The 57,671-nt window shown below is 48.6% G+C and carries 58 protein-coding genes and 1 riboswitch (1 of these 59 running past the window's edge); of the genes, 42 read left to right on the top strand and 16 right to left on the bottom strand.

Annotated features, from left to right (window positions below; all coding sequences use genetic code 11):
* The 5 genes from CHK_RS09780 to CHK_RS09800 all read right to left on the bottom strand — a co-directional run.
* Window positions 1–545, bottom strand: a 545-nt coding sequence (locus tag CHK_RS09780; protein ID WP_046443883.1) for a type II glyceraldehyde-3-phosphate dehydrogenase, incomplete at its 3' end; no start/stop codon positions are given.
* Between the two features lie 83 nt (window positions 546–628).
* Complete coding sequence (locus CHK_RS09785; protein ID WP_046443884.1) at window positions 629–1,660, bottom strand: zinc-dependent alcohol dehydrogenase; 1,032 nt, start codon at window positions 1,658–1,660, stop codon at window positions 629–631.
* Between the two features lie 16 nt (window positions 1,661–1,676).
* Complete coding sequence (locus CHK_RS09790) at window positions 1,677–2,567, bottom strand: SMP-30/gluconolactonase/LRE family protein (protein WP_046443885.1); 891 nt, start codon at window positions 2,565–2,567, stop codon at window positions 1,677–1,679.
* 21 nt (window positions 2,568–2,588) lie between these two features.
* Window positions 2,589–3,359, bottom strand: a complete 771-nt coding sequence (locus tag CHK_RS09795) for an SDR family NAD(P)-dependent oxidoreductase (RefSeq protein WP_046443934.1) — start codon at window positions 3,357–3,359, stop codon at window positions 2,589–2,591.
* Window positions 3,360–3,384: 25 nt separating this feature from the next.
* Entirely contained in the window at window positions 3,385–4,206 is an 822-nt protein-coding gene (locus CHK_RS09800; RefSeq protein ID WP_046443886.1) for a sugar phosphate isomerase/epimerase family protein, read from the bottom strand.
* Window positions 4,207–4,298: 92 nt separating this feature from the next.
* Here CHK_RS09800 and CHK_RS09805 point away from each other — a divergent pair, with 92 nt between their 5' ends.
* Window positions 4,299–5,324 carry a LacI family DNA-binding transcriptional regulator gene (locus tag CHK_RS09805; protein WP_046443887.1) on the top strand — a complete coding sequence of 342 codons (1,026 nt, stop codon included), beginning with the start codon at window positions 4,299–4,301 and terminating at the stop codon, window positions 5,322–5,324.
* Between the two features lie 312 nt (window positions 5,325–5,636).
* Here CHK_RS09805 and CHK_RS09810 read toward each other — a convergent pair whose 3' ends face one another.
* The gene (locus tag CHK_RS09810) at window positions 5,637–6,032 is read right to left on the bottom strand and encodes an HsmA family protein (protein WP_046443888.1); all 396 of its coding nucleotides are present in this window, start codon (window positions 6,030–6,032) and stop codon (window positions 5,637–5,639) included.
* 271 nt (window positions 6,033–6,303) lie between these two features.
* On the opposite strand from CHK_RS09810, the gene CHK_RS09815 reads away from it, so the two are divergent.
* The 4 genes from CHK_RS09815 (at window position 6,304) to CHK_RS09830 (ending at window position 9,443) form a co-directional block, all read left to right on the top strand.
* Window positions 6,304–6,651 (top strand): demethoxyubiquinone hydroxylase family protein, encoded by a 348-nt coding sequence (locus CHK_RS09815; RefSeq protein WP_046443889.1) that lies wholly within the window; start codon window positions 6,304–6,306, stop codon window positions 6,649–6,651.
* 14 nt (window positions 6,652–6,665) lie between these two features.
* Entirely contained in the window at window positions 6,666–7,478 is an 813-nt protein-coding gene (locus CHK_RS09820) for a family 1 encapsulin nanocompartment shell protein (protein WP_046443890.1), read from the top strand.
* A 158-nt stretch (window positions 7,479–7,636) separates the two neighbouring features.
* Window positions 7,637–8,491 carry an aldo/keto reductase gene (locus tag CHK_RS09825; protein WP_046443935.1) on the top strand — a complete coding sequence of 285 codons (855 nt, stop codon included), beginning with the start codon at window positions 7,637–7,639 and terminating at the stop codon, window positions 8,489–8,491.
* Window positions 8,492–8,501: 10 nt separating this feature from the next.
* Window positions 8,502–9,443, top strand: coding sequence for an NAD(P)-dependent oxidoreductase (locus CHK_RS09830; protein ID WP_046443891.1), 942 nt, complete (start codon window positions 8,502–8,504; stop codon window positions 9,441–9,443).
* A gap of 86 nt (window positions 9,444–9,529) precedes the next feature.
* On the opposite strand, the gene CHK_RS09835 is transcribed toward CHK_RS09830, so the two are convergent.
* On the bottom strand, window positions 9,530–10,972 hold the full coding sequence (locus CHK_RS09835; protein ID WP_200896529.1) for an alpha-amylase: 1,443 nt from the start codon (window positions 10,970–10,972) through the stop codon (window positions 9,530–9,532).
* Window positions 10,973–11,228: 256 nt separating this feature from the next.
* On the opposite strand from CHK_RS09835, the gene CHK_RS15760 reads away from it, so the two are divergent.
* The 16 genes from CHK_RS15760 to CHK_RS09905 all read left to right on the top strand — a co-directional run bounded on the left by CHK_RS15760 (window position 11,229) and on the right by CHK_RS09905 (window position 27,969).
* Complete coding sequence (locus CHK_RS15760; protein WP_052740504.1) at window positions 11,229–11,768, top strand: DUF1836 domain-containing protein; 540 nt, start codon at window positions 11,229–11,231, stop codon at window positions 11,766–11,768.
* A 15-nt stretch (window positions 11,769–11,783) separates the two neighbouring features.
* Entirely contained in the window at window positions 11,784–12,527 is a 744-nt protein-coding gene (locus CHK_RS15765; RefSeq protein ID WP_052740505.1) for an NfeD family protein, read from the top strand.
* Window positions 12,528–12,572: 45 nt separating this feature from the next.
* Window positions 12,573–14,069 (top strand): flotillin family protein, encoded by a 1,497-nt coding sequence (locus CHK_RS09850; protein WP_046443893.1) that lies wholly within the window; start codon window positions 12,573–12,575, stop codon window positions 14,067–14,069.
* A 139-nt stretch (window positions 14,070–14,208) separates the two neighbouring features.
* Window positions 14,209–16,092, top strand: coding sequence for a peptidoglycan-binding domain-containing protein (locus CHK_RS09855; protein ID WP_046443894.1), 1,884 nt, complete (start codon window positions 14,209–14,211; stop codon window positions 16,090–16,092).
* A 155-nt stretch (window positions 16,093–16,247) separates the two neighbouring features.
* Window positions 16,248–17,372, top strand: a complete 1,125-nt coding sequence (locus CHK_RS09860) for a hypothetical protein (RefSeq protein ID WP_131924990.1) — start codon at window positions 16,248–16,250, stop codon at window positions 17,370–17,372.
* A 36-nt stretch (window positions 17,373–17,408) separates the two neighbouring features.
* Complete coding sequence (locus CHK_RS09865) at window positions 17,409–17,690, top strand: hypothetical protein (RefSeq protein WP_131924993.1); 282 nt, start codon at window positions 17,409–17,411, stop codon at window positions 17,688–17,690.
* Window positions 17,691–17,857: 167 nt separating this feature from the next.
* Window positions 17,858–17,947, top strand: coding sequence for a potassium-transporting ATPase subunit F (locus CHK_RS16125; protein WP_082103502.1), 90 nt, complete (start codon window positions 17,858–17,860; stop codon window positions 17,945–17,947).
* On the top strand, window positions 17,944–19,683 hold the full coding sequence (gene kdpA, locus CHK_RS09870) for a potassium-transporting ATPase subunit KdpA (RefSeq protein ID WP_046443897.1): 1,740 nt from the start codon (window positions 17,944–17,946) through the stop codon (window positions 19,681–19,683). The genes CHK_RS16125 and kdpA overlap by 4 nt, the downstream gene beginning before the upstream one ends.
* Window positions 19,684–19,696: 13 nt before the next feature.
* Complete coding sequence (kdpB, locus tag CHK_RS09875) at window positions 19,697–21,766, top strand: potassium-transporting ATPase subunit KdpB (RefSeq protein ID WP_046443898.1); 2,070 nt, start codon at window positions 19,697–19,699, stop codon at window positions 21,764–21,766.
* Window positions 21,767–21,778: 12 nt separating this feature from the next.
* On the top strand, window positions 21,779–22,387 hold the full coding sequence (kdpC, locus tag CHK_RS09880) for a potassium-transporting ATPase subunit KdpC (protein ID WP_046443899.1): 609 nt from the start codon (window positions 21,779–21,781) through the stop codon (window positions 22,385–22,387).
* A 24-nt stretch (window positions 22,388–22,411) separates the two neighbouring features.
* Window positions 22,412–25,108: a sensor histidine kinase gene (locus CHK_RS09885; RefSeq protein WP_046443900.1), complete on the top strand. Its 2,697-nt coding sequence runs from the start codon at window positions 22,412–22,414 to the stop codon at window positions 25,106–25,108.
* The gene (locus CHK_RS09890) at window positions 25,083–25,784 is read left to right on the top strand and encodes a response regulator (RefSeq protein ID WP_046443901.1); all 702 of its coding nucleotides are present in this window, start codon (window positions 25,083–25,085) and stop codon (window positions 25,782–25,784) included. Before CHK_RS09885 ends, CHK_RS09890 begins: the two co-directional genes overlap by 26 nt.
* Window positions 25,771–26,637, top strand: coding sequence for a hypothetical protein (locus CHK_RS09895; RefSeq protein WP_046443902.1), 867 nt, complete (start codon window positions 25,771–25,773; stop codon window positions 26,635–26,637). Before CHK_RS09890 ends, CHK_RS09895 begins: the two co-directional genes overlap by 14 nt.
* Window positions 26,638–26,786: 149 nt before the next feature.
* Window positions 26,787–26,939, top strand: coding sequence for a hypothetical protein (locus tag CHK_RS16655; protein WP_160295632.1), 153 nt, complete (start codon window positions 26,787–26,789; stop codon window positions 26,937–26,939).
* Between the two features lie 90 nt (window positions 26,940–27,029).
* Window positions 27,030–27,518, top strand: coding sequence for a Cys-tRNA(Pro) deacylase (gene ybaK, locus CHK_RS09900; protein WP_046443903.1), 489 nt, complete (start codon window positions 27,030–27,032; stop codon window positions 27,516–27,518).
* A 1-nt stretch (window position 27,519) separates the two neighbouring features.
* Window positions 27,520–27,969, top strand: a complete 450-nt coding sequence (locus tag CHK_RS09905) for an aminoacyl-tRNA deacylase (protein ID WP_046443904.1) — start codon at window positions 27,520–27,522, stop codon at window positions 27,967–27,969.
* Window positions 27,970–28,061: 92 nt separating this feature from the next.
* On the opposite strand, the gene CHK_RS09910 is transcribed toward CHK_RS09905, so the two are convergent.
* The 4 genes from CHK_RS09910 to CHK_RS09925 all read right to left on the bottom strand — a co-directional run bounded on the left by CHK_RS09910 (window position 28,062) and on the right by CHK_RS09925 (window position 30,346).
* Window positions 28,062–28,412, bottom strand: a complete 351-nt coding sequence (locus CHK_RS09910; protein ID WP_046443905.1) for an arsenate reductase family protein — start codon at window positions 28,410–28,412, stop codon at window positions 28,062–28,064.
* 20 nt (window positions 28,413–28,432) lie between these two features.
* Entirely contained in the window at window positions 28,433–28,909 is a 477-nt protein-coding gene (locus CHK_RS09915; protein WP_046443906.1) for a YbaK/EbsC family protein, read from the bottom strand.
* Window positions 28,910–29,274: 365 nt separating this feature from the next.
* Entirely contained in the window at window positions 29,275–30,072 is a 798-nt protein-coding gene (locus CHK_RS09920; RefSeq protein ID WP_046443907.1) for a hypothetical protein, read from the bottom strand.
* A 25-nt stretch (window positions 30,073–30,097) separates the two neighbouring features.
* Window positions 30,098–30,346 carry a helix-turn-helix domain-containing protein gene (locus CHK_RS09925; protein WP_046443908.1) on the bottom strand — a complete coding sequence of 83 codons (249 nt, stop codon included), beginning with the start codon at window positions 30,344–30,346 and terminating at the stop codon, window positions 30,098–30,100.
* Between the two features lie 119 nt (window positions 30,347–30,465).
* On the opposite strand from CHK_RS09925, the gene CHK_RS09930 reads away from it, so the two are divergent.
* From CHK_RS09930 to CHK_RS09940, 3 genes are all read left to right on the top strand, one after another.
* The gene (locus tag CHK_RS09930) at window positions 30,466–30,822 is read left to right on the top strand and encodes a hypothetical protein (RefSeq protein ID WP_046443909.1); all 357 of its coding nucleotides are present in this window, start codon (window positions 30,466–30,468) and stop codon (window positions 30,820–30,822) included.
* Window positions 30,823–31,033: 211 nt separating this feature from the next.
* Window positions 31,034–31,252 carry a hypothetical protein gene (locus tag CHK_RS09935; protein ID WP_046443910.1) on the top strand — a complete coding sequence of 73 codons (219 nt, stop codon included), beginning with the start codon at window positions 31,034–31,036 and terminating at the stop codon, window positions 31,250–31,252.
* Window positions 31,252–32,880 carry a recombinase family protein gene (locus CHK_RS09940; protein WP_046443911.1) on the top strand — a complete coding sequence of 543 codons (1,629 nt, stop codon included), beginning with the start codon at window positions 31,252–31,254 and terminating at the stop codon, window positions 32,878–32,880. Before CHK_RS09935 ends, CHK_RS09940 begins: the two co-directional genes overlap by 1 nt.
* Before the next feature lie 95 nt (window positions 32,881–32,975).
* Here CHK_RS09940 and CHK_RS09945 read toward each other — a convergent pair whose 3' ends face one another.
* Window positions 32,976–34,850 (bottom strand): ABC transporter ATP-binding protein, encoded by a 1,875-nt coding sequence (locus tag CHK_RS09945; RefSeq protein WP_046443912.1) that lies wholly within the window; start codon window positions 34,848–34,850, stop codon window positions 32,976–32,978.
* Window positions 34,847–37,141 (bottom strand): ABC transporter ATP-binding protein, encoded by a 2,295-nt coding sequence (locus CHK_RS09950; RefSeq protein ID WP_330379240.1) that lies wholly within the window; start codon window positions 37,139–37,141, stop codon window positions 34,847–34,849. Before CHK_RS09950 ends, CHK_RS09945 begins: the two co-directional genes overlap by 4 nt.
* Before the next feature lie 181 nt (window positions 37,142–37,322).
* On the opposite strand from CHK_RS09950, the gene CHK_RS09955 reads away from it, so the two are divergent.
* From CHK_RS09955 to CHK_RS09975, 4 genes are all read left to right on the top strand, one after another.
* The gene (locus tag CHK_RS09955) at window positions 37,323–38,027 is read left to right on the top strand and encodes a TetR/AcrR family transcriptional regulator (protein WP_052740506.1); all 705 of its coding nucleotides are present in this window, start codon (window positions 37,323–37,325) and stop codon (window positions 38,025–38,027) included.
* A 26-nt stretch (window positions 38,028–38,053) separates the two neighbouring features.
* The gene (locus tag CHK_RS09960; RefSeq protein WP_046443914.1) at window positions 38,054–38,839 is read left to right on the top strand and encodes a 4Fe-4S binding protein; all 786 of its coding nucleotides are present in this window, start codon (window positions 38,054–38,056) and stop codon (window positions 38,837–38,839) included.
* A 149-nt stretch (window positions 38,840–38,988) separates the two neighbouring features.
* Window positions 38,989–39,169, top strand: a riboswitch (cobalamin riboswitch).
* Between the two features lie 108 nt (window positions 39,170–39,277).
* Window positions 39,278–41,377: a ribonucleoside triphosphate reductase gene (locus CHK_RS09970; protein WP_046443916.1), complete on the top strand. Its 2,100-nt coding sequence runs from the start codon at window positions 39,278–39,280 to the stop codon at window positions 41,375–41,377.
* Complete coding sequence (locus CHK_RS09975) at window positions 41,374–42,033, top strand: anaerobic ribonucleoside-triphosphate reductase activating protein (RefSeq protein ID WP_046443917.1); 660 nt, start codon at window positions 41,374–41,376, stop codon at window positions 42,031–42,033. The genes CHK_RS09970 and CHK_RS09975 overlap by 4 nt, the downstream gene beginning before the upstream one ends.
* 362 nt (window positions 42,034–42,395) lie before the next feature.
* Here CHK_RS09975 and CHK_RS09985 read toward each other — a convergent pair whose 3' ends face one another.
* Both CHK_RS09985 and CHK_RS15770 read right to left on the bottom strand, forming a co-directional pair.
* A complete protein-coding gene (locus CHK_RS09985) occupies window positions 42,396–42,851 on the bottom strand; it encodes a hypothetical protein (protein ID WP_046443919.1) in 456 nt (151 codons plus the stop codon).
* An 81-nt stretch (window positions 42,852–42,932) separates the two neighbouring features.
* Window positions 42,933–43,256 (bottom strand): helix-turn-helix transcriptional regulator, encoded by a 324-nt coding sequence (locus tag CHK_RS15770; RefSeq protein WP_052740507.1) that lies wholly within the window; start codon window positions 43,254–43,256, stop codon window positions 42,933–42,935.
* Between the two features lie 256 nt (window positions 43,257–43,512).
* On the opposite strand from CHK_RS15770, the gene CHK_RS09995 reads away from it, so the two are divergent.
* The 9 genes from CHK_RS09995 to CHK_RS10035 all read left to right on the top strand — a co-directional run bounded on the left by CHK_RS09995 (window position 43,513) and on the right by CHK_RS10035 (window position 52,932).
* Entirely contained in the window at window positions 43,513–43,767 is a 255-nt protein-coding gene (locus tag CHK_RS09995) for a hypothetical protein (RefSeq protein WP_046443920.1), read from the top strand.
* A 12-nt stretch (window positions 43,768–43,779) separates the two neighbouring features.
* On the top strand, window positions 43,780–44,226 hold the full coding sequence (locus CHK_RS10000; RefSeq protein WP_046443921.1) for a hypothetical protein: 447 nt from the start codon (window positions 43,780–43,782) through the stop codon (window positions 44,224–44,226).
* 132 nt (window positions 44,227–44,358) lie between these two features.
* Entirely contained in the window at window positions 44,359–44,562 is a 204-nt protein-coding gene (locus CHK_RS10005) for a hypothetical protein (RefSeq protein ID WP_046443922.1), read from the top strand.
* Window positions 44,563–44,696: 134 nt separating this feature from the next.
* Window positions 44,697–46,811, top strand: a complete 2,115-nt coding sequence (locus tag CHK_RS10010; protein WP_046443923.1) for a hypothetical protein — start codon at window positions 44,697–44,699, stop codon at window positions 46,809–46,811.
* A 76-nt stretch (window positions 46,812–46,887) separates the two neighbouring features.
* Window positions 46,888–50,379, top strand: a complete 3,492-nt coding sequence (locus CHK_RS10015) for a hypothetical protein (protein ID WP_131924996.1) — start codon at window positions 46,888–46,890, stop codon at window positions 50,377–50,379.
* Entirely contained in the window at window positions 50,369–50,635 is a 267-nt protein-coding gene (locus tag CHK_RS10020; protein WP_046443925.1) for a hypothetical protein, read from the top strand. The genes CHK_RS10015 and CHK_RS10020 overlap by 11 nt, the downstream gene beginning before the upstream one ends.
* A gap of 198 nt (window positions 50,636–50,833) precedes the next feature.
* Window positions 50,834–51,025 (top strand): hypothetical protein, encoded by a 192-nt coding sequence (locus tag CHK_RS10025; RefSeq protein WP_046443926.1) that lies wholly within the window; start codon window positions 50,834–50,836, stop codon window positions 51,023–51,025.
* Between the two features lie 59 nt (window positions 51,026–51,084).
* A complete protein-coding gene (locus CHK_RS10030; protein WP_046443927.1) occupies window positions 51,085–51,867 on the top strand; it encodes a hypothetical protein in 783 nt (260 codons plus the stop codon).
* A gap of 15 nt (window positions 51,868–51,882) precedes the next feature.
* Window positions 51,883–52,932 carry a chitobiase/beta-hexosaminidase C-terminal domain-containing protein gene (locus CHK_RS10035; protein ID WP_046443928.1) on the top strand — a complete coding sequence of 350 codons (1,050 nt, stop codon included), beginning with the start codon at window positions 51,883–51,885 and terminating at the stop codon, window positions 52,930–52,932.
* Window positions 52,933–53,003: 71 nt separating this feature from the next.
* On the opposite strand, the gene CHK_RS10040 is transcribed toward CHK_RS10035, so the two are convergent.
* Window positions 53,004–53,213 (bottom strand): hypothetical protein, encoded by a 210-nt coding sequence (locus CHK_RS10040; RefSeq protein WP_046443929.1) that lies wholly within the window; start codon window positions 53,211–53,213, stop codon window positions 53,004–53,006.
* A gap of 117 nt (window positions 53,214–53,330) precedes the next feature.
* Between CHK_RS10040 and CHK_RS10045 the strand changes: the two genes are divergently transcribed.
* The 5 genes from CHK_RS10045 to CHK_RS10065 all read left to right on the top strand — a co-directional run.
* Window positions 53,331–53,765 (top strand): terminase small subunit, encoded by a 435-nt coding sequence (locus tag CHK_RS10045; RefSeq protein ID WP_046443930.1) that lies wholly within the window; start codon window positions 53,331–53,333, stop codon window positions 53,763–53,765.
* Window positions 53,762–55,132 carry a phage terminase large subunit gene (locus CHK_RS15775; RefSeq protein WP_052740508.1) on the top strand — a complete coding sequence of 457 codons (1,371 nt, stop codon included), beginning with the start codon at window positions 53,762–53,764 and terminating at the stop codon, window positions 55,130–55,132. Before CHK_RS10045 ends, CHK_RS15775 begins: the two co-directional genes overlap by 4 nt.
* 128 nt (window positions 55,133–55,260) lie before the next feature.
* Entirely contained in the window at window positions 55,261–55,677 is a 417-nt protein-coding gene (locus CHK_RS10055; protein ID WP_131924999.1) for a hypothetical protein, read from the top strand.
* Window positions 55,674–57,557 (top strand): hypothetical protein, encoded by a 1,884-nt coding sequence (locus tag CHK_RS10060; protein ID WP_046443932.1) that lies wholly within the window; start codon window positions 55,674–55,676, stop codon window positions 57,555–57,557. Before CHK_RS10055 ends, CHK_RS10060 begins: the two co-directional genes overlap by 4 nt.
* 20 nt (window positions 57,558–57,577) lie before the next feature.
* Window positions 57,578–57,671: part of a hypothetical protein coding region (locus CHK_RS10065; protein ID WP_046443933.1), annotated on the top strand (this coding region is incomplete at its 3' end). Its footprint extends 317 nt past the window's final position; the window shows 94 of its 411 annotated nt.

Raw genomic sequence — 57,671 nt, forward strand, 5'->3', positions numbered from 1 at the left:
CCACGGTGGTAGTCGCCCGGATCCGCCACCCTCCTGATGATTGTGATCGCTACTTTTTCCACGCCCACCAGCTTATCGATGCAGTCTACCGCACGGATCAACCCTGTCGTATTGCACGACGTCAGCTTCAGGTAATCCTTACCCACTCCATTGTCAAAGTTTGCATAGCCATGGAAGAATGCGTCTGCGATCTCGTTCTTCTCCCCGCCCTGGAAGATGGCCTTCACCCCGTGCTTTTCATACAGCGGCTTGTTCTTTGCGCCGATTCCGTTAGGCGCTGCGTCCAGCATGATATCAACCGACTTTACCAGATCCTCGAGCGTACCTGACACAGGGATGCCCAGCTCGCCGAATTTCGCACGGTTTTCATCCGATGCAAGATATAGGTTATATGGCATTCCCTTTTCGTGCAGCGCACGCACCGCAAGCGTTGGCGCTACGTCCGCCACTCCTACAAGCTCCATATCCTCCTGCTTTGCAACTCCGTCAGCTAGCCGCTGGCCGATTACTCCATATCCCGATACTCCTACTCTTACTTTTCCCATTTCTTTTCCCTCCTGATAATTGTTAATACGTACAAACCGGAGCGTCTTTTGCGCGCCGGAGTTTTTACAATAAATTTGTGCTGTTAAGGCAATAGAATCACCTTTACAAGCCCCGCGGGCTCGTCGTGCAGCTTGTGGAACCATTCGTTTCCTTCCTCGAGCGGGGCTGCTTTGCTTACAACGTCGTCTACCTCGATTTTGCCGGATGCGATCAGGTCAAGGCTTGTCGCGTATTCTGTTGTACACGCATACGAACCAATGATCCTGAGTTCCTTGAATACTGCCTTGCTGATCGCAAGATTGAATTCCGGTGTTACGTTCCCAACCAGGACGGCAGTTCCGTTTTTACGCAGGCAGTCAAGGCACATATTGGTGGTGGAAGGAATACCGACTGCTTCAAAGCACAGGTCGGCGCCTCTTCCATTTGTATATGCGAGGATTTCCTCCAGTACATTACAGTTTTTGGAGTTGAGTACAAGGTCAGCGCCCAGCTTTTTTGCATTATCAAGCTTGGAGTCGTCGATGTCTACGGCAATAATACGGTTTGCAGAAGATATCTTAAGAAGCTTGAGCATCATAATGCCGATCGTACCCACGCCAAACACCACGGCCGTGTCGTTGATTTTGATAGCCGCGCGTCCAACCGCATGAAGTGCGATGGAAAGCGGCTCTGCGAGCGCAGCCTGTTCAAAGGTTACATTATCCGGAACCGGATAAAGGACGTGCTCCGGAATTTTGACATATTCCGCCATTGCGCCGTCCAGCTTATAATCCGCGCAGGCAACGCCGAACACCTTGCCGCTTTCGCACATGTTCTGCTCGCCGCGGCGGCAGTAAAAGCAATCGCCGCAGTAAAGCGATGAATTAAATGTAACGCGGTCGCCTTTTTTGAATTTCATAACTGCGCTGCCGGTTTCTTCAATAATGCCCGCCGCTTCGTGTCCCATAATAACGGGAGGAATACGCCTGCCGGAGCTGCCGTCATAGCCGTGCACGTCGCTTCCGCAGATTGAGCACGCCTTGACGCGTATCAGCACTTCGTTGTCGCTGATTTGGGGTGTTGGAACGTCTTTCATTTCCAAATGATTATATTCTGTCAATACCAATGCTTTCATAGTAAAGTTTTCTCCTTTATTTTTTGCCGAACCGGCAGAGGGGCATACCCGGAACCTCCGTCCTGATTTTGAATACAGAGCCTGCGAGCGGATACTGATCCATAGGCGTATCGATGTTCCCGGTGGTAACGTACAAATCCTTCAGGTCGTCGCCGCCAAACGCCGCGCAAGTGACGTTTAAAACGGGGAAAAGTACCTCTTCCAACACCTCGCCGGACTGCGGATCACAATAACGAAGCATGCTTTCACCAAAAAACGCAATCCAAAGACGGTCTTCACTATCGATGCACATACCGTCCGGCTGGCCGCTATATTTTGAAAAATCGATTGCCGTACGCCGCCCGGTGATGGCGCCTGTCGTGAGGTCAAAATCAAATGCAGTCAGTTTTTTGGTGGGGGTATCGATGTAATACATCGTCCGGTTGTCTTTTGACCAGGCAAGCCCGTTTGAAATCGTTACGTAGGAAAGCCGCTTGCTTACACTCATATCCGTATCGATGCAATACAACGATCCGCGGGGGATGTAGTCGCCATAGCCGGTGTCCAGCGTTTTGGACATGGTTCCGGCCCATAACCTGCCCGCAGCGTCGCACTTCCCGTCGTTAAAGCGGTTCCCTGAAATTCCACGTTCTGGCTGCACAAGGAGTTCCATTTTCTTTTGATGGGGATCAATATAATAAACTCCGTTTTGCAGGCCTGCAATGAGGCCTCCCTTTTCACAGGGGACGGCGCATCCGGTATTTTGCCCTACGTCCATAAAATCCAGCGTGTCTTTGGCAATATCATAATAATAGATGCGGTTACCGATAAGGTCGAGGAAATAAAGCGTGTTTGTGCGGTCGTCCCACGACGGGCCTTCGCCAAGCTGGCATTCTGTTTTTACGACCAGTTCCACAGATTTTTTCATTGCGTTATCCTCCTTTTGGGATCAGGTTACAAATCCACCGGTGATTTGAAGCTCTGTGCCTGTGACCACAGAAGAAGCGTCGGACAGCAGGTACAAAACGCCGGGCACATGGTCTTCAACTGTGAGCAATCTGCCTACCGGAGTGGCTGCTGCGGCTTCCTTTTCGAGCCATGCAAGATCATGCCCCTGCGACGCACGAAGCGCAAGCTCGCCCGGAGTAGCAACCCAGCCCATGGTAATCCAGTTGGAACGGATTTTGTATTTCATGAAATGCTTGGACACATGCTTCATGAGCGTCAAAAGGGCGCCCTTGGAAACAGAATAAACGCCCCTGTCTTCCTCGCCGCCGTACGCGTGCGCAGAGCCCGTATAAATGATCGATCCGCCGCCTGTTTTTTTCATCGAGTTGAGCACTGCCTGCGTTGCGAAAAATGCGCCTTTGACATTGATATCAAAAACATTATCAAACAGGTCTTCGCTGGTTTCGCAGATGTAGGAAGAGGGAAGAATGCCTGAATAATATACAAATCCATCTATTCTTCCGTTTTTTTCCTCGGTCTGTTTGACGACGTTTTCAAGGTCGGCAAGGTCGGTAACGTCGGTTTTGATAAAAACAGGTTCGTATGCGGCCTCTCCCTTTACAGCGTCGATGATTTCTACCGCGGCAGCTTCATCCCGCCCGCCGATTACAAGCTTTGCGCCTTCGCGTGCGCAGGACTCGCAAATACCACGGCCAACGCCCTTGGTTCCGCCGATCACGAGGATCGACTTATCCTGCAATAATCCACTCATCTTTTCTATCCCTCCCTTTTTCAGGTTAAGCGTTTTTGTAGGTTTCCCTTGCATAATCAACCGCCTTTTTGACGCCTTCCAGCCCCTGGAAGCCAGCTTCCTCTATGCAGTACCAGCCCTGGAAGCCCCGGCCCTTCAGGTAGGAGAATACCTCTCCTATCGGCACGATGCCCGTGCCAAGAAGTGTCGGCGAGAATTTTTCCGCGGTCTTGACGTCTGAAATATGTATGGTATCCACGTAATCGTATACTTTTTCCAGAATGGCTACAGGATTCTGACCGCAGGAAACGATGTTTCCGATATCAAAATTGAGGCGAATACCCATATCCTTGATGCTTTCAAAAATATCAAAGAAGATATCCAGAGGGTAGCTGAAATCACAGTAATCCCATGCGCCCGGCTTGGAATGGTTTTCGTATAAAAGGGTTATACCGTATTTCTGCGCCGCTTTTGCACAATCGCGGAAATTCTCGACCACCCAGCGGATGCCGTCCGCGCGCGAGGTCTGCGGATGTGCCTGGCCTGCGAGGATACGCAGGTATTTCACACCAAGCTCGGAGCACAGGGCGATATCGCGGATAAAGTAGTCCTTCTCTCGGTCGCGCTGCACGGCGTCCGGGTGCGTGAAATCAGGGTAAGAGGTCGCCATGATGATATTCATGCCGCTTTTAGCAAGCGACTCCTTGATTTCCCTCAGATAGGTATAGGAGTTATTTTTGATAAAATTGATACTGATATCAATTCCATCAAGCCCCATTTTTTTGGCTTCTTCGGCCCAGTCTCCAACGGACATTGCGCCCGATGCCACATCGGCGAAGAGTGAGACCGGCAAACAGCTTAGTTTCATATTGTGTTCTCCTTTCAAAGATGGTAAAGATTGTATTTAAATATACTTGTTGCTATAATGATTGTCATAAACTAAAACCAGGCGGACTTATTATGGCAGTGATCAAAGACGTAGCGCGGCTGGCGGGCGTTTCCCCCAGCACCGTATCGAAATACCTGAATCGCCCGGAGGCCCTGCGCCCCGGCTACAGGGAGCGTATCGCAAAGGCGATTGAGGAGCTCAATTATATTCCGAGCAATACCGCGCGTATCATGCGGACCGGCGGGAGGACGAACCTCATTGCCGTTGTGGTTCCTGATATCATCAATCCGTTTTACACGGAGGTTTACAACGCCATTCGCATTGCATGCGCCGCACGTGGATTTATGCCGATTCTCTATACCACGCAGGAGGACCGCAACATCATGCTGTCCTGCCTTGAAAAGCTCAACACCCGCCAGGTGGACGGAGTCATTATCTGTTTCCTGGATGAAGAGAATATTGTGAAAGAGCTTGAGGAAACGCAGCGTAATGTTCCGATTACGATCCTGAGCTGGAAAAACTACAACGAACAGTTTAACTCTGTATTGATAGACGCTTTCAACGGTTTTTACACCGTTACTTCTTATCTCGTTAAGCTGGGATACCGCAGGATCGCTTTTTTGAGCGGGCTTTTAAACCGAGCGATTTCCCAGGAAAAGCTGAGGGGCTATAAGCGGGCGATGAACGACAACGGCCTTGAAATCCCTGCGGACTATATTGAAACCGGGAGATTTCGCTATCAGACAGGGTATTCCTGTGCGGGAGAGCTGATGCACCTCGAAACTCCGCCGGACGCCATCGTGGCAGGCAATGACGTGCTTGCGCTTGGCGCAATCAAATACCTGATCAATTCCGGATACCGCATTCCGGAGGATGTTGCGGTGACCGGGTATGACGGCACACAGCTTGGCGCGCTGTTTGAACCCTCCCTTACAACGGTTGCATTGCCGCTTGCACAAATGGCAGATATGGCGATGCAGCTTTTGGTGGAAAAACTGGAGCATCCGGAATCGAGGCCGCAGCAGGCGATCTTTTTTGGGAAGCTCGTCGAGCGCAGGTCTACCAAAAAGGATGCGCCGATGATTCTCGATTTCTGACCGGCAAGCACAGCCGGTTGATCAGCGTGACCATACTATCGCGAATCGATTCGCGATAGGCTTTTAAAAAAACCATTTGACAATTACAATAGGGTACCATCTAATTTTTTTTATTTTGCCTGAACCATCATAATTAAAAAATAGTGGGAAAATACAACCTTTATACTGTATGCTTCAACTAAAATGCACATGGTTTTCCTTGGTATTCAGTATAGCATAAATAATAAATTTGTAAACACCTTTTAGAAAAATCGATTCGTTTTTTAAGAAACCATTCACAATGCAGGTTGAATTGCAGAGGGAAGGGAGCGTTTAAACGCTCATTCCTACGATCATACCAAGGACATACGGCACGAGCCAAACAGCCCAAACGACGATGCTGAACTTATGGAAGGAGGCGCGTTGACGCTCGTTTCCCCTGACCAGGACGCATGTGGCCCAGATTGCGTGGAACAGCATGAGGGCGATTGCCGCGACTCCGGTGACACCATGCAGCAGGCTGGCAGTTGTGGAGAGCTGCACCGTTTTGGCGGATGCGATAAAGCTCATGATCGTTGTGCCGGTGGTGTCAAAGGCAAGGCCGCACCAAAAAGTGACGAGATGCTTTTTTTGGAGCGTTCCGGCCTTGCGTTCGCCAAACACGCCAATCGTGTAAAAAACCAATGCAAGCGTGATTGTAATGATTGCAAAAACTAATTTGATATCCATAGTATTCTCCAATATGCTTTTGTATGTTATTGATCTTAGCACGAAAGGATACAAAATACAAAAGGATGTGCAAAACAGCAAAACAAAATGTAAATTCATGAAAAAATAATTTCTTTCGTTTGGAACGAAGTATGTGTGTTTATTAAAATCTACACAGAGCCGAAACAAAATCGGCGGGAGTATGGAAGGACATACGCTGGCTGCGGCGCGGCCTGCCATTACAAACAAGGGCCGGGAATAAGGCCGGAAAAGAATAAAAGGAGTTGATCTTATGCCAAGTTTTGCAAACCCGTTTGCGGGGAACGTACAGAGGAAACTATCAAAAGGGGAACTGATCCAGGCAGTACGGCTCGATATCGCCGGAGAGCTGGAAGCAATTTATCTATATGACGCACATGTCATGGCGACGGACGACGAGGTGGCAAAAACAGTCCTTGCCGACATTCGCGACGAGGAAAAGGCGCACATTGGTGAATTGATGACGCTGTTGCAGCACCTCGATCCTGATGAAGCCGAGCATTTTGCCTCGGGCGTGCAGGAAGTAAAAGAAATGATGGAAAATTTAGGCGTCCCGGATGAAGCGGCTGTGAAAGCCACCATTGGAAGCCTGTTAAAGTAAGGAGGAAGACGGAAATGGATTATCTATCAAGAGACAGCGCTCCGTTTTCAGAAGAATTCTGGGGCAGGATCGACGACACAATCGTTGACTCGGCGAGCAGGATTTTGATCGGACGCAGATTTTTAACATTATATGGACCGCTTGGCGCCGGCGCCCAGAGCATCAATATTGACAGTGCAAAGAAAGCGGAAAACTTTGCGGACGGCATTGTGACGACAGGCGGAAGGCAATATACTGAAATACCGCAGGTATACGACGACTTTTTCCTGCTTTGGAGGGATATAGAAGCGGGAGACAAGGACGGATACCCGGTGGATCTTTCCTCGGCAATGGCTGCAGCGGAAGAGGTTGCGCGCCGGGAGGATAAGCTTGTATTTTTTGGAAATAAATCAGTGGGCGTAGCCGGGCTGCTGAATGCGCCGGGTGCGAACAAAATTAAACGCAGCGACTGGTCAACGGGCGAAAACGCATTTACCGATGTCGCAAAGGGTATTGCCACGCTGGACGAAAAAGGATATATCGGACGATATGCTTTGGTATTGAGCCCGGACCTCTATTTAGACCTGCAACGTATCCAGCCGGGAACGGGGCTTATGGAAATAGACCGCGTTTCGCGTATGGTGGACGGAAGGGTATTCCGCGCTCCTGTGCTTGGTATGAACAAGGCGGTGCTCGTGTGCTGCGAACCGCAGTATATGGATCTTGTGCTTGGCCAGGATATGACGACGGCTTATCTGGAGCTGGTGGACCTCAACCATCATCTGCGTGTATTGGAAACGGTGCTTCCGCGTATCAAACGGCAGGATGCGATCGTTGTATATGATTAAAAAAGGGTGCAAAAAATCCCGTGGCTTGATTGCTACGGGATTTTTTGATACAGGCAGGCCGGATGACGGGAAGAATGACGCACTATGGTTTTGCATTGATTTCTTTTCATGAAAAGCTTATGATGAAAGAGGAAAAAATAAAGGAGGGTTTTACAATTATGGCTGAGAGTTTAACAGATACGTTTACGCTGAAAAACGGCGTTGAGATTCCGTGTATCGGATTTGGTACGTGGCAGACGCCCGACGGAGAAACGGCAGTGAAATCGGTAGAGGCTGCGCTTGCCTGCGGATACCGCCATATCGACACGGCGGCGGCGTACGGAAATGAGCAGAGCGTGGGAAAGGCGATCCGCGAAAGCGGTGTGAAGCGCGAGGAGCTTTTTGTAACGAGTAAGCTTTGGAACGATTCGCACGGGTATGAGAAGACCATGAAGGCGTTTGAGCGCACCATGGAGGATTTGGGGCTCGAATATCTGGATTTATACCTGATTCACTGGCCGCGGCCCGCACAGTTCCACGACGACTGGGAGGAAGCGAACAACGGAACATGGCAGGCGTTTGAAGAGCTTTACAGGGCAAATAAAATCCGCGCGATCGGCGTTAGCAATTTTATGCCGCACCATGTGGATGCGTTGCTGAAAAAGGCGAAGGTGGCGCCAATGGTAAACCAGATCAATTATCATCCGGGCCTCATGCAAAAGGATGTGGTGGATTACTGCGCGAAGCATGGGATTTTTATCGAGGCATATAGCCCGCTTGGCACAGGAAAAATGCTGGGCAATCCAATGCTTCTGGAAATTGCGGAACAGTATGGGAAATCCGTCGCGCAGGTCTGCATCCGCTGGGTGCTGCAAAACGGAGCGCTGCCGCTGCCAAAATCGGTTACGCCTGCAAGGATCGAGGAAAATACAAAGGTATTTGATTTTGAGATTTCCGCAGGGGACATGGCGCGCATCGATGCAATGATCGATCCTGACGGGCTGGCCAACGATCCTGACACAATCGATTTTTGAGGGACAGTCTATGAAGCTTGTGGTGATCGAGCCGCTTGGCGTGGAGCGTGAAAGGATAGAACAGCTTGCGGCAAAGATGTTGCCGGAGGCTGCGCTTACGATTTACGATACGCGGACAACGGACGAAGAGGAGCTGGTGGCAAGGGGAAGGGACGCTGACGTGATCATACTGGCAAACCTTCCGCTGAACGCAAACGTTCTCAACGGATGTAAAAATTTAAAGCTGCTTTCCGTGGCTTTTACCGGAGTCGACCATATCGATATGGGAACGTGCAGGAAAAATGGAATCACTGTGTGCAACAGCGCAGGATATTCCACGGCGGCGGTGGCTGACCTTGTGTTTGGGCTGCTGATTGCGCTGAAACGGAACCTGATCGCCTGTGACAGCGCGGTGCGCAATGGAAAAACAAAGGACGGCCTTGTGGGGCATGAACTGGAAGGTAAAAAATTTGGCATAATCGGCACGGGCGGGATCGGCTTACGCGTGGCGAAGATTGCGGATGCGTTTGGATGCGAGGTATACGCTTACAGCCGCACAAAAAAAGAGGTTCCGAATGTAACCTATCTTGGGCTTTCAGACCTTCTTAAAACATGTGATGTGATATCGCTGCATGTGCCTTTCAATGAACACACGCGCGGCATGATTGGCAAAAAGGAATTGTCAATGATGAAAAAAGACGCGGTGCTGATTAATACGGCGCGAGGCCCGATTGTGCAGGAGCGCGCTCTGGCGCAGGCGCTTGAGGACGGCGCGATTGGAGGGGCGGCAATCGATGTGTTTGATACAGAGCCGCCGATTGGCCAGGGAAATCCTCTTTTACACGCGCCAAATACGATACTTGCGCCACATGTGGGGTTCGCCACAAAAGAGGCGCTTGAAAAGCGCGCTGTAATCGTGCTGGAAAACGTTCGGGCATGGCTTGGCGGCACGCCGCGTAATGTCGTTAAATAAGGCGATGGTTGTGATAGAAAAAGGCGGGCGAGAGCCCGTCTTTTTGGTATGGATGCGTATGAAGCGAACGGTTCGTGCAGAAATGGTTATTTTTTGATCCACACGGATACAGAGCCTCCGTTTACGGAAAAGTCGCCGTTGCCATCCTCGCCAATCGTTACCTCTTCCGTACGGTTGCCTGTACAATCATAGAATTGCGCGCCCGCGAAGTTTTGCCCGACATACATATGCTTTGTGCCGCCGTCTTTATTGGTTACGACCACTGCAAGGCCGGAGTCCGGATGATCTTCATCACCCTCGCGCGTCCAGCCTATGATATCGGGGTGGTCGAAATAATCGTTTTGTTTTCCGTAGGCACGGTCTTTTCTGGCTGCAAGCATACAGTCCAGCATATCTTTTTTGGGCTGCACATTGTCGTGTTCGATTCCATAATAATCACCGTAGAAAATGCAGGGATAGCCATCCGCGCGAAGCAGGATCAGTGCGTAGGCAATCGGCTTGAACCAATCCGGAATCCACGACTGGAGCGCCTGGCTGGGCTGGGTGTCGTGGTTATCCACAAACGTGACGGAGCGGGTTGGATTATCCTGCGTAAGCGTTCCATCAAAAATTGTCCGCATATCAAAGCCACCGTTGGAGGTTGCCGCGTCATAGAAACGAAAATGCAGCGGAACATCAAACAAGGACAAAGCACCCTTTGTGGTATCAATATAATTTTTCAATGCGTTTAAATCTGCATTCCAGTATTCCCCGACGGAAAAAAGCTCTTCCTTTGCGTCGCGCCGCATCGCGTCCAGCCAGTTTTGGTAAAAAGAGAATTTCATATGCTTGACTGCGTCAAAACGGAATCCATCGATATCCGTCGTTTCGATAAACCATTTACCCCACTGTGTAAGCTCTGTGATCACATCAAAATGTCCAAGGTCGAGGTCTGCGCCCATCAGGTAGTCAAAGTTGCCTTTCTCTTCGTCTACCTCGTCGTCCCATTCCTTACCCTCAAACTTAAAAACGCCGGATTCCTTATCTCGCTGATCCCAGTCGATTCCTGTAAAATGATACCAGTGCCATTCAAAATCAGAATAGGTTCCATTCCTTCCCGGAAACGTAAAATGCGTCCATGCCTGTATTTGCTGCGGACCACCCTCTTCTTCGTTCCGGTTTTCAGGATCCACTTCAAGGGCCGTGACCGTCTCTACTTCGTCTGCGCCCATCATATGGTCAAGAACCACATCCGCATAGACCTGTATTCCCTCGTCATGAAGCGCTTTGATTGCACAAAGAAGCTCATCCTTTGTACCATACTTGGTAGCGGCAGTACCCTTCTGGTCAAATTCGCCGAGGTCGTATAAGTCATAGACACCATAGCCTACGTCGTTTATACCGCTGTTTCCCTTATAAGCCGGAGGAATCCACAGCGCTGTAATTCCGCACGCCGCAAGATTCGGCGCTTCCTCTTTCATTTTGTTCCATAACATTCCGGATGGGAGATACCATTCGAAATACTGCATCATCGTACCGTTTTGATCCATAGACAGACCGCCTCCAGAAAGAATCATTTGTTCCATTATATAAACCTGCCCGGGACAATTATATCACGGAAATCGAAAAGCGGGGACGCGGATGCAGGACGGAGGCGTACCTCTGAAACAGAAATAAATAATTTGTAAAAGTCACTAGAAAATGTTTGACAGTCATATGACTGCGTAGTATAATAAAGCCATAAAAAGAAAGGAACGAATTGTGATGTGATTCGCAATGCTGTCTGTTAAGGAAGGATAAGCTGCTATGATAAGGTTTTTACCGGGAACAACGGTTGAACTGAATATAGACAATGGAGCGGCGGATTTTTTGAATTCGTTGTTTGCGGCAAACGGGCTTGTGCTCTCGCAGGTGCTTCAGCTTACGGGGCTTAGCGCGCACACCGTGCAAAATTGGGTGAAACGGAAATTTGTTGATCCTCCGGTCAATAAAAAATATGACTGTGATCAATTCTGTACGATTGTGATGATTAATATGCTTAATGACATTTTCCAGATCGACCAGATCAAAAAGATGATCGATTATGTCGGGATTATTTACGGGAAGAACGCGCCTACACTCATTTATATGTGCTTTGTGGATCTTCTGAGAAAACTTCCGGAGGATGCGATCCGTGAGGCGACGGGCGTGGATGAAATTATAAACAACGTGATAGAGGAAAATGGAATTACAGGCCCTGAGGCAGCAAACCGCATCAGGAAAGTTCTTGATATTATGATTTTGACACATATTTCCGCCCGGATTAAAGCGGAGGCAAGCGTACTTTTAAACGCGCTTGACGAGTAAAGGAGGAAAACAGAAATGATTGCTTGGTGGGAGGCCATGACGCTGATCGAGCAGATTTTTGCCATGGTGGGTATTGCCGCTACCGTTTTATTGGTAATTGAGGTAATCCTTCTGGCAATAGGGGCGGGGCATGGTTCAGATGTGGACGTACACACAGATGCTCCTTCGGATGTGGATTTTGACGCAGGCGGGCACGCGGGCATGGATGTGGACATATCCGATATGGATATACACATTGGGCACGTTGGGCCGGACGGAATATCGGACGTGGATATTTCAGACGGAACAGCACCGCCCGGCGATTCGCCTGACGTAGCCGCGGGGCATGACGCGCATACGCATTTTGGCGGAAGCGGGCTTCACCTGTTTACCCTGCAGGGGCTTGTGGCATTTTTTGCAGTATTTGGCTGGGCCGGACTGCTGATGCTCAAATCAGATGTGCAGCCGGTTGCGAGCGTGGTGCTTGCGATTGCATTTGGTTTTGTGGCGATGGTGCTGATTGCGTACCTGATGCGGGCAATGCTGAAGCTGCAGTCGGATGGAACGCTTGACATCCGTAACGCCCTTGGAAAATCGGGCACGGTATACCTGCCGATCCACGAAAAGCGCAGCTATGCCGGCAAGGTGTCGCTGATGGTGCAGGACAGGCTTGTAGAAATGGATGCCGTAACGGATGAGGAGGAGTCGATCCCGACGGGAGCGGAGGTGACTGTGGTCGGCATATCGAATGGGAATACGCTGGTGGTAAAGAGAAAATAGTGTTTTTTAGGAGAAAGAAGAGGTAGCGTTATTATGATGGGTAGTATGAGTATTGAATCGTTGATCCTGATTGTGGTCATCGTGGTTTTGGTGTTCATGTGTCTGCTGATTTTCCTGACCAGGTATAAAAAATGTCCTTCGGACAAGATCATGGTCATTTATGGTAAGGTGGGGCAGAATACGGACGGGACAAACCGCACGTCAAAGTGTATTCACGGCGGCGCGGCGTTTATCTGGCCGGTGATTCAGGCTTACCAATACCTGGACCTGACACCGCTTTCCATACAGGTGGACCTGAAGAGCGCGCTTTCACGCCAGAACATCCGTATTGACGTACCGTCTATTTTTACAGTCGGTATTTCGACGGAGCAGGGCGTGATGCAAAACGCGGCGGAAAGGCTGCTTGGGCTGCAGATGGGGGAGGTACAGGAACTCGCAAAGGATATCATTTTCGGACAGCTTCGTCTTGTGATTGCAACGATGGATATCGAGGAGATCAACACAGACAGGGATAAATTTTTGGAGGCGGTTTCGCGCAATGTGGAATCTGAGCTCAAAAAGATCGGCCTGCGGCTTATTAACGTAAACGTAACGGACATCAGCGATGAATCCGGATATATCACAGCGCTTGGTAAGGAAGCCGCTGCAAAAGCAATCAACGACGCGAAGAAGTCCGTTGCCGAAAAGGTACGCGACGGATCGATCGGTGAGGCAAACGCACAGCGCGACCAGCGCGTAGAGGTGGCTACGGCAAACTCCAAGGCAATCACCGGTGAGAACACCGCAAAGATCGAGGTGGCGCAGTCCGACGCGGCAAGAAGGGAAAAGGAAGCAGAAGCGATGAGGCTGGCAACCGCAGCGGAAAAGGTACAGTCGGCAAAGGCCCTCGAGGAAGCGTATGCGGCGGAAAAGGAAGCAGAAATTGTAAGGTTTGCACGTGAGAAAGCAACGCTGGAGGCGGATGTTATCGTAAAAACCGAGATCAAAAAGCGGCAGATAGAGCTGGAGGCGGAGGCCGAGGCAGAACGCCTGCGCCGTCAGGCGGCAGGTGAAGCGGACGCGATCTATGCAAAAATGGAAGCGGAAGCGCGTGGTATGCAGGAAATCCTGAAAAAGCAGGCGTCCGGTTTTGCGGATATCGTAAACGCGGCGGGCGGAAGCGCAAAAGATGCGCTGATGCTGATGCTTGCGGATAAGATGGAGAACCTGATGAAGGTTCAGGTAGAAGCGATCCGTGACCTTAAGATCGACAAGGTAACGGTTTGGGACAGCGGCGAAGGCAGGGACGGTAAATCGTCCACGGCTAACTTCGTATCCGGGCTGATGAAGAGTATTCCGCCGATGAATGAGATATTTGAAATGGCGGGAATGCAGCTTCCGGAATTCCTTGGTAAGAAAATAGGGCCGGAAACAAAGGGCGAGAAAGCCATATTGGTGGAAAAAGAGCCGGGAACGGCGGCTGTCAGGAAGCCGGCGGAAGCTGTAGATGCAGTTGAGGTAAAGCCTGCGGACGCCAAACCAAAGCCGGAGCAAAAGAAATAAGCGGCGCCCGGGCGTCGGGGAAACGTCGGCGAATGGCACCTGTTTTGTGGTAGTATGATAGTATGAAAAAATAATACATACAGAAAAAGAAGCTTTGAAAAAGGCTTCTTTTTTGTGTTCAAAAAGAAAGGAAAAGGCAATGGCATACACAGATAAGGGGAAAATAAAGGCCCGGCAAAACAGATTGGCGGAGCAGCGTTTACGCAGGCAACAGGAAGAAAAACAAAGGCGTAAGGAAGAAGAGGAAAGAAAACGCCGGCAGGAAGAAGCGCGCAGGCGGCAGGAAGAGGCAGCAAGAAGAAAAGAGCGGCAAGAACGCCAAAGGCAGGAACATGAACGAAAGCAGAAAGAAGCTGCAAAAAAGGTAAGCGGGGAATCGATCAAAGCGACACAGTTTTTGATGAACCGGTTTGGATTCACAGATAAGCAAGGAAATCCATTAAAAGAGGACGGCATATTTGGAGATAAAACAAAGCAGGCGGCGGAAAAATTCCAACGGTATCAAAAGGAGCTTGACCAGCCCAGTCAAAAGACGAAAACGTTGCAGGAGGGACTGAATCAAAGCGGGAGGACCTATCTGGATGGGAACCCCCTTAAGGTAGACGGAGTTTATGGGCCCAAAACCGACCATATGAAAAATGTGGTGGATAACGATTTTACAGGATGGCTGGATAGCGACAGGTATAAGGAAAAAACGATTGGGACAAAGATATTCCCACGTATGCCAAAGCTTGAAAACAAAGCGGTAAACGACATTGCTGAGGGAAGATGGAGCAAACTTTGGGACAGTCAGGAAGATGCGGCCCGTACAATGGAATACCGTATTCCAATCGATGAAAAAGAGAAAAAAGAAATCAATTTGCCGGGCTCTTACATTGGAACGGAACGGGAGGAAAAGGACGTCAGGGAGCTGCAGGATTTATTTAAAAATGCGATAAACGAACAGAAACAATCCTGGAATGGTAAGGATATGGTGTATAATAAGGAAACAAACAGAAAAAATGCAAATATAGAGTTGCTCGGCAGTCAGGTGGAGGCGCGGCCAACGCAGCCGCCAAAAGAGGAAACAGACAAAAGCGGAAACCTGTGGAGTGAAAACTGGAATGCTGCGCCGCAGTATGGGAATGGGGAGGCAAGCTTACTTAAAAACTCGCAGCCAGAGAAAGGGGCAGATTTATCCGATCAGGAGAAATTGGAGCTGGGCAAAAAAATGCGCGAGTATTTGCAGCAGCATCCGGACGAGGCGTTGCCAAACGGCTGGAATATTGATAAGATCAGGGAAAGGGAAAAACAATTCAAAGCGGATAGTCCTTTGGGAATGACCGCGACGCCGCCCGGATTTGTAAAAAACGAGGAAGACATCAAAAAGTTACAGCAAAATATTGGAGTGGAGCCGACTGGGAAGTGGGATTCGACGACGGAGATTGCTTATCACCAAAAATTTGAAGGATTGCCGGAACAAATTGCACAAAGTAATCCACAAATAGCGGGGTTGGACTTCAACGATGCGACGGTTAAAGACAGGGCGTGTATTTCGACCGCTACCAACAATATGCTTCAAATGGCGGGGGTAGACGTACCTTATAAGGATATCTATGAATGGTATATGGAGAAAGGTGTTCCAATAGGGTCTGCTGAAATGCCGGTCGGCATCGTAAATTATATCAGGGAAAATAATCCGGATATAAAAATTGCGGGGACGACAATGCTCGACTTGGGGGCTACAAAAAAAGCAGAGCAGCAAATCAAAGATGCCGGACAAGGGATCGTTTGTTTTGGCTATAAGGCTCCGGATGGATCGATTGGCGCGCACTATGTTGCGGTGGAAGCTCTGGACGATGGGAAAATCAGCGTAAAAGATTATGGAAAGCGTTATAATGATGGAGATACTACCCAAAGCGGAGAAAAAACTTATGATAGCATAGAAGCTTACCTGAAATACAAAGATAAAGATAAAGATGATCTGATGAATAATAAATTTTTCATCGTATCCTATGGTATTGGAAAAGGAGCAGGGAAATGAAGCCGGGAAACAAAAAGCACTTGAAATGGATGCTGAAGGTGGGGGGCATCACGACGGGAGCTGTATTGGGGGGCTTGGCAGCTGTTTTTTTCGGCATATTTTGGACCCTGTTTTTTCCACCCGATCATACCGCGCCACCCGTTGTTGGAAGCCCGTTGACGGTTGAAGCAGAGGAAAAGGGGCAGAGCGATATCCTCTACGCAGAGGGAAATAAGATCAAGTCGCTGCGGACGGGAGAGACGGTCGTTGAGGCCGAACAACCAATACAGTGCATCGCGGCAGGTGAAGACGGGCTTATTTACGCGCAGGCGGCTACAGACCAACGTGTTCCAGAGCTGATACTGGTGCGGGAAGGGCGTAGCGAACGGTACGGCGAATCAACAGAATTATTGCATAAGGACTATTACGACAGCGTCCGGTTTCAGGAAATGGAGATCAGGCCTCCGTTCCTGTACGCATGGACGGACAGCGTTTCCATTACAGGAAACGCCAGGGATTACCTATTGACGGATTTGAATATTGCAAGACCGGAAGATTCCCGTCTATTCAGTTGGAGAGCAGAAGAACTGCTTTCAGAGTATCCGCACTACAGGCTCTATTTGCCGGATGAAACAGACGGATATACGCTTTGTGATACGGGAACAGAGCTCATTCTTACCTATTTTTATACGTATTTTAATTCGAATGAGGAAGAAATTGATAGAACGGAATCCCTGGGGATTATAATCGATAAGAAAACCGGTGAGGAGCTGATGTCGAGGTACTCCAGAAAGGATATGTTTTACAGTGCGCGGACAGGTGAAGTCTATATAATTGACGGTGATACAGGGCGCGTGAGCACGGTTTCGCTGAAAGGCGAAGAGGAATGGCGAGAACCAAAGACGATCCTTGATTTTGCAAGCGAGGACAGTTTTCACGAGGCATTTGTTGATAATGAGACGATATATGTTTGGGCAACGATCAATTCGCAAAACGAGGTGCTTGCGATCGATATGGGGACTGGGACAGTGGCTGCGGAATATCCTTTGTATTGGGCGGATGAGGTCTTTCATTTAAACAGCAAGGGAGCGCTATTTCGGCGGGGAGATGCGCTTGTTTGGAGGAATTGGAATACGACTGCGGAAAAAGAGATTGCAAAAGTCAGCCTTGATAGCGACAAGAACCATATTGAAGTGCAGGATGATACAATCTTTGTATATCTGGTAAATTATGGGGGAAGAGCGGATCAGCCTGTTTTTGAGTTGAAAGAAATTCTGGAAGATTGTTGGGAACAGGAATAACATGAAAAATCCGATTCTGGAAAAGCGATGCTCATCGTGAAAACGGGAGCAGTGGTCTTATATTTCATTTTGATTGTAGTCGTTATTTGTATTAGCGTAGTTGTTTCTTCGATTCATCCTGTTTCAAGGCTTAGGATGGATAATCCTGACGGATTAGATTTGCTTAATATGTTTATGTATGGTTTGAATCTAAGATTTTACATAGATAATCTGCACAAAGTAGAAATTGTAATGGGAGTTGCACTCTATTTTCTGCTGTGGATTAATACAAAACCGCGGGATGAAAAAAATTTGGAGAAAAAACAGTTAGAAACATAAAATATGCCAAGAGAAAGGCCGTCCCTATGAGCCAATGGGGACGGCCTTTTTTGTTTTTTTCTTTATACAATCTTAATACAAAGCGCATAACCCTAACACCGTCTTTATTTCCGGCGACCTATAATACTAAGTGACCTAGATATGCAGCAAAAGAAAGGAGAAAGGTTATGTCTGTGGTAATCACAATAATTGGGATTGTGGCGGCGGCACTCTTTGTGTACCTGTTTGTGGTCCTGCTGAGAGGTGACAGGCAATGAGCAATCAGATTTTGCAGTATGCGCTTTACATCGTGATACTCGTGGCGCTTGCCATACCGCTTGGAAAGTACATCGGTAAGGTAATGAACGGTGAAAAGACGTTTCTTTCAAAGGCCTTTGTGCCGGTGGAAAATTTCACGTACAAGGTTTTGCACGTTGATAAGAACGAGGATATGGGCTGGAAGAAATATGCGGCCTGCTGCATTATGTTCAGCGTTTTTAGTTTTGCAATCCTCTTTTTTCTCAATATGGCGCAAGGAGTCCTGCCGTTGAATCCGGAAAACATCGACGGAACATCGTGGCATCTGGCGTTCAATACGACGTCAAGCTTTGTGACGAATACGAACTGGCAGTCTTATTCCGGTGAGAGCGCGCTTTCCTATTTTACACAGATGCTTGGCCTGACCGTACAAAACTTTGTATCTGCGGGCGTAGGCATCGTGGTGTTGTTCGCGTTGATTCGTGGATTCACGAGGGAAAAGGGAACGGGGATTGGAAACTTCTGGGTAGACCTGACGAGGGTGGTTTGGTATGTGCTGATTCCGCTTTCGCTGGTGGTGGCGATTTTACTTGTTTCCCAGGGAGTCGTGCAGAACCTTTCCTCCTATACGGAGGTACAGCTTTTGCATCCGGTTACGCTTGACGACGGAACGGTAATCACAAGCCAGGTAATACCGCAGGGGCCTGCCGCAAGCCAGATTGCGATCAAGCAGTTGGGGACGAATGGTGGCGGTTTCTTTGGTGTGAACTCGGCCTTCCCGCTGGAGAATCCAACCATATTCTCCAATATGATAGAGATGATATCGCTCCTGCTGATTCCTGTTGCGCTGTGCTTCACATTTGGCAGGAATGTAAAGAACAAAAAACAGGGTGTTGCATTGTTTCTGGCAATGCTCATTATGCTCGTAGGTTTTCTTGCGGTGATTGGAGCGAACGAAGCAAACGGTACGCCGCAGCTTGCCCAGGACGGCGCGGTCAATATGACAACGCAGGGGCAACCGGGCGGTAACATGGAAGGCAAGGAAGCGCGGTTTGGAATCGCGACGTCAAGCACCTGGGCTTCATTTACAACGGCTGCCTCAAACGGCTCTGTTAACTCCATGCACGACAGCTATACACCGCTTGGCGGAATGATTACAATGCTGCAGATGCAGCTTGGCGAGGTCATATTCGGTGGCGTTGGCTGCGGGCTTTACGGAATGCTGGCGTTTGCGATTGTAGCGGTATTCATTGCGGGGCTTATGGTGGGCAGAACACCGGAATTTCTTGGAAAGAAGATAGAACCGTATGAAATGAAGATGGCGACGCTCGTATGCCTTGCGACGCCTCTCGCGGCGCTTATTGGCACGGCGATTGCCTGCTATGTGCCTACCGTGATGGATAGCCTCAACAATAGTGGGCCGCATGGGTTTTCGGAGGTATTGTACGCCTTTTCATCCGGCGCGGGCAACAATGGTTCTGCATTTGCGGGCCTGAACGCCAACGTGCCTTTCCTGAATGTGGCGATTGGGATTGTGATGCTGTTTGTACGTTTTATGCCGATGATTGCAACGCTTGCGATCGCCGGATCGCTGGTCCGCAAACAAAAAGTCGCGGTCAGCGCGGGAACGTTGCCCACAACGGGCGCGCTGTTTATCGCCGTATTGATACTGGTTGTACTGCTTGTCGGAGCGCTGAGCTTTCTTCCGGCGCTTGCGGTTGGGCCGATTGCAGAGTTCTTCCAGATGATAGGTTAGGAGTGAAAAGATCATGAAGGATAAAAAGACAAAGTTTGTAAATAAGCAAATGATCGGACGCGCTCTGAAAGACTCGTTTTTGAAGCTGAATCCGAAGATACAGGTGCAAAATCCGGTTATGTTTGTCGTATATGTTGCGGCGATATTGACAACTGTGCTTTATGTGATCGCGCTTGCGGGTATCAGGGACAATACGCCGGAGTTTATACTGGGTATCGCGGTACTGTTATGGCTGACCGTACTGTTTGCCAATTTTGCAGAGGCGATCGCCGAGGGCAGGGGAAAAGCGCAGGCGGATGCCCTGCGCGCGACGAAGCGTGATATTACGGCTTATAAGATACCCTCGCCTGAAGAAAGGGACAGAGTGGAAGAAGTTCCATCCGCTTCCCTTAGGAAAGGCGATATTGTACTCGTGAAAGCCGGGGAGCAGATACCCGCGGACGGCGACGTGATCGATGGGGCGGCGTCTGTAGACGAAAGCGCAATCACCGGGGAATCTGCCCCGGTGATTCGTGAGAGCGGCGGCGACCGCTGCGCAGTAACAGGAGGAACCACGGTGATATCCGACTGGCTGGTGATCCATGTGACGAGCAATCCGGGCGAGAGCTTCCTTGACAAGATGATTGCCATGGTGGAAGGCGCAGCGCGCAAAAAGACGCCAAACGAGGTCGCGTTGCAGATACTGTTGGTATCGCTGACGATCATATTCCTCGTTGTGACTGTATCGCTTTACGCGTTTGCACATTTTTCCGCACAGATGCAGGGTATGAGCGCAAATCCAACGTCCGTTACCTCCCTGCTGGCGTTGCTTGTATGCCTTGCGCCCACGACGATTGGCGCGCTGCTTTCCGCAATCGGTATTGCAGGCATGAGCAGGCTCAATCAGGCTAACGTACTTGCAATGAGCGGCAGGGCAATCGAAGCCGCGGGCGACGTAGATATCCTGATGCTCGATAAAACAGGGACGATCACGCTTGGCAACCGTCAGGCAAGTGAATTTATACCTGTGGATGGAACGGATATCAGGGAGCTTGCGGATGCGGCCCAACTGTCTTCGCTCTCTGATGAAACGCCTGAAGGCAGGAGCATCGTAGTGCTGGCAAAAGAGAAGTTCGGAATCCGGGGCCGCAATATAGGCGAGATGAATGTCCAGTTTATCCCGTTTTCCGCCAAAACAAGAATGAGCGGTGTGGACTACGAAGGAAATGAAGTACGCAAGGGGGCTGCGGATGCGGTAAAAGAATATGTGCAGTCAAAAGGCGGAAACTACTCGCCGGAATGCGACGAAACTGTAAAACGCGTTGCAAACAGCGGGGGGACACCGTTGCTGGTTGCGAAGAATGGGAAAATACTTGGAGTCGTCCATTTAAAGGATATTATCAAGCAGGGTGTACAGGAAAAATTTGCCGACCTGCGGAAAATGGGCATCAGGACGATCATGATTACAGGAGACAACCCGCTTACCGCTGCGGCAATCGCCGCCGAAGCAGGTGTGGATGATTTTCTGGCGGAGGCGACTCCGGAGGGCAAGCTGGAGCTGATACGCGATTACCAGAAGCACGGACATATGGTGGCAATGACAGGCGACGGCACAAACGACGCGCCCGCGCTTGCACAGGCTGATGTTGCGGTCGCCATGAACACGGGCACGCAGGCAGCCAAAGAGGCGGGCAACATGGTGGATCTTGATTCGTCGCCGACGAAGCTGATCGACATTGTGAGGATCGGCAAGCAGCTTTTGATGACGCGCGGTGCGCTTACAACATTCAGCATTGCCAACGATATCGCAAAATATTTTGCGATCATCCCGCCGCTTTTCTTCCTGCTGTTCCCGCAGTTGCAGGCGCTTAACATCATGAGGCTGCACAGCCCGGAAAGCGCGATATTTTCTGCGGTCATCTATAATGCGGTGATCATTGTAGCACTGATCCCGCTGGCGCTGAAGGGCGTAAAATACAGGGAAGTGCCGGCAAAAAAGCTGTTGTCGCGTAACCTGTTGGTGTTTGGCGTTGGCGGCGTAATCCTGCCGTTCATTGCAATCAAGCTGATCGATATGCTGCTTGTAGCGGTAGGATTATTTTAGGAGGAACGGACAATGTTAAAAAATATAAAAAAAGTTGCTCTGCCGGCTTTGATCATGATTTTAATTTTTACGCTGGTTTGCGGCGTGATTTATCCGCTGGTGGTAACCGGGATTTCGCAGCTTGCCTTTCCAAAACAGGCAAACGGCAGTATGATTGAGATAGACGGGAAAAAGTATGGCAGCACGTTACTGGCACAGGAATTCACTACGGAAGAATATATGTGGGGACGCGTGATGAACCTTAATACGGAAACATTTTACGACGATCAGGGAAATCCGTTGCTGTTTGCAGGGCCTTCGAACCTCTCTCCTGCCAGCGACGAATATGCCGCCCTTATTGAAGAACGCGTACAAAAGCTGCGTGATGCGCATCCTGAAAAAGGCGACGAACCGATTCCGTCAGATCTTGTGACGTGCTCCGGCAGCGGACTCGATCCGCATATTTCGCCTGCTGCCGCCGAATACCAGGTGGAGCGGATTGCAAGGGCTCGTAATATTCCTGCTGGTCAGGTGCGCGAGATTGTGGCAAAATATACGGAGGGAAGGTTTCTCGGAATTTTTGGAGAACCGACGGTAAATGTTTTGGAAGTGAATCTGGCGCTGGACGGCCTATTGAAATAACCTGGCGCCAGGGAGGAGAAATGAATGCTTGATGATGCGCGGCCCGATCCAAACGAGCTGCTTCGGCAGATGCAACCGGAGAAAGAGCGGCGGGGAAAACTTAAAATATTCTTTGGATACGCGGCGGGTGTTGGAAAAACCTATGCCATGCTTGAGGCCGCGCACGCTGCAAAAGAGCAGGGTGTTGACGTTGTAGTCGGATATGTGGAGCCGCACACCCGGCCTGAAACGCTTGCGCTTTTGGACGGGCTTGAGGTGTTGCCGCCGCTTGAGGTGCCGTACAAAGGAATCAAGCTGCGGGAATTTGACCTTGACGGCGCACTTGAAAGAAAGCCGCAGCTGATTCTGGTGGACGAACTCGCGCATACGAATGCGCAGGGATTGCGCCATACCAAGCGCTGGGGAGATATCGAAGAGCTGATGGGCGCAGGCATTGACGTTTATACAACCGTAAATGTGCAGCACATTGAAAGCCTTAATGATATCGTTGCGTCGATCACGCAGGTGATCGTAAAGGAACGCGTTCCAGACCGGATTTTCGATATGGCGGACGAGGTGGAGATCATCGACGTGGAGCCGTCGGTACTACTCGCGCGCCTGGAAGCCGGTAAAATCTATAAAGAACAACAGGCGCATCAGGCGTTGGCCCATTTTTTTGTGAAGGGCAATCTCGCGGCGCTGCGCGAGATCGCGTTGAGGCGGGTGGCCGACAGGGTAAATAAGGATACGCCGGAACGGACGGCGCCGGCGAGGGAGCATATTCTGGTATGTCTCTCAACATCGCCTTCCAACGCAAAGGTAATTCGTACGGCGGCGCGTATGGCAGAAGCGTTCCACGCCTCTTTTACCGCGCTTTTCGTGGATACGCCGACAAGCCCGGTTTTAAACCGGGAAAATGCAAAGCTGCTGCGTGACAACATCCGGCTTGCCAAGGAGCTGGGTGCAAAAATCGCTACGACATACGGCGACAACGTACCGATGCAGATTGCCCGTTTTTCCAAGGTGAGCGGCGTTACAAAGATTGTCGTTGGGAGGACGCGCCAGAAACCGAAGATATGGAAGCGCGGCCAGAACATGATCGATGAATTGATATCCTATGCCGCGGAGCTTGAGGTTTTTGTCATCCCGGACAACGACGCGCAGGATTACAAACCGGCGCGGCACCGGATCAGGTGGGGAACATTCCGGTTCCACTGGAAGGATTTCCTCAAAATGCTGCTCATAATGGCAGCGTGTATCGCAGTGGGAGCGTTTTTTGACTGGGTTGGTTTTAACCAGGCGAATATCATCGTCATCCTGATTTTGGGCGTATTGATTACGGCAAACCAGACGCATGGACGGTTTTATGGAGTTGTGGCATCTGTAATCGGCGTGCTGATGTATAATTTTTTCTTTACCGATCCGCGGTTTACCTTCAACGCATACGGAGCGGAATATCCGGTGACATTTGCAATTATGCTGATTGCCGCGCTGATTACAAGCGCGCTTACGAGCAAAGTAAAAAAACAGGCGGCAATCGCCACAATAAATGCTTTTCGCACGAACGTGCTGCTGGAGACAAATCGAAGCCTGCAGGACGCAAAGACGCTGGATGAGATAGCAACGCACGCGATTGGCAAAGTAGCGAAGCTGGCGCATAAACCGGTGGTGTTTTACCTCGCGGACGGAAATGAGATCGGCAGGGTTTATGCGTGCGACGAAGAGGGAATACTGGAAAAAAACAGCGCATATATCACGCCCGACGAGCAGGCTGTAGCGGCGTGGTGTATCCGGAACGGACATTCCGCTGGAAAGGGCACCAATACGCTGCCCGGCGCTGCGGCGCGCTATACTCCGCTTACGACAAAGGAAAGGGTGCTGGCAGCAATCGGCGTAGTGACAGATGCCGACGACCAGATAGACAGCATACAGGATTCGCTGCTGTATACGTTGTTTGCACAGATTGGATCGGCGATTGAAAAGTATTACCTGAACGAGGCGCAAAGAAAGGCGGAAACACAGGCGGAAAGCGAACGCTTCCGTTCTAACCTGCTGCGCGCGGTATCGCATGATCTGCGTACGCCGCTCACGAGTATTTCCGGAAGCGCAAGTTCGTTGCTTACGAACTGCTTTGACGAGGAGACAAAAAAACGCCTTGTGACAGGAATTTACGACGATTCATTGTGGTTGATCAATCTGGTGGAAAACCTGCTTTCCGTATCAAGGATAGACAATGGGAACGTAAAGCTTAAAACGGAGCCTCAATTCATATCGGAGATCGTAGAGGAAGCGCTGCGTCATTTGAGCCGTAAGGCGGAAGAGCATCATATCAGGATTGATTTGGCGGACGATATGTTGATGGCGGACGTCGACGTACAGCTGATTGTGCAGGTAATGATCAATCTGGTGGATAATGCCGTCAAATACACGCAGCCAGGCTCGGATATTTTGATCAGCGCCGCACGCAGGGGAAAAGAAGCGGTGGTACGCGTTGCGGACAATGGAAAAGGAATCAGCGACGCGGATAAGAAAAATATTTTTGATATGTTTTATACGGCGGGAGGCAAGCAGACGGACAGCCGCAGGGGGCTGGGACTGGGGCTGGCGCTGTGCAGGACGATTGTGGAAGCGCACGGCGGCAGGATCAGGGTAAAGGATAACGAGCCGTGCGGAACTGTATTCGAATTTACGCTGCCCATAGCGGAGGTGAAGGAAAATGAAAACTTCAATCATGGTGGTTGAGGACGACCAGGCGATCAAAAATTTTATGTCGGCGACGCTGGATATGAACGCTTACCAGTGCTATACGGCGCAAACGGGGGAGGAGGCTTTGATGCTGGCTGTTTCAAAACAGCCGGATATGATTATCCTTGACCTTGGATTGCCAGATATGGACGGTGTGGATATCATCAGGAAGATCAGGACATGGTCGAATTGCCCGATTATTGTGGTGAGCGCGCGTATGGAGGACAGGGACAAAATCAGCGCGCTTGACGCTGGCGCGGACGATTATCTTACCAAACCGTTTAGTATGGAGGAGCTTTTGGCGCGTATCCGCGTGGCCGCAAGGAGGATTGGCAGCGTACCGAATATGGAAAATTCGGTGTTTGAAAACGGCGGACTGAAAATCGATTACGCAGCCGGCTGCGTATATGTGGATGGTGTGGAGTGCCACCTGACGCCCATGGAATATAAGCTCGTTTGCCTGCTCGCAAAGAATGTGGGGAGGGTACTGACACACCAGTATATCCTCAAAGAAGTATGGGGAAGCGGCTTTGAAAGCGACGTACCGTCACTTCGCGTATTTATGGCGACTCTGCGTAAAAAGATAGACAAGGGGCAGAAATATATCCAGACACATGTTGGCGTGGGGTACAGGATGCTGAGAATCGAGGGGAAAGAAGATGCTCAGGCGTAATTATGTTCAAAACAGGGATATTGAAATTCCAACGCCGCATCAGCAGGTCCATCCGCTGCGCGTACTTGCCTGCATGGTGGATGCGCTGCGCGTCCAGACCGGCGTTATGCCGCAATATTATATGCTGGAGGGGAGCAGCGTACTGCATATTTTGTTTTATGGTTCCTATTTTGAAACGGATATGCTGGTAGAGGAATATGGACCGATGCTCGCCCTTGCGGCGCAAAAAACACCGCTTGTGGTAAGCGGACTTACGAGCGGGTATGAAAATGGGGAAATCACAGTTGAAACGGAGAACGGCAATGTGATTTTTCAAAAATATGATGCGACAGGCGAGGATTTTAGGGCGCTTCGAAACCTGTGTTTTTGTCTGCGTTTTGCAGGAGAAAAGGATTGCGCGCTTGCGCGCGAAGTGCTTTTGCAGGTAGAAAAGCCGTGCGCGGTATTGGGCAGCGAATGGGATGAAGCTCCACTGGCAAGAGGGCTGTTTGCGGATTTGGAGCTGTTTTATTACAGGTATGCGATGTTAAAACCCATCGGAGAAGGCTACAGGGAGTGCATCAGCGCGCTTGGGATTGAACAGATTGCCGGGCTTTGGCGGGCTTTTTTGGAGAACGGCGTTTCTTATGAAGAGTTTGAGCGGTTTTTGGAGCTTTTGCAGGATGGAGAAGAAACAGACGTTTATTCATGGGAATTTGCTCTTGGGCTTGCGCTGGAAGCCTGTGGATTTGAGACCGTTCTGGATGAAACGGGTTTTATGATTGTGGATGCGCAGGGAAAACGCAGGATATTTGATTTTGAAAACGGCCCCGCCGCTGAACGGCTGCTTATGAAATTCTTATTTCCGGCGTGACAGAAGGACATGCGATTTAAAACAACGGATTTATCTCGTATTTTTTCATTTTAATGTTTTAATGATTCGGCGCGGTGTATTGTAATAGCACAAAGCAGGAACGCGTGAAAGCGTACCGAAAAAATGAAAGATAATAAGAGGTAATGAAAATGAAAGCAATGGAAAAAGCAGGAAAAAAAGTTGATGATGCAATGACAAAGGCAAAAGATAAAACAAAGGAAGCCGTGAGCAAAGCGTCTTCCAAAGTAAATCAGGCTTCGACAAAGGCAAACAACAAGGTACAGCAAAAAACATCGAAATAATGAAACGACCAGAACCGTCCGGACAAAACACCGGACGGTTTTCTGTTGGAAAAAAAGAGGTTTTCCGGTATAATAAATACGGAGGGTTTTATGGCGAATGCAAAGACAAACGCAATGCGTATTTTAGACAGGGCGAACATAAAATACACTGCGCATTCCTATGAAACGGACGGGCTTGCCGTCCCGGGAACCGAGGTTGCGCAAAAGCTTGGAATCCCTGTGCGGAAGGTTTTTAAAACGTTGGTAACGCAGGGGGCGGACAGGCGCTACATCGTATTTGTGATTCCGGTGGCGTGTGAGCTTGACGTGAAAAAAGCGGCGCGCGCGGCAGGTGAAAAAAATGTGGAAATGATCCATGTGAAAGACATCAGTAAGGTGACGGGATACATCCGCGGAGGATGCTCGCCGATGGGCATGAAAAAGCAATTCCATACGGTGATTGACGAATCGTGCCGTGCGCTTGATACGATGCTGGTAAGCGCCGGGAAGATCGGGCAGCAGGTGGAGCTTATGCCACAGGATTTGATTACCCTCATCGGCGCGGATGTGGCGGACATTGTAAAACAGGGGCAGAATTAGCATGATGAATTTGGAACAACTCAGAGAATATTTGACGGAAAGCAAGGCGGATTGCGAGATTATCGAGCATGAAAAACCAATTTTAAAGACAAAAGATGCGGCGGAGTATTTTGATCTGGAGCTATGCGCGCCTGTGTTTGTGATTGCAACGCAGCAGGGGCTTGTAGCGATGGTAATGAGCGCGCAGCGTACGGATATGGATGTAAGCAGCATCAAAACCGTGCTGGGTTATGATGTAAAAGGGCTTGCGGATCCAAAGGTGGTGAAGCAGGCGACAGGATACGAAGCGGGCAGAATTCCGCTGGTGGGGCATAACCTGCCCATTCTGTTTGACAAACAGCTGACCATACACGACTTTATTTATGGCGGGACGGGCGACGAATTCCATACGCTGAAAATAAGGCCGGAGGATGTGATCCGGCTAAACAATATGATTGATTTTATTGAATAGGAAACATTGGATAAAGCCGGCTTTGGTAAAATCAGCAATGGATGTAAAGGAAAAAGCCTTTGGCGGAAAGACTGCCGCCAAAGGCTTTTTTATTATTTCAGTTTTTGTTCCCATTCCGCAGGGCGAAAGCCTGTAAGCACAAAGTCATCGCTTATGAGGATGGGGCGCTTTACCAGCATGCCGTCCGTTGCAAGAAGCGAGAATTGCTCGTCTTCGCTCATGGCAGGGAGCTTATCCTTCAGGTTAAGGCTTTTATATAAAAGTCCGCTTGTATTAAAGAATTTTTTCAGTGGAAGCCCGCTTTTTTCCTGCCAAAGCATGAGCTCCTCTTTTGTCGGATTTTGCAGTTTTATGTCGCGGTATTCATAGGAAATACCGTTTTCATCCAGCCATTTTTCAGCCTTTTTACAGGTCGTGCATTTTGGATAACATAATAGTAACATAAACTTGCTTCTCCTTTTTTCTATTCTTCGTGCCAGCCTTTGCAAACGTCGATCCAGTCCTGCGCGTTTGCATAACGAAACAGCTCGCCGCATGAAAGCTCGATTGCCGAATTACTGCTGCCACAGGCGGGAAACACCGTGTCAAAGCGTTGGAGCGAAACATCAAGAAACGTCCTTACATCCTGCGGGTTGGCAAAAGGGCATACGCCGCCGATTTCGTGGCCTGTCATCGGTTCAACCTCTTCTGCGGAAAGCATTTTTGCTTTGCAGGAAAACTGCGCGCGGTATTTGGGATTATCGATCTTTGCGTCGCCAGCTGTGACGATCAGGATACATTCGTCATTCACACGGAAGGAAAGCGTTTTTGCGATACGGGCGGGAATTACATTGAGCGCCTGCGCCGCAAGCTCTACGGTTGCGCTGGAGGTGCTGAATTCCATAATATCCTGTTGCCTGCCAAACTGTTTCAAATATTCCCTGACGGTGTCGATTGCCATACTGAACTCCTTCACGTTGTAGTCACGAGCATACTTTACAACAATTCAACGGAAAAGTCAAAACAGTAAAAGGAAGGAAATATATGGACTAAATAACAAAGAACAGCCATAATGGGGGCTATCCATAAGACAGGGGATAGCTGCCAAACAGGATAAATGAGAAAAGACCAATGTGCAGAATTTTGCTCATTGGTCTTTTTTGTTGCGTCGACACTCAGATCCCGTTTTGGAGGATTTAGGTACAAACACCTTGCCTCCTTAAAACTGCGCGCTGAAACCCGCATGGTTAAGGACTTTTTCAGGCTCTAAATGGTAACATTTTATCATAAAATTTGTACTATTCAAATTTTATTATCTTGAAGAATTCATGGAATTATTTCTTTTTTTACAAAATATTTTCTCGGCATATTTTCATTGTCGGGCAAACGCAAAACTGGATTATCATCGTCGTGCATATGTTCATCTTTACTAGAAAAATAATCGTATAGACGATGTAGAACTTGATTCACTAAATATATTTTTTTACTATTGAGTGATATTTTGCTAACGTCATCAAACTGTACGCTATCAATGGGAACACAATATTCAAAACAGTAATATTTGCTGCTCCTAAAATAAGCTTCAACCAAATCCGGTCGTTTTAAAAACATTGCCAACATATTAACAAATTCGGGAGCATTACGAAATTGTTGTATAGAGCCATTTCCGCTATATAATAAATCTTTAAATGCAAATCCATTAAAACAAAAATCCTTTTCTGTTTCAATATAACCGAGACGCCATCTTAAATATGGAACAGGATCATCCTTCAATAATTCTAAAGGAATCAAATTTCCTTTGTGATACAGATTTAAATGGCCTTCACAAGGTGAAAAATATACTCCGTGTTGATTTAAAAATTCTGACAACGCGTTTTTTGTAGAAAGCAATTCAAATAAATTATAACCAACGAAAGAATCTTGTGCTGAATCTAACCTGCGGCTCAGATGAAAAAATAAAATTTGGTCAATCTTCTTTTTCGGTAAATAAGCCCAAACTAATTTACGGAAAACACGTTCGCTAGGTGCCTTATGGAAGAAATCATGAAGAATTTTTTTTGTAATATTAAAATAACTACATATCGAGGATTCCATTGATTCTTTCGAGTGAGTATCAATATACATTACTTTGCACCTAAAATATGAATGTTCATTCGTGCGGCTTAATTCCTTTAAAAAATTCCGCAAAATCCACATTATAAACTTGCTGGAGCGCAACCAAATCCGTCACCTTTATATTGCGTTTCCCAAGTTCTATTTTTGCATAGGCTGGACGATCAAGAGGACTCCCTAATAAATTCATTTGTGCTACTACTTTGCTTTGTGACAAACCAGAATCAGCCCGCAGCCGTTTTAAATTTGTAGATAAACTCACATTTTGAAGAATCATATTTCTCATAACAGTACCCCTTTAAAAAATTGTGCCTAATTAGACACATCTTTTTCTTGATTATATAATTATCTCTATGATATAATGGTGTCCAACGGGACTCTGATTTTATCTAAGGAGAAATAATCATGTCAAATAAAAAAGTATTGGAATGTTTAGAGCAAAATGTTGAGGGATTAGAAAGAATCCAAAACCTAATGCGGTTTGAAGACCATCTCATATACAGCGATCTTATGTTGGAAATCAACTTAGATCATTTTAATGGATATGAAGCTTTATTACCTGTCATGCTTATATCGACAGATGACCCTGTCATTGAGCGAACAGGTAAGCGTCTTTTGCTCCAACTATATAGTGAGAAATTACAGGAAATCGGCGGTCGGCAGATCGTTGATCGCGTGACAGATATTTTGACCGAAGAAAAAAATCAATGGGACAAGAGAATCAAGCGTCTGCGTAAATTGAAAAAGCAAAATAAATTGTAAACATTTCTGAAAAAGGTTCCTTTTTGGGTGTTTCGGATTGTGTTAGTAGTGAGGGGACATATACGGGATATTCGGTCTACCAGCAAGCATAGGAAGTGTATTAACACTTCCACCTTTTGAATCATGTGCGCTTGCGCGTCCATGATTCAAAATTGCTTGTTGGGGATTCTCCCCAAACCCCTCTAGTCTATCACGAAATGGAGAGGAACCCATGAGCAAAATACGAATCGTAAATAATAGTATCGTTGTAAAGAACCCGACCGCATTTATCCTGCCCGCAATCAATCTATCAATCACAAAAGGCACGACAATTTATTCGGTCACAGGGATTTACAGGGGTACAAAACCATTGACGCAAAAGCTGTATCGTGTCATGGAAAACGAATTTGAATCCTGTATTGGCAGCCTGCACGAAAAGGAGGATTTGTAATGAAGCAGACTGACCATATCACGGCTTTGTATTGCCGCCTGTCGCGGGACGATGAACTCGACGGCGAGAGCAACAGCATACAAAACCAAAAGAATATATTGGAAAAATACGCCAAAGAAAACCATTTCCAAAATCTGGTATTTTATGTAGACGACGGAGTGAGCGGCACAACCTTTGACCGCCCCGGCTTCAATGCCATGTTGGAACAGGTCAAGGCGGAAAATGTGTCCACTGTTATCATCAAGGATATGTCGCGGTTTGGACGGAACTATCTGCAAGTGGGGCTGTATACAGAGGTGCTTTTCCCCGAAAAAAATGTGCGGTTCATTGCGATCAACGACGGCGTAGACAGCGAGAAAGGCGACAATGATTTTACACCGTTCCGCAACATCATCAATGAATGGTACGCCAAAGATACAAGCAAGAAAATCCGCGCGGTGATGAAGTCCAAAGGACAGGCGGGAGAATATCTTTGTACCAATCCGCCTTATGGCTATTGCAAAGACCCGAACGATAAAAAGAAGTGGATTGTGGACGAAGAAGCGGCAAATGTGGTTAAAGAAATCTACCGCCTTTGCATGAACGGAAACGGCCCGACACAGATTGCGCGAATACTCACAGAACGCAAAATTTTAACCCCCGCTGCATACTTCCAAAGTCAAGGGAGAAGTTATCCGGTTATAGTAGAAAACGGACGCTGCGCGTGGGTGGCCGATACAGTAGCATACATTCTCGAACGCAAAGAGTATACAGGCTGTATGGTGAACTTTAAGACTTACAAAAAGTCATACAAGAGTAAAAAGACTTTACTCAATCCAGAGGAAAAGCAGCTTGTATTCGAGGGTACACACGAAGCGATCATTGACCGCGAAACATGGGAAAGGGTACAGGAGTTACGCCGCCACAAACGCCGCCCAACTAAGACGGGAAAAAGTAATATGTTTTCGGGGATAGCGGTATGCGCGGATTGCGGTTCCAAGATGTATTACTGCACAACGAACCAGTTTGAAAAGCGGCAAGATTTCTTTGTCTGTTCCGCTTCCCGTAAAGCAATGGACAAATGCGAGGCACATTATATCCGTGCGGTTGTTCTGGAAGAAATGGTTTTGCTTCACCTGCAATATGTATTGGATTATGTTGCGCGTTACGAGCAACAGTTTGTACGGTGTATGGGCATTTCACAGGCAAAAGAGTACAAAAAAGCGACGGCATTGAAACAAAAGGAACTCGCAAAATCTCAAAGGCGTACCCATGAACTGGACGTGTTATTCAAGAGAATGTATGAGGATAACGTAACAGGCAAACTCGCAGATGAACGGTTCTTCACTCTTTCGCAGGATTATGAGAAAGAGCAAAAAGAGTTGCGGGAAAAGACTGTTGCCTTGCAAGCAGAACTGAACGAACAGGAACAACAGGTGACGGACATTCAACGTTTTGTGACGAAGTGCAGGAAGTATGTTCGATTGAAAGAACTCACCCCAACAATCCTCAATGAACTGGTGGACAAGGTATTTGTCCATGCACCTGTTAAAAATGGCGGAAAACGAACGCAGGACATTGAGATCGCGTATAACTTTGTGGGGATTTTGCCGCCGACTACATTCACCCAAAACGAAGAAACGGCATAGCGGAAAACCGCTATACCGTTTCAAATACTCATACTGTCTTATGCAGCCGCCACTAAGTGGCCGTTCTTTGTTTTCAGTATTTTGTTTTAGATTTTTCAGGATTGGGACTGCAATGCAGCTGCCGGAGCAGCAAACTGGCTGTTATAGAGCTCGGCGTAGAAGCCGCCCCGCTCAAGAAGCTCATTATGCGTGCCCTGCTCGATGATATCCCCGTCCTTCATAACGAGGATGAGATCCGCGTCCTTGATGGTGGACAGGCGGTGCGCGATCACAAAGCTGGTACGATCTTTCATAAGGGCGTCCATAGCCTTTTGAATGAGGCTTTCCGTACGCGTATCGACTGAGCTTGTGGCTTCGTCAAGAATCAGCATATCCGGATCCGCCAGAATCGCCCGCGCGATTGTAAGCAGCTGCTTCTGGCCCTGCGAGATATTGGTAGCGTCTTCGTTGAGCACCATTTCATAGCCGTGGGGCAGCGCTTTGATGAAGTGGTCGGCATAGGCCGCCTTCGCCGCGGCGATGACCTCCTCGTCCGTTGCGTCCATACGCCCGTAGCGGATGTTTTCCATGATCGTATCGTTATACAGCCAGGTATCCTGCAGCACCATACCAAAGTGCCTGCGCAGGTCTGCCCGCGTGAAATCCGTAGTAGCGTGGCCGTCGATCAGGATTTTGCCGCTGTTGAGGTCGTAAAAACGCATCAGCAGTTTGATCATAGTGGTTTTGCCCGCGCCGGTTGGGCCGACGATAGCAATTTTTTGACCAGGCTTGATCTTTGCGGAAAAATCGTTGATGATAATTTTATCCGGGTTATAGCCAAAGTGGACGTCTTCAAATTCCACGTTGCCGTCAACCTTGTCAAGCTTCACCGGGTTGGGAGTATCCGGGGATTCCTCTTCTTCATTGAGGAATTCAAACACGCGCTCGGAAGCCGCCGCCGTTTGCTGCAGCACATTGGAGATATTTGCAAGCTGAGAGAGCGGCATCGTAAAGCTGCGGACATACTGTACAAACGACTGGATGTTACCAACCGTAATAGAGCCCGTCGCCGCCAGATAACCGCCGAGCACGCATACTGCGACATAACCGAGGTTGCCGATGAAGGACATGATGGGCTGCATCATGCCTGACATAAAGTTTGCCTTCCACGCGGCGCTATACAGCTTTTCGTTTTCGCCGTTAAATACCTCGATGCTTTCCTCTTCGCCGTTATAGGCGGAGATGACGTTGTGGCCGGCAAACATTTCCTCAACATGCCCGTTTACAGTTCCAAGATAGCGTTGCTGCTGCTTGAAGAATTTCTGTGATTTTTTAACCACCAGCATGATCAGCACCAAAGAGACAGGTATGATGATCAGCACGACGAGCGTCATCAACCAGTTGATGGTAAACATCATGACGAGCACGCCGATGACCATCGTTACGGAGGTAATGATTTGCGACAGGCTCTGGTTAAGCGTCTGGCTGATGGTGTCTACATCGTTTGTAACGCGCGACAGGATATCCCCGTGGCTTGTTTTGTCAAAATACGAAAGGGGCAGTGTGTTGACCTTTTCGCTGATGTCCTTACGCAGACGGTAGGTGACCTTCATGGATACGCCGGTCATGATATATCCCTGAATGTATCCAAACAGGGCCGAAATACCGTACAGGATCACAAGGGTGATCAGGATCTGGCTGATTTTCAGGAAATCCACGCCCTGTCCGGTGCCGCCGATTTGGCCCATAACCCCTTCAAAGAGAACGGTGGTCGCGTTACCCATGAGTTTTGGCCCGATGATCGAGAAGATCGTTGAAGCGACCGCAAAGATGACAACGATGATAACCGCGATCTTGTATTTTCCAATGTATTTGAGCAGGCGGCCTATCGAGCCTTTAAAATCTTTGGCTTTTGCGCCTGCCATTGCGATCTGCGGCCCGCCGGGGCCTCCTCCTTGCCTTACGGGAGGTCTTTTTGTTTCATTGCTCATTGTAATTCCTCCTCTGAAAGCTGGGAGAGTGCAATCTCGCGATATGCTTCGCAGGTTTGCATGAGTTCCCTGTGCGTGCCCTTGCCGACGATCTTTCCTTCATCGAGAACGATGATCTGCTGCGCGTCCATAATGGTACCGACGCGCTGGGCAATAATCAGCACGGTTTTATCCTTCGTTTGTTCCTTGATTGCCTCGCGCAGCGTCGCGTCCGTCTTGAAATCGAGCGCTGAGAAGCTGTCGTCAAATACGTAGATGTTTGGATCCTTGACAAGCGCGCGTGCAATGGACAAGCGCTGTTTTTGACCGCCTGACACGTTTGCGCCGCCCTGCGAAATACTTGCGTCAAGACCTTTGGGATTCTTACTGATGAATTCCATTGCCTGCGCTTCTTCCGCCGCTTTTTCCATTTGCGCGTCCGTAGCCTCCTCGTCGCCGAGACGGAGGTTGGACGCGATGGTACCGGAAAACAGCACTGATTTTTGCGGAACGTAGCCGACCTGCTCGCGCAGATCGTGCCTTGTGACGTCGCGTACGTCGATTCCGTCGATGGTGACGCTTCCGCAGGAAACGTCATAAAAACGCGGAATGAGGTTTGCGACCGTAGATTTGCCTGAGCCGGTGGAGCCGATAAAGGCAGTGGTCTCACCGGGTTTTGCGGTGAAGTTGATATCCGTCAGGACATTATCCTCCGCGCCGGGATAGGCAAAACATACGTCCTTGAATTCAAGCAGGCCCTTGGGATCCGTAAAGTGCTTTGGATCTTTGGGATCGTGAATCTGCGGCTCCGTATCGATTACATCTGCAATACGGTGTGCCGAAACAGAAGCACGGGGGAGCATGATGAACATCATGGACATCATGAGGAAGGCCATAACAATCTGCATTGCGTATTGCATGAACGCCATCATATCACCGACCTGCATGGACGAGGCTGCGATCTGGTTCGCGCCCACCCAAATGATGAGGATGGAAACCCCGTTCATAATAAGCGTCATAATCGGGTACAACCAGATCATGACACGACCGACGAACAGCGAAGTTTTTGTAAGGTCTTCATTTGCCTTGTCAAAACGGTCGAGCTCAAAATTTTGCGTATTGAACGCCCGGATGACCATGAGGCCTGAAAGGTTTTCGCGCATGACCAGGTTCAGGCGGTCAACAAGGGACTGCATCTTTTTGAACTTGGGCATGACGACTGCAAAGATCGTACCGATGAAACCAAGCAAAACAACCACTGCAAGCGCAATAATCCACGACATGGATACGCTTTTGTTGAGTGCCATAATGACGCCGCCTACACCCATGATAGGCGCATAGATAACCATACGGATCATCATGATGACGACCATTTGTATTTGGGTGATATCGTTGGTACTCCGCGTGATCAGCGACGCGGTCGAAAATTTATCGAACTCTACATTGGAGAAGTTCTCCACCTTGGTGAAGGTCTTTTGACGCAGGTCGCGGGCAAGCCCCGCACCGATCCTCGCTGCAAAAAAACCGACCACGACCGTGCAGGCCGCAGAGCCAAGCGCCAGCATCAACATAGAAAAGCCGTTGTTCCAGATGTAATCCTGCTGGACCTTGGTGGTGTCCACCCCAAGCGCCTGATATTCCTGTGTGACCGCGGGAATGGCCATCTGCGTGAGCATACTGGCATCCATTCCTCCGATTTTTTCTTTAAGCAATTCGTTCAGGCTTTCATATACCGCCGCGGAATCCGGATAGGAGCTGAGTGCCGTAAAGAAGTCCTCTCCCTGTGCCTGCTGCGTGTAATAACCCAGAAACTGCAGCAATGCAGACGGAATCTCGGCGGTTTTCTCGCTGCCGTCTTCGTTGACCTGTTTATCGAGGGCAATGCTGGACGAGCCGCTTTGCTCCGCGCTCATTACCTGCTCGATTGCGCTGACGGATGCGAATGCTTTTGAAAAAGCAGAGTTAAGCGCCTCCGTTCCTCCTTCATTCATATCTGTCCTGACATAGACAGCTTCGTTTGCAAGGGCCGGATAGGATTTCAAATAAGTATCATAGTCGGCGCTTGATTGGTTTATGAGCGTGTAGCTTTCCTGCACCGTTTTTTGCTGCTGCTCATCCATAAAGGGAAGCAGCGAGTTCATTGTATTTTCACTGACTGCCGATGGAATGGCGTTTTCGATACCGCCTTGCTGAATGCCGGTGTCTACGATCTTGGACATATAATTTGGCAATGACAGATCGCAGAACGCCTGCCCGAAAAGCAGCACGATAGCAGCGAGTATGAGCGCGGCGTAGGGCTTTAAGTATTTCATTATGCGCATCATAAAGCGTTTTTCTTCCTTTCTTACAGAGTGGCTTTTGCCTTGATTGAAACTTCCGTGGACTTATGATACCGCGGTTGCATAATAATGTCAATAAGATTATTAAAAATATTGACGCAGTTGCATTTATATGTTAATCTCGTTTTAGATCATTAAGAAAGAAGTAATAAAAATGGCGGGCAGGGACACTAAAACAAGAATCAAGGAAATCGGGCTGAATCTATTTCAGGAACGCGGCTTTGAAAATGTAACCATCAATGAGATCTGTGAGCAAAGCGGCATAAACAAGCATACCTTTTACTACTATTTTAAATCCAAGGACGAGCTCCTGAAAGACTTCTATGAGTTGCCATACGATATTGGGACGGAATACTTTGTTCAAATACTGAACGCTGAAAATTATGTAGAGCAGCTCCTGCTTTCTTATAACCCGTTTTTGGAGCATATAAGCGAGTCCGGGACAGAAATTGCCCGGCAGCTCTTTATCAAAAACCTTAACTGCGATGTGGGAACATTCCGCATCAATGAAAAACGCGGGGCAATGATGCAAATGCAGTGCGATATTATCGGCAAGGGGCAGAAGGCGGGCGAGATCAGGAACAGCTCCGACGCGCAGATGCTGTGTGCGCTTGTGCACCAGACGTTTATGAGTACGTCGTTTGCGTGGGTGATGTCGGACGGAAGCTTTGATTTCGCAAAGGTGATTCGCACGGAGGTCGAGGTTTTGCTGGATGTGAAACCGGAGCTGAGAAAAGGCGATAAGATTGACATTGGCGCGATATGGAAGAATATAAAGGGTTCGGACCGCAGGAAGCGGCATATGGAAGCGAGGGAAAAGCACGCGCGGCACAGGCGGGAACGTGAAACCGATCAATAGACAATAAGATGGAGGAGATGGTGGGAATGACCGCAAAAAAAGTAACTGCAATTTATTTCAGTCCAACGAAGGGAACACGCGAATATGTGTGCGCGATTGCCAAAGAGCTGGATGCGGAATATACAGAGATCAACCTTACTGACAGGGAAGAACGAGCGCAGGAACATTTTTTTGGACCGGATGAGCTTGTTGTGATCGGCGCACCCGTATATTATGGAAGGATACCGCAGGTGCGGGGCGGATTATTTGGAAAGCTGCATGGCGAGAATACGCCCGCTATATTTGTGGTGAGTTATGGGAACCGCGCGTTTGAAGACGCTCTTTTGGAGCTATCCGACTACTGCGCGAGACAGGGCTTTTTTGGCATGGGAGCCGGAGCATTTATTGCGCCGCATACTTTTTCCGCAAGAATTGGCGAAGGACGGCCTGACGAAAAGGACAGGAAGGCTGTGGCGTGTCTTGCAGAGAAAACGAAGGAATGCCTTGAAAGTGGAAAAACAGCCGCACTGGGGGTTCCGGGGAACAGGCCGTACAGGGAGTTCCAGACGGTTCCTTTCGCGCCGAAGGGCGCAAAAGCCTGCAATCAATGCGGGGTGTGCGTACGGATATGTCCGGCGGGAGCGATTTCAAAGGACAATCCGAGAAATACGGACAAGGCGAGCTGCATCCGCTGTCTGGCGTGTGTGAAGGAATGCCCGCAAAAGGCGAGAAGCGTGGGAGGACCGGTTTTTGCCGTTGCGGTGAAGCAACTGGAGGGAAAGCTGATGAAAACACGCCGGGAGCCGGAGCTGTTTTTTGCAGAGAAAGATTAAAATTAATTAAATTTTTTTGGGAAAAAACCAGTTGACAGGCAGGAAACCGCTTTACGGGGCGGTTTCTTTTATTTAAGGGAAAAACATGCGGTATTGACATTTGTATGGAATGGCAATACAATATCTATGTATTAATGAAATGAAAAAGCACAGTATATTGTGTTACAGGTACTCCGAATCGGGGTATAAAAGGGAAGACGGGTGCAAATCCCGCGCGGTCCCGCCGCTGTAAGGGCGAAGCAGGGTACAAAGCCACTGAATGATATTCGGGAAGGCGTACACTGCGTCTGACGCCCAAGCCAGAAGACCTGCCTGTAAACTTCAGTACGCTGCCACGGAGTATGGCAAAAGCGGAATAGGCGCGTCCTTTCCGGGCGCTTTTCTTTTCGGTTTTCCAGATTATGATATGAATAAACGAAACGGACAGGAGAAAGAAAGATGATTACGCAGATCAGGAAGAGAAACGGAAGTACGGAACAGTTCCAGCAGGAAAAAATCACATGGGCTATTTTTAAGGCGGTCACTGCGGTGGGCGGCGACGATTTTGACACGGCACAGAAAATTTCGAACGAGGTAGTGGACATCGCGAATCTCCAGCTCAAGGCGGATGAGGCGGATGTAGAACAGATACAGGATATTGTGGAAAAGGTGCTGATCGAGCGGGGACATGCAAAGACGGCAAAGGCATATATCCTTTACAGGGAAAAGAGGCGTGCTGCGAGAGAATCCAACGCTTTGATCGGCGCGACAATCGATATGTTCTCAGACTATCTGGACGACAAAGACTGGCAGATCAAGGAAAACGCAAACACACAAAAATCGATTAATGGAATGAACAACTATGTGCGCGAGACGTTTACAAAGCAGTACTGGCTGCACGAGGTATATCCGCAGGAGGTGCGTGAGGCGCACGTAGGAGGGGATTTCCACATTCATGACCTTGGATTTTTTGGGCCGTATTGTGCGGGCTGGGACCTGCGCCAGCTGCTTATGGACGGGTTTGGCGGCGTTCCGGGAAAGGTGGAGTCCTCCCCGGCGAAGCATTTGCGTTCCTTTTTGGGACAGGTTGTGAATTCGACCTTCACAACGCAGGGAGAAACGGCCGGCGCGCAGGCATGGTCTTCCATCGACACCTATTGCGCTCCGTTTATCCGCTATGATAATATGACGTTTGACGCTGTAAAACAGGCGTTGCAGGAATTTATTTTTAATATCAACGTACCCACGCGCGTGGGGTTCCAGTGTCCGTTCTCCAACCTGACGTTTGACATCGTTTGCCCGCGTACCCTCAAGGACGAGGCTGTAATTTGCGGCGGCAAGGTTATGAACGAAAGCTATGGCGAATTCCAGAAGGAAATGGATATTTTCAACCAGGCGTTTTGCGAAGTGATGCTGGAGGGCGACGCGCATGGACGCGTATTTACCTTCCCGATTCCCACGATCAACGTGACAAACGATTTTGACTGGGACAGCCCTGTGGTGAACCGTTTTATGGAGATTACGTGTAAATATGGTATTCCGTATTTTTCAAACTATATTAATTCAGACCTGAATCCGGAAGATGCGCTCTCAATGTGCTGCCGTCTGCGTCTGGACACAAAAGAGCTGAGGAAACGCGGCGGCGGGCTTTTTGGAAGTAATCCGATGACAGGATCGATTGGCGTGGTGACGATTAACCTTCCAAGAATCGGCTACCTGTCCAAATCGGAAGGGGAATTCCGCGCGCGTTTGTGGAAGCTTGTAATGATGGCGAAAAACAGCCTCGAAATAAAGCGTAAAATTATCGAGGACCAGACGGAGAAGGGACTATACCCATTCTCGGCGCATTACCTGCGTAATATCAAGATGCGGACAAACCAATACTGGTTTAATCATTTTAATACGATCGGCGTGCTGGGCATGAACGAGGCGCTGAAAAATTTCTTTGGCGACGGAACAGACCTGACGACGGAAAAGGGGCAGGAATTTGCCGTTTCTATTATGAATTATATGCGCGATTTGATGACGGGAATCCAGGAGGAGACAGGACACTTCTACAATCTGGAGGCGACGCCTGCCGAGGGAACAAGCTACAGGCTTGCAGAGCTTGACAGGAAAAAATATCCTGAGATTATTTGTGCGGGCGACGACAAGGTGCCGTATTACACAAATTCGACACAGCTCCCGGTTGGTTTTACAGACGATATTTTTGAGACGATGGATTTGCAGGATGAATTGCAAAGCCTTTACACGGGCGGCACTGTTTTGCATCTGTACCTTGGGGAGAGGATATCTGACGTGGAGGTGGCCAAGCGGCTGATTCGCAAGGTGTTTACCAACTATAAGCTGCCGTATATCTCACTGACGCCTACCTTTTCGATTTGCCAGGAGCACGGTTATCTGGACGGCGAGCAATTTACCTGCCCGCAGTGTGGGAGCGACACAGAGGTGTGGAGCCGCGTAGTGGGATATTTACGCCCGGTACAGAACTTCCACAAGGGCAAGAAGACAGAGTATGACGAGCGCGTGAAATATACGATCAAGGAGAATTCTATTTGAACATTGCAGGGCTTTTGAAAACGGCAACGATCGATTTTCCGCACAGGCTGGCGGCAGTCGTTTTTACTGCCGGATGCAACTATGACTGCGGGTTTTGCCATAATCGCGAGCTCCTTACGACAAAAGAACTGATGGATGAAAAAGAGGTGTGGCGCTTTTTGGAAAAGAGGGCCGGGCTGCTGGACGGAATCGTGATATCCGGCGGCGAACCCACATTGCAGGAAGATTTGCCGGAATTCGCGCAGCGCCTGAAGGAGCTGGGATACGACGTGAAGCTGGACACGAACGGCAGCGCGCCACAGGTAGTGGAGGAAATGCTCCGGCGTGGATGCGTCGACTATGTGGCGATGGATTACAAAGCGCCGTTTGAACTGTATACGCAGGTATGCGGGCATGACGCGTCCGGAGTGGAGCAGACACTGGAGCTTCTGCGGGGCGCGACGGTAGAATGGGAGCTTCGCACAACGGTGATTCCAGAGCTATCGGAAAAAGACCTTTTGCGTATGGCGCAGGGGGTGGAAGAGCTTCCCGCTTATGCGTTGCAGCTATACCGCCCGGTGCGCGTGGAACGTAAAAAGGTATACTCTGCGCAGGATATTGTGAATTTTACAGAAAAACTCAGGCAATACCAGAAAAACATCTTCCCCAGATGTTAAAAAAAGCCGTTTCCGCAAAGACTGGAAACGGCTTTTTTGATGTGGGAAATTATTGCAGTTTGTCAAAAGGCTGGTTACAGGCTTATGTGATAATCGTGCAGGCAAACCCATACGTTATTGCATTATTTCACGTCAGGTCAGACATTGCCTTCAAAGCCTGCTTACTGTGTGTGCAAAGGCGTTTTCATGCAACGGCCTGACCTGACGCCGGCATGGAACAGCCGTTACGCTTGGTGTGTAAAGCACGGAGCAGACTCCGGAAACAGCAACAGTGATAAATCACATCTATACTGCATCTGAACAGCCTGCATGCACGATATGGCATGGTATGATTTGCATAACCTGTTTTATGTTAAGTCGCTTTAAAAGATATCTATATTCAGAGGATCAAAACGGATCAGGCAACCGTCCTTGATGCAATAATTGCCGTAGATATTGGAAAAAACGGATAAACCGCGCAGGAAAAAGGGTTGGTCTATTTCAAGGAAATCACAAAATTCCTCATAAGTGCGAAGGCCCATCCGATAGCCCTGGAGAAGCTTTTCTACCGGCATGACTTTGAGCGTGGCCCAACGGTCAGCAACATATTCATATTTATTCTGGATATGCTTTTCGGCATGCAAAAGATTGATCACACATGTATTTTGGTGACCGAGCTCGTGGGCTTTGACCGCGTTTTTCTGCGCGGTATTATCGAGACTACTATTGAGCAAAATAGTCTTTCCGACCGTGAGTGCGTTGATGTCCGCGCGGAAGGGATAGGTTTCGAGCTTGATGCCGTTTTTGCGAATTTCTTCATCTAAAATATCGTCTAACATTTTCGTCCTCACCTCTTTGCTTTTATTATAGCAGGCAGGTGTGTCGAATTATGTCGAACGATGAAGCTTTGGAAAAAATTTTTAATTCGTTTTCCGGCGCTTATTATAGATCGCAATAATTTGCTCGATTTCAATGCGTTCTTCCTCGGTGAGCTGATCGTAACCCTTTGGAGCGGAAAGCGCGACAAGGGTTTCCTCGCCTGAAGGAGAAGGTTCGTCCGTCAGGCACAGGATGTAATCTACAGATACGCCGAAGATTTCCGACATCTTTTTGAGCGCTTTGATATCAGGCTCGTAATTTTCATTTTCCCAGCCGGAAAGCGCGCCCTGCGTAACGCCGAGCTGCTTGCACAGGTCGGTTTGCTTCAAGCCTTTTTGGTTTCTTAATTCTTTGATTCGATTCATAGGGGAAATAACCTCGAAATATTAACTTTATTAATATTCTAACGAAAAATGTCGGTTTTTTCAATGAAATAAATATTAGAAAAACTAATATAATCTATTGACATAATCAACACCGCGTGCTAATATTAGCTTAACTAATATTGAGTTTGCTAATATATTGGCTCGTAAAACAAATAAGGATACCGGTAATGGCAAATGCAGAGCATTGCCGAATGAGAAATGTAAAGAAATTTTGGAAAAGGAGTGGAAAAGGAAGATGAGAGGACGGATTACAGACCCGCCGTATATCAGTAATTGTATGGCGACAGGAGAAGAATACCCCGGGCGGTATCGGCCGCGGCTTGAAGAAATAGAGGAGCGCATGTATCTTTTGGAGGACGAGCGGCGCGACGTGGAGGACCTCGAGTGCCTGAGCGTGGACCTGAAAGAGGATGTGCTCGATTACTACGATGTTGAAATAAGAGCGTGCGAGCGGGAAATTGCATATCATGAAAACGGGTTTTGCAGGTAAAAGGAGAGAAAAATGGAAAAGGTGGAGCGCCTGTTATACAGGTTTGGAAATTTGAAAAAACAGATCAAAGAATGTAAGGATGAAATAAAAGAGCTGTTTGCTGAAAAATATTCCTGCATGGAGGGGCTGCTGCGCGTATCTGTGCCGGACAGCGAACGCGTAAAAGTAGAAAAAAAGGATGATCCTGTTTATTGTGTTGTACAGAAGATGGTGGACGTTTTCGACGACAGGATAACGCGGAAATCGGAACAGTTGAGGGATTTATGCTTTGATTTTGACGAGATCAAGCGGAAGGTGGACGAAGCGGGGCTTTCGGAGGTTGAATGCGAATATTTGAGACTGCGGTATATCGACAGGCTGAGCGTGGCCTGGATTGCCGATAAACAGGGGTATTCGGAACGGCAGACGCAGCGTATCCGTAAAAATTTGCTGAAGAAGCTTGCCGGGGGCGTGGCGTGAACGTGTCGCAGCTACGGCGCGCAAAGTCGGCTGATGCGTGATAGACTGGTATTATGAAGAAAATGCGGGGATATAACTGGGAAGAGCCCGGAAAACAGGGCTCTTTTTTATTGAAAAAAAGGAGGTAGCAATATGGAAGTATTCATTGTAGTGGGGATGATTGCAGCATTTTTTGCAGGGGCTTATGTGAGGCAGCCGTTTTGCATCGAAAAAAGAACGCGGGATACGATTCTGGAAAAGCCTGCACAGATTGATAAAAAGGACAGGCAGGCAGAGCAGCTGAATAACCTGATGAATTACAACGGAAGGAAACAATATCCGGAAGAGGAAGAATAAGAAAGCGGATAGCAAACAGGGATTTGGGCCGTTAGGCGGAAAAGCATGGGGAAATATGGTTTGGCGGCAAGGAACAGGGCAAGAAGAAGGAACCGAGAGTTTAAAAAAAGAGACAGGGAGGATGGGCCTGAAAAATGAGAATCAAAAAAGAAGCAAGTGAAATTTGGAAGGAATACGAAAGAGGAATCTCTTATAATACAGGGATCAACTTATATGACAACGTAGAGCGGAACAACAATTTTTTCAATGATAAACAGTGGGAGGGCGTGAACGCACCGGATCTTGATAAGCCGGTATTCAATTTTTTGAAGCCGGTGGTAAACTATTATACGGCAATGCTGATTTCGGATGATATCGCGACCAATGTGGAGTTGGCGAACCGGCCAGGCAATGGGGACGGGCAGAAAAAAAGGGGAAAAAAAGGAGCGCAGGCAGATGGGAAAAACGACCAGAAGGCATTGCGGGAGCAGCCTGTCGGCGGTTCGACTGATTTGCAGGCGGGAACGATTGGGGAACCCAGCCTGGATGAAAAAATTCCTAAAATTATCGCGCAGGAAGTGGATAACATCATCGAACGCTCTAATATGAAGTTTAAAAACAGGAAAATGATACGCAACTGCGCAGTGGACGGCGACGGGTGCTTTTATATCTGGTTTGACCCGGACGCTGAAACAGGCTTTGACTATAAGGGCGAAATTAAGGTAGACCTTGTGGACAACACAAACGTATTGTTTGGCAACCCATCTGAGGGTGAAGTGCAGGAGCAGCCGTATGTACTGATTGCTTACCGCAGGCTGACGGAAGAAGTGAAGGACGAGGCCCGCATGAACGGGATGAACCCGGACGAGGTGGTAGCGGATAATGAGAGCTACTATGTGAACACAGAAAAAGACAGGGACAACGACTATACGACGGTAGTCCTGAAAATGTGGAAAGAAAAAGGAACCGTACATATTATCAAGTGCACGAGGAATGCGGTGATCAAAAGAGAAGCTGATACGGAATATAAGCTGTATCCGTTGGCATGGCTGAGCTGGGAGACCATGAAAAATTGCTATCATGGGATTTCACCGCTGACAGGAAAGATACAAAACCAGATATTTGTCAACAAGCTTTATGCCATGGCGATGATGTATACGACGAAGATGGCGTTTCCCAAGATGCTTTATGACCGTACCAAGATAGCGGCGTGGGACAACCGGATCGGGAAGGCGATCGGCGTGGCGGGGAATCCGAACGAGGCGCTGTTTGCGAATTTCCAGTCTGCCGATATGAGCAACAATGTGATGAACATGGTGCAGTCTACCATCACGCAGACCAAAGAAATGATGGGAGCGTCGGACGCGGCTCTTGGAAATGTGAAGCCGGACAACACATCGGCAATTATTGCCGTGCAAAAGGCGGCGGGTATGCCGCTCGATATCCAAAGGATGGATTTTTACAATTTTGTGGAAAGCTGCGTTCGCATCTTTATCGAGATGATGCGCGTCGATTACGGGACGCGTTGCGTTACGCTGACGGACAATGAGGGAAATGTGACAAAGGAGGAATTTGATTTCGGCCTGCTGAAAAATTATGCGCTGAATTTAAAAATCGATATTGGGCAGGGCTCCTATTGGTCTGAGTTGATGCAGGTTCAGACGCTTGACAGTATGATGAAAAACAAGATTATACCGGATGCGTTAACGTATCTGGAGGCTGTGCCGGAGGGGTATATCAAGAATAAGAATAAGATCGTTGAAAGTATACGGCAGGCGCAGGGCGCAGCAGGGGGAATGATGGGCGCCGGGATAGATGGAATGCCGGAAATGCCTAGAGGACAGGCGATGGGATCGCCGCCCTCCGCATCCGGCGTGCAGGGAGAAGGCGCAATGCCAAATCCCGCAGACATGAGCGACGAAGAGTTGCAGGCATTCATTGCCGACATGAAGGGGCAGATGGGAGATACAGAAGAAGGAACTGGAGAAAGCCCGGATGTAAAAGGCATGAGCGATGAGGAATTACAGGAATTTATCCGGGAGAACAAAGCACGGATGGATATGGGGACTGACGGGGCGACGGAGGCTGAGGAAGCGGACGGCCCACCGGACGGTAGTTTTTCTGCGGAAGAGCTGATGAAAATTCTGGAGGAACTGAAAACGCTTAAACCGCAGGCGGCAATCGAGGCAGTAGAAAAGCTGGAGACGACCGAGGAACAGAAAATGTGGCTGGTCAGCGAGCTGGAACGGCAAAGCGGAAAAATGAAATAACGAAACGGGCATACAAAGGATACGCATGGCGATGGAAGGCAATGCGTATTTTTTGTGCGGAAAAAGAGGAGAGAAAATGGCAAATACGAACAAGAAACCGGATTGGTGGTATGACAAAAAGCGCTGGCAGGGAATGCCGGGCGGCGGGCCCGCGACAGGCGGGAACCAGAAACAGGAAAAAAAGACAAGCAATACAAAAACCAAGCCGTCAGGCGTGGACGGATACAACACAAGCAAGCGAAGCGAGCCGTCGCGCCCGGCGAAAAGCCAGGCTAAGAAAAGCAGCGGGAATACATCGCGTCAAAGCGAAACACAAAATAAAACAAACAGTACGAATGAGCCTGAGCAATCGCAATGGAAGCCGGGCTGGAAGAGCAGGCCGTCCGGCGTTATGGGACTTAATATGGAGCCGGAGATCAAACCGGCGGGACAGCTGAAAGAACAGACACAGCCGATATGGGGCGCAAAGCAGGCGGAAAACGGTTTTGACAATCAATTTGGAATGGTAAAAAAGCAGGATGGGAATAAAACCGCAAAACCCAATGAGAATCAGGAAAAGCAACGAAAAGACAAGCTTTGGGAAGCCGTATTCACAAAGCCGATGTGGGAATGGCTCAATGAGCTTAAAAAAGAAGATAAGGGCCCGTTTTTATCTGATGAGGAGTTGAACAAAAGAAAAGAAGAAGAGGAGGCGAAAGCACAGGAGGAACGGGCAAAAAAGAAAGAAGAGAAAGACCGATTTGAAGCTGAATATGGAAAGCTGAGCGAGGACATTGGAAACGCGTTGAAGGGCGTGAGCGAGGATGAATACTGGGCAGGCGTGGAAAACGGAAGAAAAAAAGCCGCGGCAGATGATTTTAATAATATGGCGGGAGGCTACCAACAGACTGCCAAGGATGCACAGATAAATGGTATTAGCTTTATGAATACGGGAGGCTACCATCCTGAAAGGATGATGTCACAGATTGCCAAAAATGCAGAGCTTGGGACACAGGAAGAAAATATGCTTGCGTATTTATCCGGAACAGGGCAAACAGAGCTTTATGACAAAACGCTTCAGTTGTTCGAGCAAAAAAAGAAATATACCGACGAGGCGGGCGAAACACTGGAGAAAGAACGTGACGAGTTGCGTGCACACCCGCTGGAGATGAAGCCGGAAAAAACGGCGGAGGAATATGAAACAGAGCAAAAGGCATTGGAGAAGCGGCTTAAAGAGGAGCGTTCGGCAAGGGCTGAAAGCACGAAGGAGCAGACCGCGAAGGCGGGCAGGATACAGGCGCTTCAAGAGCAGATAGACAATACGAAATTCCTGAAGGAGCATGCTGTAAATTACGGACAGGCCATGCAAAAGGCAGAGGAGCTGAGGGATTACGAAGCGATGGCAGGGCAGCCGGGATTTGAGGAAAAAGCGGCAAGGGGCAAGGCGCGGCTGGCCGAAGCGGAATCGAGATCGACAGGCGAATTTGATCCGTTCCACGAGGGGAACGAGGTGGTTTCTCAGATTAACCTCAATGGAAGCTCTTATGCAACGGATGAGCAGAAAGACGTATTTTATGCAATTTACGACGACAAGGGCTTGCCGGAGGCGCTGAATTACCTGGACCTTATCCGTGGCGAAGTGAGCGCGAAAGCCGGAGCGGAGGTGGTAGAGGCGATCAAAGAGAAGGATGATCCATGGATGAAGCGGTATATGCTGGGCACGACGGCAGCGGGGGCGGGACTGGAAAGCTTTTTGGGCTCTATGAGGCAGACCACGGACCTTATACGGGGAAGCACGCTGGCAGTGGAGGACGGGATGTATAACGCGGCGCGGAACGAGTACAGGCCGGAGCTTACGGAGGTGGACGGACTGTGGAACGACGTGGTATATAACGTATCGAACGCGGCGCCGGCGATTGCCGCGGGGGCGGTGAACCCCATATTTGGAACGGCAGTATCGGCGGCGAACGCGTTTGGCGGAGCGGTAAACCAATCGTTGAAGGAAGGAAAGCCTGTGGACAAGGCGGTGGCTTACGGAGCGGCGGTAGGTGTGCTGGAAGGAACGACGCAGTATTTGATCGGTGGTATTTCCAAGTTGGGCGGAATGGAAAAAACAGCGGAGAAATTTTTACTGAACTCAAACAAGGTGATTGAAAACACCTTTAAAAGCAAGGCTGGACAGGAAATTCTGAAGTATTTGCTTCAACAGGGAATTGACAGCGGAGGAGAATTTACACAGGAAAGCATGCAGTCGTTTTTGGAGCCAGTACTGAGGAACCTGATTTTTGGGGAGAACAACGAGATCAAACTATTTACAGAGGAGCAGCTGTATAGCGGGCTGGTTGGCGCGCTGACATCGATTGTGGCAAACGGGGCTGGAAAAGGAATGGACGCAATGGGCCGCGGGCTTGGGATCACCGGAAGGACAGGGACACAAACGGGCGATATGGAAAGCGCGGGAGCAACCAACCTTTTGGAGGGAACGGGAACGCCGATTCTGGATTCCCTCGTGGGAAAGGATGTGATGGAGGGAATTAAGGAGAGAACCGGTCATACAGGCGCAGAAAATACAGAGAACACGGCAACTGTGGCGGTGCAAAACGGAACAGCGGCAGAAGCGGCAGGAGGAATTGACACAGCATTGAACGGAACGCCGATGCTGGATATGCTGTCTGGCAAGGAAGCGGCAGATGGGCTTAGAGGACAGAGCGGGGACGCTGCGGCTGTGCAGGAAGGAACCGCCGGATCGGACATTGACGCGGGACTGACAGGCAAAGGAAACAGGGCGACGCCGGGGCTTTTGAGTGAAGAAACGCTGGCTGAGGCGACGCAGGCACTGGCGGGCAAGGAGACCGGGATTGACGGCGCGAGGACAGCAGACAGCCAACCGAAAAGCGCGGCACAGGAGATCATGGAGTATTTTGATACGCCGGAGGGGAAGAAGTTCACGGATGCAGAGGGGCGCGGGGAAGTAAGCCTTGAGGAAATGATTGGGAAAGCCGCGCGGGAGCAGCAGGGCATGACGCAGGGAGAAGCGGAAGCGGCGGCAAGAGAAATTGTAGGGGAAATGACGGGAGAAAGAAATGGTGAGATTGACGATATATTTGACCATGATATAATGAAGGAAGAAGACTTCACCATTCAAAGCCGCAACAATGCAAATGGTAATCCCAACGCAATCTTACACATGGGAGCGGATTTAAACAACAGACAAAAAAGATTGATAGAGAAATTGCCGGATTATGATAGCAGAATCATAGTTAAGAAAAGCGAAGTCAGTATGATTGACTTAGCCGCAATGACTGCAAAAACCGGAGTGGAATTTGCAATGTTTACCAAAGGCGGACAACGAATGATTGTACGGGGAAATAAAGGGCAAGTAAACATCAACCCGCAAATGGCGCGAGAACTTGCAGAGCAGGGATACAAGTGGAGCGGACATACACATCCGGGGACAAACGATAATTGCTTAATTGCGTCAGACGGGGACAAAGTAATTTTATCGTGCTTTGGACAGGAAATAGGGTATATTTATAATTCTAAAGGACAATGGACATATTTTGAAAGGAGCGAAAAGTATGAAAAATAGATTAGCAATGTATTTTAATGACTATGCGAATGAAATTAAAGATTATTGTATTGAAAATGGCTTGAGTTTTGAGAAAGCAAAGAAACTATCTAGGTGTGGTGGAAAGGATTTTCTAGTACTTCAACACCCGGATGAGGACGGAAAGATTGGTATGTGGGAGCCAATGCCGGTGGTGATTTGGATAAGGAAAGACGGAGATAAATTGAAGTTTGAGCAAACAGAGTATACCAAGCGGTATCTGGCAATGGATGAATAGGCGGCTTGAAAAGAGCGATATGAAAGCGGGATATGAAGAGTTGAATTTTGTAAGATTACGGGAGCGTCGGTACCGTGTCCGTCAGGGGGCAGGTAATGTCCGGAAAAATATCGTATAATGGTAACATGGAAACAGAGGCCGGAAAGAGCGAAGAAAACCGCTCTTTTTTTATGCCTTAAAGTAAAGGAGGACAGCATAATGAACAGGGACGTTTGCGGTGAATGCGGATGCTCGCTGCGTGTGACAGGAAGCAGGAACGTTGTGGAAGGAGACGATTCGAAAGAAACGCCGACACGGCTGTTTGCGGTATTGACACTGGAATGTGTAAACCCGAAGTGCATTGCATACGGCGTGAAATCAGAAATACGAAATGAACAACCGCTTGGATAGCGGGATTGCCGGAACCGGCGAGGAAGGCCGCGTTCTTAAGGTACAGGAAAGGAAACACCATGGAAGATATGATTACACAGGAGATCGAGGACACGCCGGCAGAGGAAATGTCGGCGGAACAGGAAGCTGATTTTGAAAAAGTGTTTGACAGCGATACGCAGGCGGCGGACGCCATGAAAAAAACAGAGAAGGCAGATCGAATGGACAACACAGACATCAGCGAAACAGATATTGAAGACGCTTCGAGCGAAGAAAATAAAAACGCTTCAAGCGACAATATGGGAGTAAAGGTCTTTTTAGACGGACAGGAATATGTGTTTTCCAAAGAAGAAATAGAAAACCAGAAAAATACTCCCAACGAAGAACAAAGAATTTTGGAACGACTTGCAGAGCAAGCGGGGATAAGCAAGGAAGAACTGATATCGAGGGCGGAACAGGCTGAGGACGAAGCAAAATGCGCGATGAGGGCGCAGCAGTTGAGCGGACAGGGCTATGATTATGAAATGGCAGAGCATATTGCCCGGATTGAGCTGGAAAACGCAAGGTATAAAAACAATCCGGGAAACGATCCGCAAATGAAGGAAAAGGCGATTGTTTTTTCCGGAATCGACGAGTTTGAACGGATGTATCCCGATGTTGAGGATTTGCCTGACACTGTGGTAGAAGAAATACGCGCGGGGGCATCTCCGGTGGCGGCGTACCAGAATTATTTGCTCGAGGAGCGTGAGCAGGAGCTTCGCGCTTTGAAACATGAAAAAAAGAATAGAGAGAAATTACCAGGGAGCGTGAAAGGCCTGGGCGTGGAAGCGGAGGATCCGTTTATCACAGAATTAATGAAATAAAAAGGAGAATATAATATGGCAGTTAATTTGGCAGGAAAATACAGCAATAAGATCGCAGAAAAATTTACAAAGGAAAGCTATGTGGCGGGTAATGCCTCGATGGAATATGATTTTGCAGGTGTGAAATCGATCTCAATTTATACGCCCCAGACGGTTGATCTTAACGACTATAAGCGCAGCGGGGAAAACCGTTTTGGAACGCCGGTTGAGATGCAGGACACTGTGCAGGAGGTAGAGCTTTCACAGGACAAGGGATTTTCAATCACAATCGACAAAGGCAACAATGTGGACCAGATGAATACAAAGGGTGCGGCGAAGATGCTGAACGCACAGATCAAGGAGCAGGTGGTTCCCTACATGGACAAATATACGTTGAGACGCTGGGCTGAGCAGGCGGGAACCATCGCGGGGACAGACGCGCCTACGAAGGAAACGATTGTAGAGAAAATTTTTGAAGGCGCAAAGGTGCTGGACAACGAGCTTGTACCTGATCAGGAAAGGGTACTTTATATCCCGACCACGTATTACAATATGCTGAGACTTTCCAAGGAATTTCTGGCGGTAGATACGCTGGCGGAAAAGGCGCTTGCAAAAGGCTATGTAGGTATGATCGCAGATATGCAGGCAATCAAAGTACCGGATGTGTACTTCCCGGAAGGCGTTTATTTCCTGATTACATTTAAGGGCTCGGTGATTAACCCGAACAAGATCAAGACGATGCGCGTGCTGAACGACGTCGCTGGAATCGACGGAAACGTGCTTGAAGGAAGAAATTATTTTGACGCGTTTGTACTGGGCGCAAAGGCGGGCGGCGTATATGCGGCTGTTGACACCGCGAAGGTGCTTGCGGCGCCAAAGATTGCGATTGCGTCGAACGCGGCGACGATCACGGCGGTATCCGGCGTGACATTCAAATACACGGTGGACGGGACAGATCCAAGGTATTCCAAATCCGTAAAAACCTATACGGCGGCGGTTTCTTTGGAATCGGGACAGACAATCAAAGCGTTTGCGGAAAAAGAGGGAAGCTACCGCAGCGCACTGGCACAGGCTGTGAATGCGTAAGAAATAGAAAAAAGGAAAGCAGCCATATATATATGGCTGCTTTCCAAAATTATCAGAAGGAGAAATTCGGTTTACCAGGGTTCGCCAGGGCAATTACAGGTCGCACCGTCACGGTTCAGGTAACCGCCGTGGCCTTCGTCGTCAACAAAGCTGATATATACCTGTTTGGTAGAATCTTTAGCGCGCTCTTCGGCTTCTTTGATGGCCTGTTCTTTTGCCAGATTATCCAAATAGATTTCTGTTCCCTCTGAGGGATCGCGTACGATTATTTTGTATGTCATAATGAGACCTCCTTACAATCTGTTTTTTTTTACATAATACTTATAAACACATTTGGAGGGATAAGCACATTAATTTCATTAAATGTAAAAATTTTTTAGCTATGGGAGAGCGGCAAAATGACAGAAAGGCAACAACGTTTTTGCAGGGAATATATCAAGGATGAGAACGCAACACAAGCGGCGTTGCGAGCGGGGTACAGTGAAAAAAGGGCGCGGCGGACGGCACAGGCGATACTGGCTGACAAACGGGTGAGACGATATATAGATGAATTAAAGAACAATGAGAAGAACAGGAAGCTGGCACAGACATGGGAAATATTACAGTATTTTACTGCGTTGATGCGTGACGAGGTGTTTGAACAGCGCATCGAAGTTGACCAGGAGACAGGGCAGGAAATACTGGTCAGGCAGCCGGTTAAGGTGGCTGACAGGACAAAGGCGGCAGAATTTTTGGCCAAGTATTACAGAATACTCGATGAGAAAGAAGAAGACAAGGGCGAGGATGTGATTCGAGTAGAGCTTGACGACAACATTAAGGAGTGGGCGAAATGAAGGCTGTACTGAAAATGGTAAAGCCATACCCCAAGCAGGCAAAATTTTTTGCGGAGAACGCAAAGTATGTGGCATACGGAGGGGCGCGCGGCGGCGGGAAAAGCTGGGCGGCGCGCATGAAGGTGGTGTTGCTGGCGCTTAATTACGACGGGATACAGATATTGCTATTGCGGCGTACGCTGCCGGAATTGAGGGAAAACCATGTGATCGTGCTATTGGGCCTCCTGAAAGGGATTGCAAAATACAAGGAAAGCACACGCGAGTTTTTGTTTCCGAACGGAAGCAGGTTAAAACTCGGATATTGTGCAGGAGAGCAGGATGTTTTACAATACCAGGGGCAGGCATACGACGTGATTTTTATGGAGGAAGCGACGCAGTTTACGGAATTTCAGTACCAGACGCTCACGGAGTCAAACCGCTCGTCAGGGCTTTGCAGGAAACAATTTTTACCGAGGATGTATTTGACTTGTAATCCGGGCGGCGTAGGGCACGCATGGGTGAAGAGGCTTTTTATAGACAGGGAATACCGTGAAAGCGAGCGGGAGCAGGACTATGCGTTTATACAATCGCTTGTTTATGAAAATGATTTTTTGATGAAGCATTCGCCGGACTATGTGCGAACACTGGAAAATTTGCCGGAGGACCGGAAAAAGGCAATGCTATACGGGGACTGGGATATCTTTGAAGGACAATATTTTGGAGAGTTCAAGCGCGAAATACACGTAGTGCAGCCGTTTGTGATACCGCAACACTGGCGCAGGTATGTGACGCTTGACTATGGGCTCGATATGCTGGCCTGTTACTGGATCGCAATGGACGAAAGGGAGAATGCGTTTGTATATAAAGAGCTGTATGAAAGCGGGCTGAAGGTATCCGACGCGGCGCAAAAAATTATAGAGATGACGGATGAACCGGTTTACGCGTATTATGCCCCGCCGGATTTGTGGAACAGGCACAGCGATACGGGGAAAAGTACGGCGGAAATATTTTCCGAACAGGGAATACTGCTTGCCCGGGCCAGTAACGACAGGGTGCAGGGGTGGTACAATTTGAAGGAATGGTTAAAGCCATATGAGGTATCAAACGAAGCAAATAAACAAATGATACAGGATAATAAGGAGCGGGACGCGCATTTGAAAATTTTTGAAAACTGCGTCAACCTGATCAGGACGCTTCCTGCTTTGCGCTACGATGGTAAGAATCCGAATGATTGCGCACGCGAGCCGCATGAATTGACTCACGCGCCGGACGCGATTCGTTATTTTGTGGCAGGAAGGCCAATACCTGCCGACACGATTGCTCCACAGGGCAGGCATGATTTTGATTATGACGAGCAGCTTGCCGAACTGCTGGAATTTGGACAATAAGCCTGAAATGGATGTCGGATGGACGGCGGGCGGCGTCGGATAAAATATAGTAACATGATAGTATGGAAAAAGTGGAAGGACGAAATAATTCGTCCTTTTTTCATGCGCAGAATCGAGGATATCTGCAAATGCGGAAAGGAAAAGATATGGAAGATAAAATAACAGTGAGGGATCTGTTGCGGCAGGCAATGTCTGTAATGGGTGAGGAAGCCGGATATGAAAGCGGATATGCGACATTTACAGTGAATCTTGTAAACCAGCTGATGATAGATTGCTTTGAGTGCAATAATACGCGCAGAATTTTTACCGGAAAGGAACCTTTGGAAGAAATTCCGGCAGTAAAAAATATGGAGGATATCATCCCTTTTGAGCATGAAGTAATCAGTGGTGTGATGAGTTATGGGCTGGCTTACTGGCTGCTTTTTCAGGACGATGAAAATGACAAAGCCAATATTTGTAACGCAAATTATGAAACGAACAAGATCAAATATGCAAAGGCGGTCACGGAAGAGGTAGAGGACGTTTACGGAGGTGATGGGATATGACAGTTGGAGCAAAGCTTCCGCCTTCCAACGGAACCAAGGCAATAGAGTTCAAGGAGTTTAAAGGAGCGGATTTTGAAAGCGAAATTGGCGCTGTATCTTTATCGCGTTCCCCTGACTGCCTGAACATGATATCGGATCAGAGCGGGAGGCCGGTGAAACGGTTTGGTTATGAAAAGCTGTTACAGCTACAGGGCAGGATAAACGGTATATTCCGGTTATCCCATTTGAACGACAAAAAAGAACGAGAAGAAAAGCGATTAATTCATAGCGGCGACAAGCTGTATTTATGGAAGGACGATAATACGACCACTGAGCTATACACAGGCATGAACGATATGCGAAGCTGTGCATTTCAAATGGAGAGCCAGTTATGGATATTGGATGGAAAAAAGATGATGCGTTATGACGGAAAGGTTGCAGAGCCGGTGGAAAAAACAGCGTACGTGCCGACATCCACGATCGCTGCGCCGCCATCTGGGGGAGGCGAGACCAAGGATCAGTTTAACCTGCTGACGCCGCTGCGGATCAATAAATTTTTGGGCAATACGAGCGCAACGGTATACCAGCTCGATTCGACTGATATTTCTGGAGTGGAAAAATGCGAAAAGCTCGAAGCGAACGGAAACTGGTCTGTAATTCAATCGTGGAGCGTTGAACCCAAGTCCGGGAGAGTGACGTTTGCAGGAGCTATTGGGAACTCTCCGGTAACTGGGGAAGATAATGTACGCATTACCTATAAAAAGGAGAATCAAAAAGAAAATCAGGCGGACAAGATCAACAAGTGTACGACGGGCGTGCTATGGGGACTGGGGGGATATAACAGGTTATTTGTTGCGGGGAATCCGGATTATGTCAACCAGGATTTTGTATCGGATTTTACCGACGGAACGCAGGCGCTGCCTACCTACTTCCCGGAAAATATGTACGCCCAGGTTGGACAGGACAATACGAAAATCATTGGGTACCTGCGGAGCGGAAACGAGCTGGCGATTTTGAAGGAAGATAACGAGCAGGATGCGACCGTGTTCCTGAGATCGGCAACATTAAAAGATGACATTACAGTTCTTTTCCCGCTGAAAACCGGACTTGCAGGCGTAGGTGCGGTTTCTCCGTATTGCATGAAGGATCTGAGGGACGACCATATGTATCTCTCGAAGCAAGGAGTATTTGCAATTACTACGAACGCGGTGACGGCCCAGCAGTATGCACAGGCAAGAAGCGAGCTGATTAATAAAAAGCTGTGCAGGGAACCAAAGCTCGAGGAAGCCGTGGCGGTAGAATATCAGGGATATCTTTATATCGCGGTAAATGGGCACGTTTATGTGGCGGACGCCGCGCAGCGAAACTACAAAGGAAAGAATGCCGAGCAATACCAGTATGAATGGTATTACTGGGAGAATGTGCCTGCGCGATGTTGGTATAAGGAAAACGAAAGATTGCTGTTTGGTACTGATGATGGATGTGTGATGAGGTTTTATAATGCGAAAATTTCATCGTCGTATAATGACGACGGAAAAGCGATCACCGCGTATTGGATGACGCCGGCAATCGCTTTTGACACATATACAAAATACAAAACGGTGCGCAGGATTTACACAAAGCTGAACCCGTACGCAAGGTCGAGTGTCAAGCTCTATCTGAAAGAGGATGGGGGCGAGGTTCTGGTGGATGATAAAAAAGCGGACATCATGAACTGGGATGATGTGGATTTTGAACGGTTTACATTCAACACCAATACGGATGTAAATATTATTTATACAAAGGTAAAGGCGAAAAAGATCATTACAACGCAGTTTAAATTCGAAAATGATGTATTGGATGAAGCGTTTGGAATTTATGGAGCGACGGTCTACTATGACCTGAAGACAAAGGTAAAATAGGTAATGTGAAGGAGAAAAGAATGAATATTGATAAATTGAAATTTACAGATGCGGATTTTAACGGACAGGATGTTTCCAGCCTGCCGGATAATCCTTCTGCTGAAGGCATATCCG

The sequence above is a fragment of the Christensenella hongkongensis genome (assembly GCF_000981035.1).
GTDB lineage: Bacteria > Bacillota > Clostridia > Christensenellales > Christensenellaceae > Christensenella > Christensenella hongkongensis.

Coding starts and splice junctions, on each gene's coding strand:
- CHK_RS09785 (WP_046443884.1), bottom strand. CDS start 1,660: ATGAAAGCATTGGTATTGACAGAATATAATCATTTGGAAATGAAAGAC.
- CHK_RS09790 (WP_046443885.1), bottom strand. CDS start 2,567: ATGAAAAAATCTGTGGAACTGGTCGTAAAAACAGAATGCCAGCTTGGC.
- CHK_RS09795 (WP_046443934.1), bottom strand. CDS start 3,359: ATGAGTGGATTATTGCAGGATAAGTCGATCCTCGTGATCGGCGGAACC.
- CHK_RS09800 (WP_046443886.1), bottom strand. CDS start 4,206: ATGAAACTAAGCTGTTTGCCGGTCTCACTCTTCGCCGATGTGGCATCG.
- CHK_RS09805 (WP_046443887.1), top strand. CDS start 4,299: ATGGCAGTGATCAAAGACGTAGCGCGGCTGGCGGGCGTTTCCCCCAGC.
- CHK_RS09810 (WP_046443888.1), bottom strand. CDS start 6,032: ATGGATATCAAATTAGTTTTTGCAATCATTACAATCACGCTTGCATTG.
- CHK_RS09815 (WP_046443889.1), top strand. CDS start 6,304: ATGCCAAGTTTTGCAAACCCGTTTGCGGGGAACGTACAGAGGAAACTA.
- CHK_RS09820 (WP_046443890.1), top strand. CDS start 6,666: ATGGATTATCTATCAAGAGACAGCGCTCCGTTTTCAGAAGAATTCTGG.
- CHK_RS09825 (WP_046443935.1), top strand. CDS start 7,637: ATGGCTGAGAGTTTAACAGATACGTTTACGCTGAAAAACGGCGTTGAG.
- CHK_RS09830 (WP_046443891.1), top strand. CDS start 8,502: ATGAAGCTTGTGGTGATCGAGCCGCTTGGCGTGGAGCGTGAAAGGATA.
- CHK_RS09835 (WP_200896529.1), bottom strand. CDS start 10,972: ATGGATCAAAACGGTACGATGATGCAGTATTTCGAATGGTATCTCCCA.
- CHK_RS15760 (WP_052740504.1), top strand. CDS start 11,229: ATGATAAGGTTTTTACCGGGAACAACGGTTGAACTGAATATAGACAAT.
- CHK_RS15765 (WP_052740505.1), top strand. CDS start 11,784: ATGATTGCTTGGTGGGAGGCCATGACGCTGATCGAGCAGATTTTTGCC.
- CHK_RS09850 (WP_046443893.1), top strand. CDS start 12,573: ATGAGTATTGAATCGTTGATCCTGATTGTGGTCATCGTGGTTTTGGTG.
- CHK_RS09855 (WP_046443894.1), top strand. CDS start 14,209: ATGGCATACACAGATAAGGGGAAAATAAAGGCCCGGCAAAACAGATTG.
- CHK_RS16125 (WP_082103502.1), top strand. CDS start 17,858: ATGTCTGTGGTAATCACAATAATTGGGATTGTGGCGGCGGCACTCTTT.
- kdpA (WP_046443897.1), top strand. CDS start 17,944: ATGAGCAATCAGATTTTGCAGTATGCGCTTTACATCGTGATACTCGTG.
- kdpB (WP_046443898.1), top strand. CDS start 19,697: ATGAAGGATAAAAAGACAAAGTTTGTAAATAAGCAAATGATCGGACGC.
- kdpC (WP_046443899.1), top strand. CDS start 21,779: ATGTTAAAAAATATAAAAAAAGTTGCTCTGCCGGCTTTGATCATGATT.
- CHK_RS09885 (WP_046443900.1), top strand. CDS start 22,412: ATGCTTGATGATGCGCGGCCCGATCCAAACGAGCTGCTTCGGCAGATG.
- CHK_RS09890 (WP_046443901.1), top strand. CDS start 25,083: ATGAAAACTTCAATCATGGTGGTTGAGGACGACCAGGCGATCAAAAAT.
- CHK_RS09895 (WP_046443902.1), top strand. CDS start 25,771: ATGCTCAGGCGTAATTATGTTCAAAACAGGGATATTGAAATTCCAACG.
- CHK_RS16655 (WP_160295632.1), top strand. CDS start 26,787: ATGAAAGCAATGGAAAAAGCAGGAAAAAAAGTTGATGATGCAATGACA.
- ybaK (WP_046443903.1), top strand. CDS start 27,030: ATGGCGAATGCAAAGACAAACGCAATGCGTATTTTAGACAGGGCGAAC.
- CHK_RS09905 (WP_046443904.1), top strand. CDS start 27,520: ATGATGAATTTGGAACAACTCAGAGAATATTTGACGGAAAGCAAGGCG.
- CHK_RS09910 (WP_046443905.1), bottom strand. CDS start 28,412: ATGTTACTATTATGTTATCCAAAATGCACGACCTGTAAAAAGGCTGAA.
- CHK_RS09915 (WP_046443906.1), bottom strand. CDS start 28,909: ATGGCAATCGACACCGTCAGGGAATATTTGAAACAGTTTGGCAGGCAA.
- CHK_RS09920 (WP_046443907.1), bottom strand. CDS start 30,072: ATGTATATTGATACTCACTCGAAAGAATCAATGGAATCCTCGATATGT.
- CHK_RS09925 (WP_046443908.1), bottom strand. CDS start 30,346: ATGAGAAATATGATTCTTCAAAATGTGAGTTTATCTACAAATTTAAAA.
- CHK_RS09930 (WP_046443909.1), top strand. CDS start 30,466: ATGTCAAATAAAAAAGTATTGGAATGTTTAGAGCAAAATGTTGAGGGA.
- CHK_RS09935 (WP_046443910.1), top strand. CDS start 31,034: ATGAGCAAAATACGAATCGTAAATAATAGTATCGTTGTAAAGAACCCG.
- CHK_RS09940 (WP_046443911.1), top strand. CDS start 31,252: ATGAAGCAGACTGACCATATCACGGCTTTGTATTGCCGCCTGTCGCGG.
- CHK_RS09945 (WP_046443912.1), bottom strand. CDS start 34,850: ATGAGCAATGAAACAAAAAGACCTCCCGTAAGGCAAGGAGGAGGCCCC.
- CHK_RS09950 (WP_330379240.1), bottom strand. CDS start 37,141: ATGAAATACTTAAAGCCCTACGCCGCGCTCATACTCGCTGCTATCGTG.
- CHK_RS09955 (WP_052740506.1), top strand. CDS start 37,323: ATGGCGGGCAGGGACACTAAAACAAGAATCAAGGAAATCGGGCTGAAT.
- CHK_RS09960 (WP_046443914.1), top strand. CDS start 38,054: ATGACCGCAAAAAAAGTAACTGCAATTTATTTCAGTCCAACGAAGGGA.
- CHK_RS09970 (WP_046443916.1), top strand. CDS start 39,278: ATGATTACGCAGATCAGGAAGAGAAACGGAAGTACGGAACAGTTCCAG.
- CHK_RS09985 (WP_046443919.1), bottom strand. CDS start 42,851: ATGTTAGACGATATTTTAGATGAAGAAATTCGCAAAAACGGCATCAAG.
- CHK_RS15770 (WP_052740507.1), bottom strand. CDS start 43,256: ATGAATCGAATCAAAGAATTAAGAAACCAAAAAGGCTTGAAGCAAACC.
- CHK_RS09995 (WP_046443920.1), top strand. CDS start 43,513: ATGAGAGGACGGATTACAGACCCGCCGTATATCAGTAATTGTATGGCG.
- CHK_RS10000 (WP_046443921.1), top strand. CDS start 43,780: ATGGAAAAGGTGGAGCGCCTGTTATACAGGTTTGGAAATTTGAAAAAA.
- CHK_RS10005 (WP_046443922.1), top strand. CDS start 44,359: ATGGAAGTATTCATTGTAGTGGGGATGATTGCAGCATTTTTTGCAGGG.
- CHK_RS10010 (WP_046443923.1), top strand. CDS start 44,697: ATGAGAATCAAAAAAGAAGCAAGTGAAATTTGGAAGGAATACGAAAGA.
- CHK_RS10015 (WP_131924996.1), top strand. CDS start 46,888: ATGGCAAATACGAACAAGAAACCGGATTGGTGGTATGACAAAAAGCGC.
- CHK_RS10020 (WP_046443925.1), top strand. CDS start 50,369: ATGAAAAATAGATTAGCAATGTATTTTAATGACTATGCGAATGAAATT.
- CHK_RS10025 (WP_046443926.1), top strand. CDS start 50,834: ATGAACAGGGACGTTTGCGGTGAATGCGGATGCTCGCTGCGTGTGACA.
- CHK_RS10030 (WP_046443927.1), top strand. CDS start 51,085: ATGGAAGATATGATTACACAGGAGATCGAGGACACGCCGGCAGAGGAA.
- CHK_RS10035 (WP_046443928.1), top strand. CDS start 51,883: ATGGCAGTTAATTTGGCAGGAAAATACAGCAATAAGATCGCAGAAAAA.
- CHK_RS10040 (WP_046443929.1), bottom strand. CDS start 53,213: ATGACATACAAAATAATCGTACGCGATCCCTCAGAGGGAACAGAAATC.
- CHK_RS10045 (WP_046443930.1), top strand. CDS start 53,331: ATGACAGAAAGGCAACAACGTTTTTGCAGGGAATATATCAAGGATGAG.
- CHK_RS15775 (WP_052740508.1), top strand. CDS start 53,762: ATGAAGGCTGTACTGAAAATGGTAAAGCCATACCCCAAGCAGGCAAAA.
- CHK_RS10055 (WP_131924999.1), top strand. CDS start 55,261: ATGCGGAAAGGAAAAGATATGGAAGATAAAATAACAGTGAGGGATCTG.
- CHK_RS10060 (WP_046443932.1), top strand. CDS start 55,674: ATGACAGTTGGAGCAAAGCTTCCGCCTTCCAACGGAACCAAGGCAATA.